Origin of the sequence: Pantoea sp. PSNIH1, assembly GCF_007680655.1 — a bacterium.
GTDB lineage: Bacteria > Pseudomonadota > Gammaproteobacteria > Enterobacterales > Enterobacteriaceae > Pantoea > Pantoea eucrina.
This window is the reverse complement of the sequence record NZ_VEIP01000004.1, coordinates 171,826-226,673: the sequence shown is the minus strand read 5'-3', so window position 1 is coordinate 226,673 and position 54,848 is coordinate 171,826. Positions and strand designations below refer to the sequence as shown.

Sequence of the window (54,848 nt, the reverse complement as noted above, 5' to 3'; positions counted from 1 at the left end):
TTGCATGGACACAAAGTAGCTTTCCTGCCGGTTGCAGAAGGCGCGTCGTCTGGTGAAGCATTAACGACCATCGCAGGTTGTTCATTTACGGCATATACCGGCATAGCAGACAATAACATTGCGCTGGTGAACGTTGTCTTCACCAGGATCAAACGTTTAACAAACATGAAATTTCCAACATCTGTCGAAAGGGCAGGCATCATTACTTACCGATATATCATTGAGTATATAACGACTTATATGAGTTAATCGACTTAAATCAAAACCTGCCCGGTAACATTAAATTATATCGAATGTGATTAAACCAGCGGTGCTTTCACAGTGCTAATGATAGCTCCAGGAGTGGATCGCATTGCCTGAACCAATACTCTAAAATGTGCCCTGAACCTAATATCTACGGAGAGAATTCAGGTGAAATCTTTTGATGAACTATTAATGGAAGCTATGGAGGCCGATACAGAGGGCTGGGGGTTTGACTGGCTGGACGGGAAAGCGACAGAGGAAAGGTCCTCCTGGGGTTACGCGAGGTTAATCGGAGAACGCTTAAGCCGGGTAACGTCAGCACTGGACATTGATACCGGTGGAGGAGAAGTATTAAATGAAGTTCCCGAGTTTCCTGCATATATGGCCGCAACAGAAGCGTGGCCCCCGAACCTGAAAAAAGCCCGGCAGCACCTTTCACCCCGGGGGGTAAATATTGTTGATACTTCCATCACCAAAAAGCTTCCTTTTAGCGAACAATCTTTTGACCTGGTCACATCCAGGCATCCGGTAGCACCGGACTGGCCAGAAATATATCGGGTTCTTAAACCCGGAGGAAGCTATCTGGCACAGCATGTTGGACCTGCATCTGCATTTGAATTAATCGAGTATTTTTTAGGACCACTTCCCAAAGAGAGAATGTACAGAGATCCTGTCAAAGAAAAAGAGGATGCGGAGATGGCGGGTCTGAAGGTCATTGACTTACGCACAGCACGCTGCCGGATGACGTTTTTTGATATCAGTGCCGTTGTCTGGATTTTGCGAAAATGCGTCTGGTGGGTCCCGGGCTTCTCCGTGGAGAAATACTACAAAGAATTGCAGGCGATGGACCAGAAAATGCGCCTGGGTCAGCCATTTGTTGCGTATTCCACCCGACATTTGATCGAAGCAAAACGTTAACGCTGATCGCTTTGCGGTTGACGTCTGCTTTGTGCCAGAAGCAGATCAAATGCTTCAGGGGGTGTTCATGTCAGGCATTTTCTTCATTCTTTTAACTGCCGCAGCATACACCCGATGACTTTTGCGGGTTCGTAGCCAGGATGCTATGTCTGATGTGACAGAACTTTCCGGTCGCCCTCTTTTTGACGTCCGCCTCTCTCATCGCGGACCTCAACTCTGCGTCAGTCCGCTTTGTGTCAGGAGCGGACAGTTACAAAATCTCTGTAAGTTCAAATTCCTCGAAGACAAGTTCCATTTCTTCAGAATAAGTGCCTTCACGCTCAAAATAACGCTTATGACCTTCATTCCAGTACTCCAGACTTAAATCACCTTCACCTTCCTTACTGGCGAGTTCACTCGTCACTTCATTGAAGCGGATAACCTGCATCCTGAGCGTTCTGATCACGCACATTGGCTGCCCGGCTCCGTTGAGAATGATATTATAACTTCCTACGCAGGGAGCTTCGCCTCGTTCATGTTCATGCTGAAAAGATGCTATCGAAGAGCATGTCGCTGTTTTACTGCCACTCAAAATCAGTTGTACGAGTTCATCAGCAAGTTCCGGGCTGTCGCCAAATTGCCATGCCAGTGCACCGGGATAAATGTTTTTTAATTCTTCGAGCTTTGTCATTTTTAGCCTTTTTTAATTTAATACGCTTAAGGAAGTAACCCATTTCCGTTCAATATGAATTACCTGATTCAAATATTCATCATTGTTGCACTGCTGCGAAATCCCGCTTTTCGCTCATAGCTAACGTCGATCTGTGCGCAAGTCCGCTTCGCGCCAGAAGCGGATATTGCGATCCTCATCGTGCGCGAATGAGTAAAAGCAGGTTAACCTTGTTACCTCGTGACGATAAAAATTGTGCAAGCTTTTAGCCGAACCATTTCAAGTAAGGACACAGTTTAAATGAAGGTTATTGAAAGTGGCATTCGTGACGTAAAACAAGGCGAAAATGTGAGAGTAATCACGCCGGTAAACATCTATGAGTGTGAACTGGGTGATGATGTTTTTGTAGGGCCATTTGTAGAGATACAAAAGGGATGCGTTATAGGCGACAGAACCCGAGTACAGTCACACACTTTTATCTGTGAGAACGTTACCCTGGGTAAGGATTGTTTTATAGGCCATGGCGTAACCTTTGCCAACGACTTGTTTAAGAATGGCGCTCCTGATGCTTCTGCAGAAAGCTGGATACATATCATATTAGGTAACGCGGTAACCGTGGGGAGCGGGGCAACTATCTTAACCGCGGACATTTGCAGTGGTGCGGTGATTGGTGCCGGTAGCGTGGTTACAAAGCCTGTGCTGGTAAAAGGCGTGTATGCGGGTAATCCCGCCAGACTTTTGAGAAAGCTCTAATCAGATACTCTGCAAGTTGCCAGCCTGAAATTCTGGCAACCTGAGACCGTTAAAGTCCGCTTCTTACTCACAGCGGACCTTACATCCGGTTATTCCGCTTAGTGCCAGAAGCGGACTTGTTCTGATTCAGAAAATTCAAGCTTGTTCAGGAGGCGTGAAAGCCTTCTGCAACATCTGAAAAGTATTTGAGCAATCGAGTGTCTCTGGCAGGCATACGTGCATGAGCGGGTGTAATCAGGCCCATAAGTAAAAACCGGCCGCTATCCCACATATGCTCGGTATAAACGAGATAGTGATCAGAGGTTCGGTTATAGTTTTCCTGCCTGGCATTCCAGGTCAGCCGAAAGTGCAGGTTGACGTGGATATGCTGAACGTTCGCATCAACCGCGAACGGTGGAAAGTCAAAAGGTGCATCCCGACCAAGCATGTTTGAAGGCGCGCCAGTTGATTTATAAGTAATGAACTCGGCCTTAAACTGCTCTTCGAGGTCAGGGTAAACGGCGAACGTGGGCTGAAAAAATTCATCCCATGTAATCTGGCTGTATTCAGCCGTTAATGCCATTTAGCAGCGGCCTTATTGCCCGAGTCCAGCAGATGGTTCATGGCTAACAGGCTGACGTCTGAATTACGCACATCGGTTGTGCGAATAAGCTGGTCTATAAGGCCGAGGTAATTTTTGGTCGCAATGCTGACCATTTTGATGGCCTTAACAAACGCAAACTCTGCAGAGTCTTTGTCGTAAGATAGGATAATGTCTTTTTCGGGCAGCATCAGGACGAAGGATTCAGCAATACCGGCGACATGAACAGTCTGACTCTGGATTCCTTTAGCTGTTTTAACTGCGCCTTCAAAATCGTTATCAGCATAACGGGAAAGTTCGACGCGGCTCTCGCGCAGCTCACTGGCCAGGGCATTAAGCACGACGGTCAGATCTTCGATGTCGGTTTTATTGACTCTGGCACCCATCTCGAAAACCCGCTCCACAATCGTAGGCTGGCACGCAACCGCTTTAGGTTGCGGCTGGATACTGGCAAGTACCAGTGCCACTGCTGCTTGTAAATGCTGGATTTTAAATTTCACGACAGACTCCATTATCGCCAGTTCACGACGAGGCGCGGTATTCTACTACTGAACCTGACTATAAGCTAAAAATAGTTTGTTGCATATGCGCTACGTTAGTCAAAGCGAGACAGACAGAAGGACTGACCTGCTACCCGTCCGGTATGCAGCCAGTCAATGAGCACGAGCGGGTCATTTGTGGCATAACGCCCCCTCGGACGCAGACTTATCTGAACGCCATCTGGCGATGTCAGGTTACAGATGTTATCTGGCTGAATGTCATACTCCAGCCAGTCAAACTTTTCGATTACGCTGAGTCCGGGATAGTCTCCAGGCAGCTGAGCACTGACATGCGCCATAGCAGGTAAAATGGAATGAGTTTTTCTGTTATTTTTGATAATCGCTTTCAAATTCTGGCCCAGGCGCTTAGCAGGAATGTAATGTTCAGCGACTTAAAAACTCTGAAGCTTATGAATAAAAGGTCCGCTTTTCACTCATAGCGGACCTTACATCCAGTTATTCCGCTTTATGCCAGAAGTGAATATTTACCGCAAACTGGCTGCATAAAAATAATCTACCAGACGCTAATAAAAACTCTCCTGCGTATAGAGAATAAAGGTAACTTTGCCGCTGGTATATTCCAAAGGTGTTTCACCACGTTCATCTCAAGAGTCAGTGTTTTCATCAGGGTTCCTGCTGAGGTATTTCCCTCAAAACATGCATTTCTCAGGATAGGCGGGCAGGCTAAGTTGGCAGCGTCTTTATCGCTGAACGTAGACCTTCAGACAGGAAATCACCATGACGCAGAAAAAACGCTTTGCCCTGATTGGCTGTGGTTTTATCGGACAGGTACATGCTGCAAATCTCGCGGCTCATCCGGAGGTTGAGCTTGCGATGCTGGCCGACATTGATACGGAGCAGGCCGCCGCACTGGCCGGGCAGATGAAGTGCATGGCGGGCGAAGTCAGCGCCGCCATCAACAGTGACAATATAGATGCCGTGCTGATTGCCAGCGCAACGCCGTCACACGCTGAACTGCTTGAAGCGGCTGCGCGGGCAGGTAAGGCCGTCTATTGTGAAAAGCCGATCGATTTGTCGCTGGCAAGAGCGATCCGCGTTGCTGAAAACGTGCTGCCTCTGAAGACAAAAATCACGATAGGCTTCAATCGCCGTTTTGACAGCAGCCATCAGCAGTTAAAGCGTCAGCTGGAACAGGGAACTGTCGGACGTCCTGAGTTAATTCAGATGGTCTGTCGTGCGTCAGAGCTTCCGCCGCTCAGTTATCTCAGGTCATCCGGCGGCCAGATGCGTGACCAGGCAATCCATTTTTTCGATCTGCTGCGCTGGCTGACAGCCGATGACGTTATTTCAGTAGGTGCGATGGGTGCAGCACTGGCCATGCCGACCATTAGCGAGTTTGACGATGTAGATACGTCGGTGCTGATTATGCAGATGCAGCAGGGATCATTTGCGCAGCTCGATAATACGCGTCGCACGGGCTACGGTTATGACGAAAGGATCAGCGTTATGGGTGCAAAAGGACTGGCAGAGTCAGGTTCGCAGAGCCCGCCGGGTATGACGCTTTTCCAGGGAAAGGCGATTATCAGGCAGGGACTTTATGCAGACTGGTTCAGTCGTGTGCAGGGCACCTATTATCAGCATCTTGACGCTTTTGTCCGCTATCTGAACGGGGAAGAGGTGACTGATTTACCAGGGCTGCTGGATGGGATCCGGGCGCAGGCGATCGCAGAAGCCGCGACGAAATCTCTGGCAACCGGGATGTTCTGCCCGGTCGATAACGTATTCTGACAACGGTCCGGGGCCAGTCCCGTGAGGATATGGCCCCGTAAGCTAAGGATACTCAGGTCCTTCTTTCACAAATATTAACGCTCTTCGTTGAAAACGATACCCAGCTGCTCCCTTACCGTATCCATCGCGGTCAGAGTCATAAGTACGGCGGACAAAGGGCGGACAGGGGAGTCGTTTAATCCCTGTCCCACGCACCATGCAAAATGTCGGATCTCATGATAGAGCTGCGTGTAGCGGTTGGCGGGTTCCTCCCAGCACAGCGTATGACCGCCCTGGCTCGAGGTCAGTACAAAGCCGCCGGGCGCATAAAACTGTCCCGCCAGAACCAGAGTGGCATCGCGGCCGGCAATCACCGCACTGCCGGGGGTATTACTGAACAGAGTCGTGTTCAGTACCGAATGCATGCCGCTGGCATGTTCGAACAACATAGAAGCCTGTCCGTTAACATTTTCTGTTGCCGGCTGTCCGCTGGACTGAATGCGCACAGGTGCACCTGCCACCATCACGCTCAGCGAAACCAGATAGCTGCCCAGATCCAGCATCGGACCGCCGGCCAGATCGGCATTGAAGATGCGGTGATCCTGCGTAAAAAACTCACCGTGATCGGCAGTCAGGGTATGAAGATCGCCCAGAATGCCGTCGGTTAAAAGCTGACGCAGCACATCATATTTTGGCGCGAAATCGCACCACATACCCTCCATACACAGCAGGCCTTTTTGACGGGCGCGCGTCTGCAGGGCTTCTGCTTCCCTGACATTCAGCGCCAGGGGTTTCTCAATCAGCACATGTTTGCCTGCATTAAGTGCTTTCATGCCATCCGGATAGTGATGGTTATGTGGGGTGGCGATATAGATGGCGTCCAGATCATTCATTGCCAGCATTTCATCTGCACTGCTGAAGGCCGCCGGAATGGCCCAGCGATCGGCGAATGCCTGTGCTTTAGCTCTGTTTCTTGCTGCTACAGCAACCAGCTGCTGTCCGGTGTGCTCCTTCAGCGCGCGGGCAAAGTGTTCAGCGATCCAGCCAGGGCCAATGATGCCCCAGCGCAATACGGGTATCGACTTTTCAGAGGGCAGTCGCGGAGCGGGCAGGGAAGAGGGAAACATAATGATTCCTTTTAAGTACGGTCCTGGCGGTTGCCTGCTACAGCAACCCACTGACGGGATAGGATAGATTGCTCAATGGCGGTCAGAACCTGTTGATTCTGCAGGCCAAATGCAAAGTTCGGGTAACAGTCGCCGTCGCCGCAGATCCCCTGCACCAGGTCATGAATCTCAATCACTTTGACATCAAAATAGCCGAGCCCGCCGCCGCCAAAATCGAATCCGAAAAAGCCTGAATAGGCCGGGATCTGGCTGCCGGCATAGAGGGTCTTAAAGCCCCTGTCATTTTTGTCATCGCTGAAGCGATAAACCTGCAGCTCATTGAAACGTTCGCCATCCATATAAAGGGTGCCCTCTGTACCTGAGACTTCCCAGAACACCCCAAAAATGCGACCGGCAGCGAGGCGTGAAGCTTCGATCACGCCGCTGGCCCCGCTTTCAAAGCTGACGAGGCACTGAACCTGGTCGTCATTTTCCACCTCACGCCATTCTGCCTGCTCATCGATGCGACTGGCATAACCGGCGTCCACCTGCGGAACCGGGCGCTGCCGCAGCCAGGTCTGGGCGCTGGCCGTTACCTCGCTGATCTCACCCATGAGAAACTGCGCGACGGAAAGGGTATGGGCCCCCAGATCGCCCAGGGATCCGCTGCCGCCCAGCTTTTTAGAGCAGCGCCAGGACCAGGGCAGTTCCGGGTCATTATAAAAACCCTGATCAAAGGTGCCACGAAAGCGGATTGGCGTGCCGATATCGCCGCGCTCAATAATCTGTTTTGCCAGCAGCGCCGCAGGCGTTTTGATATTATTGAAAGCCACCATCGTTTTGACGCCCGCCTGTTCTGCTGCCAGAGTCATCTGCAGCGCCTCTTCCGTGCTGACGGCCAGTGGTTTTTCACAGTAAACGTGCTTACCTGCCGCAATCGCGGCCAGCGCCATCTCATAGTGCAGATGATTGGGGGAGGTGATATCGACCACGTCAACCTGCGGATCGTTAATCAGATCGTGCCAGTCTCCGTAAGCCTTATCAGCCCCAAAGCGCACCGCATTCGCATCGGCTAAAGTCTGGTTTTGATCGGCCAGTGCATAGAGATGAGGGCGCTTTGGCAGGCCGGGATAGATCATTGCCGCACGGCGGTAAGCATCAGCATGCGCCTGCCCCATGAAGCCCGAGCCGATTAAGCCAATGTTGAGTTTGTCTTTCATTGAGCAACTTCCTCTGTTGAGAGGGACTGTGAAAAAGTGCTTTTTACCCAGTGAAACGCCCGGGAAACGGCAGCAAACGGCTCTTCTTTTTGCGGGTCCTGTTCGGCTTCTACTGTCAGCCAGCCCTGATAATCTGAGCGCGCAATAAAATCAGTCAGCGGAGAATAATCAATGCATCCCTCGCCCGGCACCGTGAAGAGTCCCGCGCGTACTGCATCATTAAAGCTGAGGTCGTTTTCCCGGACGCGATGTAGCACCTCAGCGCGGACATCCTTCAGGTGGATATGCACGATACGATGACCAAACTTTTCTGTTATCTGAGCCAGGTCAACACCCGCGGCAAAAGCGTGCCCGGAGTCCAGAACCAGTCCGACACTCTCAGCGGTTTTAGTCAGAAACTCTTCCAGTTCATGGTGTTGCTCAACCAGCATCATCAGATGATGATGGTAGGCAAGTTTCAGGCCAAATCTCCCCATCAGAATATCGGCAAACTCGCTGACTTTGCCGGCATATTCATCAGCATCCAGGCTGCACAGGGCCGGAGAAAGAGAAAGAGGCTCGTCCAGCGGATAGCTGCCAGGCATACAGCCGCATTCGCCGTAAACCATAACGTCTGCTCCTGATGCTTTGAGAAGCCCGGCGTGTGGTTCCACGGCCGCGATTTCATCAGCAACGCTGCGTTCGGCAAGGAAACCGCTGTACCAGCCCGAAGCGAGCTGAAGCCCCGCTTCATGCAATAGTGGGGCTAATTCGGTGTGGGTTCGGGGAAATTTTCTGCCCAGCTCAATCCCCTGATAACCGGCAGAGGCAGCCTGTGTCAGGCAGGTTTCAAGTGAAATAGTGTCGCCCAGATCGGGCAGAACGTCGTTGGTCCAGCTTAACGGGCTTACACCTAATCGAATACGTGAACTCATCAGGACACACCTCCTTACAGGTCAGTCTGTAAGCACTATAAGGAAGGCGTAAGCAGAACCGATATCGGTTCAATGAGGTAAAACCCTCAACTGAAGAAAATAGTGAATCTCTCTGTTTCAGCGTGTTATTGCCAGGATTAACTTTATAAATAACCCATTCTGCGGGTTAATTTTCAGACTGACAGATCCGGCACATTAAACGCTCCAGAGATGACAGGCGATGCACAAGAATTGTTCGGAAGCTGGCCGCAATAACGGTTAATGGCGCGCGCATGATCCGGAATATGCCTTTCATTGACCCTGCTCCATCAACTCCAGCATCTGTCTATCGGGGCTTTGTAGATATATTACTCTGAGTCCAGAAGAACAGGGACTCTTCAATGTTTCTGACTGAAAAACCGACGTGATCCGCTCTTTTAAACATGAAGTTACCTGCTGGGTTTTAGAAAATAAGCACTAAACTATCTGAAATCTCACTTTGGAACTTCACGACAAAAGCGTACATCATCTGGCAGACTGCTTTTCGTGTACAGTCATGATAAAAACCAGGGGATCTTCCTCCCGGTTTTCATAAAAATGAGGAACATCTGTTCTGGCAGTCGCCGAACAACCGGCTCTTAAAAGATATTGATGGTCCTGTACCCCAAGCGTGAGTGAACCCGCCTGAACATAAAAAAGTTCAAGCGTTCCTGCTGTATGGCCGGGGGAGTCAAACCTTTCACCCGGTTGCATTTCCCACATCCAGAGTTCTGTCATATCAGGGCCGCCAGATCCAGCGAGCAATTTTGCACTGCCGCCTTTTTCTCCTTTCCACAGTTCCGGTATTTCATCTGATGAAATCAGGCGGACTGCCGGTTTTGAGCTGACATCCACAAAGTCAGCCACTGCAACGCCCATCGCGGCAGCCAGCCGGCATAGCAGGGCGATACTGGGATTCGCTCTGCATCCCTCTATCTCAACCAGCGTTCCCTTGCTCACGCCGGCCCGGCGGGAGAGTTCATCAAGAGACATTTTTTTTTGCTGACGATACACCTTAATCCGCTGAGATACGGCTTCATTAACATTGTCGGCGATAGCATTAGCGTCGGTCAGTAAATTGACTTTTTCGGTCATCGGTCATTATCATGATGTAAATTGGTCATTAAAGGATTATCCCGTGTTAAAAGTATCTCCGTCAATTGCTCCCGATATTTATCGCATTGCACCTGGATTTCGGGCATTGAGTATCGTCGTGCAAGCCGCACCGGTGATAAATCCTGGTGCAGGAGAAGCTGCGCTACAGGATGCATGTAAAGCAGTTCTGGCGGGTCAGCCAGAATGGGCGGAATCTCATCTGGCCGCCTGGGGGGAAGTTTTCCAGAAATTTGGCGCTAAGCCCAAGCGTACGCCGTGTTCAGCTGATGCCTTGCGTAAGCGCGTATTGCGCGACGGTACAATGCCGGCGCTCGACCCCATTGTTGATCTCTATAATGCTGTCAGTCTTCGTTATGCTGTGCCGGTGGGTGGCGAAAATATCTCTGCCTATCAGGGAGCACCATGCCTGACTGTGGCAAAAGGAACAGAACCTTTTGATACGCTTAAAGAAGGCGAGACCACCATTGAATATCCTTCGCAGGGTGAGGTGATATGGTGTGATGAGGCCGGTGTGACTTGCCGACGCTGGAACTGGCGCCAGGGGATCAGAACTCGCCTGGGTGTCGAAGCACAGCAGATGTGGTTCATCCTTGAGAGTCTTCCCCAGATGCCGCTGGAGATGCTTCACGAAGCCGGGAAGATGCTGACAGACGGCCTGAAAAAAATGATGCCCGGTGTAGAGTTCGAGGCCTCTCTCATCCAAGAAGTACATCAGTAACACCCTTCAGGAGAGGCATGTATGTTTACCGGCCTGACGGCGTTTTCATTAACCCCGTCTACCGCCAGCAACGTGGATGAAAAGAGGGCAGGCGCCTCCTTTTTCCACGTGTCTGTATCGGTTTGCATTTATGATAATCCCGGCACTACCCATTTCACCTTTACGGATAAACTACACGCTTGCCTCTCATGCCGCAGACCAGTCAGAGGCAACGCTCTGCCTGAATGACAAACTTTACGATAAACGTATAAAGCACGCTTCTCGCTCTTAGCAGATGTTCATCGAACTCCGTCCGCTATGTGCCAGAAGCAGACATTTTTTCTCTCAAGCAGAAAGAAATGAGATGATCATCAATTTATAAAGTGCCGATTCTGCAGAAACAGGTTTTTACTACATTTTGTTTTATATATCATACGTTTTCAGAAGTGATTAATAATAAGAGCATAAACATGTGCAATGACTTACAGCGTGTGCTGATTATGGGAAATAGCGGTTCAGGCAAAAGTTGGCTTGCTGCACGTATCTCTGAATTCAAAACATTACCTGTTACAGATTTAGATACTCTTTACTGGGAACAAGATGGTTACGGGAGAGCCAGGGAAAAGACAGAAGTGATTAAAGATGTTCTTGCAATAGCAAATAAAGAACGCTGGATTATTGAGGGCGTATATGGCTGGATCGCTGATCAAGTCTCTTATTACGCTTCTCATGTCATATGGCTGACGCCTAAGCCAAGCGAATGTGTTGAAAACATTGAAGTCAGGGGGATAAGGAACAATGGATCTGTTGAAGATTATAAAGCCTTGCTGGAATGGGCTTCCTTGTATGAAATACGAACCGGGTCGAGTAGTTATGAGGGGCATCTTACTGTCTTTTCAAAAGTCAGTCCCGAGAACCAAATAAAGCTAGCTAGTCGCGAAGATATCAATCAGTTCCTCACTCAACTTTGATAATGCAGTTCATTAAACGTCCGCTCCTCACTCATAGCGGACACTGGCCGATAGATCGGATTGTTCTATACGTTGAGCATAGTGTCTTCAGCCGCCCTGCGGGCGGCTACAGTTAATACTCATTTCCCGATAACGTTCCAGTCGGCCGCAGTGGATAGCGTAACAAACGGGCCAGCCAGCGTGACATTATGATGGCTGACGATCTCTTTAGCTGACAGGCAGCAGTTATCCATTGTGGTATGCGCATCTGAAATCAGCACTGTCCTGAATCCGCGTTCCGACGCTGCACGGCAGGTCGTGTCCACACAAAATTCTGTTTTCATCCCGGCGATAACCAGTTCCCTGATACCTCGCTGGCTGAGCTGATGCTGCAGGTCCGTATTCTGAAAACAGCTGGGATGCTTTTTAATAAACACGACATCACGCTCAGCGTACACGTTCATTTCAGGTATAAGTCGGGTTAACGGTCCCTGCTCTGAGAAAGGGGAGTCATCAGGTCCGGTATGGCGCGCAAAAAAGATGGGTATCTGAGCCCGCCTGGCTTTTTCAATCAGCAGACAGATATTCGAGAGTACAGAAGCCGCGGAACAGGGGGAAACCGGCCCGCGAAAAAGCCCGTGCTGCATATCGATAATTAAAAGCGCATTTTCAGAAATCATAATATATCTCCATTCGGTAAGTTATGAACGGAGAGATCGTTTTCCCCGTCCGGTCTGGCGGGGAGTCAGAGTCTGTTTTGTCAGGTGTCAGTCACAGATGCGCTCACGCCGCCGAAGGTGCCGGTGGTTGTGACGGTGGTTGTTGACTGAACTGACTTAATCATCGCCTGGTTTTCGCTTATAAGTTGGTGACAGTAAGAGGAAACATAATAACTTAAAAAAGCTGTTTTCTGGTTTTAACACCATAACTCACCTGTTACAACAGATATGTCCGTTGACTGATATCGTTTTTTTCCTGTGACATCCAGGCCAGATAATGCACGGTAATATGACTTCCGTTTTTCACATAAGGCCACCTGGTAATGTCTGATATAGCATCACTGCATAAAAGGCGGCTTTGTGTCAGAAGCAGACAGCGCGATCTGCAATGGCGCATCAGGAGATTCGCTGTATGTTTGCTGGCAGGCGGATATATACTCTCGTTTTTGGATGGTGCTGACATGCCTCACATAACCCTGCATATTCTGAATGCCCAACAAAAACTGACCGCTCACCGTGAATGGCTTCAGGCCAGCCTGACCGCTACCTATGAAAAAGCTCAGCGGCTGATGCCGGTTCCTTCGCTGGATGTGGTGGTTAAAGCCGGAAAGTTTGTGATTCCTGAAAAAGGGCACACGGGTTTTTGTCCTGAGCCAGGCGTTATCTATTTAACGGTCGACCCTGAAAACCCGGCATTCTGTAAAAATGAAGCGCACTCGCTTGAGCGAATGTTTGCTCATGAACTGCACCATGCGGCCAGGTGGGCAGGGCCCGGATATGGCTCAACGTTAGGGGAAGCTATCGTTTCTGAAGGGCTTGCCGGGCACTTTTCTCTCGAGCTTTTGGGCGGTAAACCTGAACTCTGGGAAAGCCTCAACTCAGATATTATTCAATCCTTTGCCCGGCAACTGCATGACAGCTGGCATCGCACCGATTACGATCACAATGCCTGGTTTTACGGAACCGGCGATTTGCCAAAGTGGCTGGGATACACCGCAGGCTTTGAGCTTATTTCCCGGTATCTGGCAGCCTCTCCGCATCTGAAAGCTTCAGCGCTGGCAAACATAAATGCTGCGGAGCTGAGGGATTTTATAGACTCTTCGCTTCTCTGAAGCATTGTTCTGTTTATCAACGGAAGCTGGCGGGCGCGCTTCTTCAGGTCCGGGTCATTAATTTCTGCTAAATATATGACCACAAGCCGATGCTTAAATTAATGCCTGAAGGGTTGCTATGAACGCAATAAGTTTGCAAAACAGATATCACGCTGTGAATAACAATACTGCGGCGTTGTGGGCGGAAAATGCAGGTATCGGGAAGGTCAGAGAGGAAAACTACTACGATCCGACCCGGCTCGCGCTGGCAACGGGCATACGGCTCTCCGTGACCGCAGATATTTCACGCCTTATTGTGAAGTTAACTCAGCTCACCGCAGGTGACCGGCTTGCCGATACGTTGCCCGCCTGCGGTTTGCATTTTACTTTCTTACCCCTGACTCTGCCGCTCTATCACGCAGATGAGCCACTGCCAGCGAAAGTGGATCAGTTAATGGCAATCTGGCGTGAATTTGCAGCGGAAAAAGTTGTGATTACGCATCTGCGGCTGGTAGCGTTACCCGATCAGCTTTTGCTGGCGGGGATCCCGGCACATCCTGCGCTGGCGCTGCGCGAGCAGTTCTGTGCAAAGGTGCTCGATTCTCAGTGGAAAAATGAAATCCTGATGCGCCATGCCGGCAGAGCGTTGCCGGCTCCCTTCTGGCACAGCACGCTGCTGCGCTACGGGGCGGCGTTTTTACCTGAACCTGTGCGCGCGTTTTTCTTTAAGCATCAGGCCGCCACGTTCGGTGATGTAGCCGGGGAACTGACGCTGGTGAAAACTAACTATAACTGGACAGAGTGCTATCCCTTAAAATAGCCCAGGGCGAAAAGAGAAGAGGTTGCTATGAAATTGCCGGGAATGCCGGAAAATGAAGCTGTGCGGCTGAAGTCGCTCCACAAACTTGGCCTGCTGGATACGCAGGACGATGAGCGCTTTGAACGACTGACCCGCATTTCCCGCCGGCTGTTTCAGGTACCGATAGCGCTAATCAACCTTATCGATCGCGATCGTCAGTGGGCGCTGGCGTGTCAGGGGATCAACGGCCGCGAGATGAAACGCGACATCTCTCTGTGCGCGCATGCCATTATGCTGGATGAGCCTTTAATCATCACAGACGCGCGCGAAGATGCGCGGTTTTATGACAATCCGCTGGTGACCGGCACGCCGTTTATCCGTTTTTATGTGGGGTATCCGGTGCGGCTGCCCGACGGTGCCGTTGCCGGTACTCTGTGTCTGGCTAACAGCGAACCGCGCCGTTTTACCGACGAAGACATTGCCGCAATGAAAGACGTGGCGGCGATTGTCGAAAATGAATTTCAGGTCACGCACATCGCAATGGTGGACAGCCTGACGGATATTCCCAACCGGCGCGGGTTTTATGCGATGGGAGAAAAGCGGTTTCAGCAACTGCAGCAGCAGGATCGCGACTTTGCCATCCTCTATTTTGACCTCGACAAATTCAAGCCTATCAATGACCTGTGGGGCCATGCAGAAGGCGACAACGTGCTGAAGATCTTCGCCGCGCTGCTCTATCAGCAGCTCGGACCGGATGACATTGCAGGCCGTCTCGGCGGCGATGAGTTTGCTGTATTGCTGGCCCGGCAAAGCGATGCTAAAGCCTACCTGTGCCGGCTGCGCGAGGCGCTGTCAGTATGGAATCAGCAGGCGGCTAAGCCCTACAACATTAATTACTCGTTTGGCATGATCGCCAGTGAGGCAGGCAAATATGCCTCGCTCGCGGAAATGATCGGCGAGAGCGACAGCGTGATGTATGCCGAAAAGCGTCGAAAAAAGCCGCGCTAAGCACGCGGCCAGCTGTGCAGGAGATTAGTGGCCGTGAACGGTTAGCGCCACCAGCCGGATAACCACCGGACGTACAAGCAGAATGCAGACAAAGGCAGCAGGCATCGCCACCTGATAAGCATTCATCACATTTGTCATATAATGCGGGCCTGGACCAGACTCTGCCAGCGTAATAACCAGGCTCATCAGAAACGCCATAATGGTCGCCATGTACAGAGAAAATATATAAGGGGTAACCCGATGTGGCAGCCGTAAGCGCACGCCAGCTGACGCAATTGCTTTAATCATAAGATCTCTCCTGACCGGTAAGTTAAGAAACAGCGGCTACCTTACGGGCCTGTGCCGGACAAAAAAAGCACAGCTGTGCTTTAATCATTGCTAAGCAACATTTACGAAAAGAGCGGGCCGCTGATGGATATGCTGGGGTTGATCGACAATTTTGTTCGCGTAGTGGAAAACGGCACTATTGCCGCTGCTGCCCGCGCCAGAGGAATGAGTGCTGCAGCCGTAAGCCAGAGCCTGGCCCGGCTCGAAACGCACCTCGGCGTGCGTCTGCTTTCACGCACCACCCGCAGTATGGTCCTGACGGAAAGCGGTCAGCGTTATTACGCCAAAGTCCGCCATATACCGTATGATATTGCGCTTGCTGCGCAGGCTGCCGCTGTGGAAACCGGACCGCAGGGTCCGCTGCGCATTGCCACCACCGCGGCGTTTGGCCGCTACGTGGTTGCCCCTCTTATGCCGGCTTTTAATGAAATGTTCCCCGGAATTGACATAGAACTGATCGCTACCGATCGTAATGTCGATCACCGGCTGGAAAATATCGATGTCAGCCTGCGCATTGAGGCGCAGCTGAACGATCGGCTGGTGGCGCGAAAAATCGCATCCCTGCCGTTTATTTTCTGTGCGGCACCCGCTTACCTCTCCCGTGCAGGTACCCCGCAACGCATTGACGAGCTGAGCGAGCACGCCTGTCTGGTGTTTCGTTATCCCACAGATGGCCGGTTTCTTCCCTGGAGCTTCAGCGCAGACGGGGAGGTCGTTACCGCCCGGCTGAATCCCCGTTTTATCAGTGACGATATCGATATTATTGCCAGAATTGCCGTCAGCGGTGGCGGAATTGCACGGCTGGCAAGCTTTATCGCCCGGCCGCTGATCGCCAGCGGCCAGCTAATCCCGCTGTTTACTGACGACAAACAGGCGATTCAGTCGCTGCCGATGATCATTTACGCCTGCGTCAGTGAGCGTTCCGCCCTGAGCGCAAAAGTCAGGGCGTTTATTGATTACATTGCGGCAGCGGTTGCCACAGATGAAAAGATGTCATCGGCGCCGCTCCGGGGTGATTAACGCGGAGTGCGCAGCCGCAGTATGAACAGGCTGCTGACGAGCATCACTGCTGCTGCCATCAGCACCATCTTCTGCAGGCCGATAAGCCCAGCCAGATGTCCTCCTGCCAGCGCACCGCTGCCGATGGCGGCATTAAATATCGCGACATAGAGCGCAGAAGCGGGCTGCGCGGCCGTACCGGCACTGCGCAGCAGCCAGGTCTGCAGCCCGACGAATATTACTGCGATCCCGGCGCTCCAGAGTGCCAGCAGCAGCGCGGTCAGGCCGTGCGGCAATGCGGCGATGCTGAGTGCGCCCAGCGCCAGCGCGCTCAGCAGCAGCGCTGAAAGAATCAGGCCCCTGAGATGCCGATCGATCAACTTCCCGGCAATCATATTGCCCGCTACGCCGGCGATGCCGGCCATCAGCAGCAGGGCGGAAACCGCAGCAGGGGCAATACCCTGCTTTAACGTCAGCAGCGGATCGATATAGGTAAACGCGGCAAAGTGCGCGGTGATGACGGCTGCCGTTGCGCCAAACAGCGTCAGCAGCGTGCGATGGCGAAAAATAGCCAGATAGTCATTCAGTTTTAAGGGGGCAGGAGGCGTCAGAGCCGGAAGCGTGCGCCAGAGAACCACGGCGGCGGCCAGTGCAAACAGCGCAATGGCACCGAACGCGCTGCGCCAGCCGGCAGCAGCAGCCATAAAGCTGGCAAGCGGTACGCCCAGTACGCTGGCGGCTGAGACGCCGCCAAATATCACTGATGTCGCCAGTCCCAGCCTGCTGGCCGGCACCAGCCGGGCGGCAACGGTGCCAATCAGCGCCCAGAATACGCCATGGGCCAGCGCACCGGTAATGCGGGCGGTCATTAGCGCGGGCAGAGCGTAAGCGCGCATCGCCATCAGACAGGAGCCCGCCAGAATCACCATTAATCCAACCAGCAGCGCCTTGCGCGGAGTGCGTGCTGGCAGCATGCCGGAGCAGAGTGCAGCCAGCGCAGCGACCCAGCCATAAGCGGTAACAATCAGTCCGGTGGTGGCAGCAGGCTGGTGCAGATCGTTTGCCAGGGCGTTCAGCATCCCTACCGGCGCCAGCTCGCTGGTGACGATAGTAAAAGCGCTGAGGCCGAGCGCGGCAATAGCAATCCAGTTACGCGCTGGCACTGCGTGCGTAGCGATAACAGTGTCATTCATGGTGCAGTCTCCTTATGTTCAGATTCCGGAATTCTTAACCGGTTTAACTTCCCGGGGATGCGCAGTATCATCTGATCGAAATCGGGAAAACAGTGCGGAGAATGGAAGGCTATTTTCCATAAATGGAAACTATGAAGAGTGAATTTTACTGGGATGACATCAGGATCTTTCTGGCAATCGCCCGCGCCGGAACGCTGAGCGGCGCGGCGAGTGCGCTGGAAACCGGCATCGCGACCGTCTCCAGAAAGCTGGACCGGCTGGAGCAGTCGCTGGGACTGCCGCTGTTCAGCCGGCATCAGAGCGGATACCGGCTAACGGATGATGGCGAAGCGCTGCTGGAGCGGGCGGAGGCGCTGGAAGAGGCGGGGCGGGCGGTGACAGAAAAAGCGCAGCTGCAGGGAGCGGTGGCCGGACTGGTACGGCTGGCAACGTCGGATAATCTGGCCACCCATTTTATTCTGCCTTCACTGCCGTCTCTGCTGCAGACGCATCCGGCGCTTCGGCTGGAGGTGCTGAGCGGGGTGCAGTCAGTCAATCTGCACCGCAGAGAGGCCGATCTGGCGATTCGTCTGGTTCGCCCTGAGGCGGGCAACCTGACCATCAGACGGCTGGGAACCCTGGGATTCGGTCTGTATATGGCGCCGTCATTACTGCACGCTTCAGCACCTTTTACCCTCAATGAAGCGCCCTGTATCGGCTGGTCTGAATCACACCAGCATCTGCCTGCCGCCCGCTGGATCAAGCGCGTGCTGCGCGGCAGGCCCTGCCGGCTGGAAGCCAACACGCTGACCGCGCAGGTTGCGGCGGTGACGGCCGGACTGGGCGTTGGCGTGTTGCCGCACTTTATGGCCAGAGCCAGCGGTTTGCATTGCCTGCAGCGCGACAGTAGTGCCGATCAGCCGCTGTGGCTGGTAATGCACGCCGATCTGGCAACGTCGGGTCGCGTACGCGCGGTGGCCGATCATCTTATCGGACTCTTCAGCGAATGCCGGGAGCAGCTTGAACGCTGAGCAAAATCCAGCGCGCGCGTCGGTAAGCGCAGCAATGTTCTACACTCCGGTAACGCGCAAAGTAACAGGAGAAAAGATGACGAACTCAAAAAACAGTGAAATCGTGCATGAACTGGTGTCAGAGAGCGGCACCGCATGGAACGGTCAGGCTTACGACTGCTATCCGTCAGGCAAGCCACAGATTTCCGTTATGCGCATGTCGCTGCCGCCCCACAGTGAACTGCCGTGGCATACGCATCCCATGCCCAACACGGCTTACGTGCTGTCGGGCCAGCTGATTATTGAAGATAAAGAGAGCGGCCGGCGCCAGCATTTTAATGCCGGTGAAGCGCTGAATGAGACGGTTAACAGTGCGCATCGCGGCTATACCGCTGAGCAGGCGACCGAGCTGATTATTTTTTATGCCGGGGCAGAGGGGCAGTCGCTCTCTGAGCCGCTGCCGGGTGAAGAGCCGGAGTTTTAGCGTTGAGCCGGGTGGAGAGTGACCGGAGGCGCAACAGCGCCGATCTGCACCCGGTTCGCTTTAACCCTTAATGCTTTTTGCGCCCCGCAGCGTTTTGATCGGGCTGGCTGCCTGGTTGCTCGCCTAAATCATCACGGCGCCTCTGCTAAACTTGCCGGGTCGTAACTAAAAAAACAGAGGACTGGAATGAAAATCAAAAGCTATGCCGCGATGAAAGCGGGCGAAGCACTGGTGCCGCACGAATATGAAGCTGGTCCGCTGAACGCGGAAGAGGTGATGGTCGAAGTGGACTACTGCGGTGTCTGCCACTCCGATCTCTCTATGATCGACAATGAGTGGGGCATCTCCTCTTTCCCGGTCATTGCCGGGCATGAAGTTATCGGCCGCATCAGCGAGCTGGGAGCCGCAGCGCAAAACAAAGGGCTGAAAGTGGGCCAGCGCGTGGGCATCGGCTGGACGGCGAAAAGTTGTCAGCACTGCGATGCCTGTATTAACGGCGAGCAGGTAAACTGCGAAAAAGGCTCTGTCCCGACCATTATGAACAAAGGCGGCTTCGCCAGCCACCTGCGTGCGGACTGGCAGTGGGTGATCCCGCTACCGGAATCAATTGATATCACGTCAGCCGGCCCGCTGCTCTGCGGTGGTATTACTGTATTCAAACCGCTGCTGATGCACAACATCAACGTTAACAGCCGCGTCGGCGTCATCGGAATTGGCGGTCTGGGCCATATGGCCATCAAACTGCTGCGTGCCATGGGTGCAGAGGTGACCGCGTTTAGTTCAAACGCCAGCAAAACTGAATCTGTTAAAGCGATGGGCGCCGATCGCGTGGTCAACAGCCGCGATCCAAAAGCGCTGAAGGCGCTGGCGGGTCAGTTTGACCTGATTATCAGTACGGTTGCGGTCGATCTCGACTGGCAGCCCTATTTCCAGGCGCTGGCCCCGCACGGTAAGTTCCATACCGTCGGTGCAGTAATGAAGCCGTTCCCGGTTCCGGCATTTACCCTGATCATGGGCGATCGCGCGGTAACCGGCTCCTCTACCGGCTCGCCGGGCCAGCTGCGTACGCTGATGCGCCTCGCCGCGCGTACTGATATCGCGCCGCAGGTAGAAGAGTTCCCGATGTCAAAAATCAACGATGCGCTGGAGCATGTGCGCGCCGGTAAAGCGAACTACCGCGTTGTGCTGAAAGCTGATTTCTGATGCAGAGATGAAAAGAGGTGGCTCAGCCACCTCTTTTTTTTACCCTTTGTTTGCTGAATCGTCCTGCTCGCCGAGGAAGAAGTACCAGAGCGGAATCGACATCAGTCCGGTAAATACCAGCGTGTAGAGCGTAATCATAAAGCCCTGCGTCAGATACATGGTCAGCGACCAGTGGCTGAACGGAATACCATACTGATCGATCACGCCACCGATAATCGCATTACTCATCACCGTACCGACAATCAGCGCCAGAATGAACAGGCCGCGCAGAAAATAGCGCATCTCTTTACGTTTGACCGTAAAGCGGGCGCGAATAATGCCCAGCGGCGACTGCTGTGCAGCGAGGATCTCCGCTTCAGTCATTGGCGTACGCTGCTGTCTGCGCCAGCGCAGATAATCGATGGCTAAAAACAGCAGCAGGCTGACACCCATGACCGGCAGCGCATACCCCAGCGCTACGGCCAGCAGCAGGGAGAGCAGGCGCGCCGTGAGCGGCAGCGCCAGCCAGCTTGCCGTTAGCGTCTCAAGCGGGCTGGTAGCAGCCGAAGCGGGGCGGCGCAGCCACCACATGCGGTAGCCCAGCACAATCATGGTGCAGAGGCCGAGACCAAAGAGAGCCAGCAGCAGCTGATTGGGCAGACCAAACAGCACACCCATATGAGCATCCACGCCCCAGCGGGTCAGTTTTGCCACCAGCGGAAAGCGGGCAAATTCAGCGCGATCCACGATCGCGAAACTGTGCGGATCCACCGACACCGCATCCACCTGCGTGGGCCAGCGGCGATCGATTTCCGTGACGGTCCAGGCGCTGCCGCTGTTTTTCGGCTGGCGCAGCTCCACTTTCGCTGCATCAATCCCGTTCGCGCGCGCGGCATTCAGCGCCTGGTCCCAGTCAGCATCGGGCATATTGGCGGGCGCCGGTTTCATCATGGGCATGCCGGGTTTGCGCATCGCCGCCATATCGGTCACTGACATACTGTGATGATCGGCGTGCGGATCGGCGGGGGCGACCGGTGCATCCGGATCGAGTACCGTTCTGACCTGCGGCGTCAGCCAGTTCAGCTCACTGCGCATTTTATCGATGTTCGCGCCTGCCCACTGTGACCAGGTGAGGCCGGTCGCAGAGAAGAACAGCAGCCCGAGCAGCAGCAGCAGTCCCAGGGTGGCGTGCCAGTGGCGGCTGAAAGCCAACCCGCTGCGTGCCGGTTTAAGCCGGCGCTTCGGCCGGGTCGCCAGCCACAACACCACGCCACCCAGCGCGGCTACCCAGAGCCAGCTTGCCGCCAGCTCGCTGTAGTTGCGTCCGGCATCGCCCAGCAGCAGGCTGCTGTGCAGCAAATCGAGCGTGGTGCGCAGCGGCAGTATGCCGCTGGTTCCGTAGACCGGCATATCTCCCTTTATCTGCAGGGTATAGGGATCGATAAACAGCGCGCGCGAGGTCGAGGCGCCCAGCGCCGGATCGCTGAACTGCACGCGGGTGGTCTCCTCTGCACCCGGTGCCGGTCGCACCGCGTAAATATGCGCATCTGCGCCAGCCCTGGCACGTGCCGCGCCGATCTGAGCCGACAGCGGCTGCGGTTCACCAGCGGGCGTTACCGTCAGCGCATCGTGATAGACCAGCTGTTCGAGCTGAGGCGTGAGCACATAGAGCGTGCCGCTCAGCGCAGCAATAAAGATAAACGGCGCAACGAACAGGCCGATATAAAAATGCAGGCGGCGAAGCAGATTGAGCACCGCGCCGCGCGGTGCTGCAGAATTAACAGCAGACAAAAGCGTCTTCCTTCTGAAAGTAAACAACCGGGGCGACGGGCAGCACGCTGCGTCCGCGCCACGTTAAAGCGGATTCAGTTAAGAAGCGGGGAAGGCGGTCCGCGCGGGCGGGGTATGGCCACCCGCCTGCGCACTACGGGTGCCGCGCGCCGCGGCAGCGGTGGCGCACGGGAGTGAAGCAGCATCAGCCAGATAAAGGGAATAAACACCCAAATCATCAGCGGCACATGCACCAGCAGATCGCAGTAGCCGCAGGCGAGCTCGCCGTCGTCCGCGTCATGATGCATCATGCCCGGCATGGCGTGCTCCATCATCTGATGATGATCCATCTCCATCATGGCCGGGGCAGGCTGCGAAACGCGCTGCTGCTCAATCAGGCTTTTCGACACCACCGGCGCAACAAACAGCAGCAGCACCGCCAGAATGGCGAGGCAGGCAGTAAAGCGCTGGCGAAGTGCAGGTAAAACCGTCATAGCAGATAGCAGGTCACGTCAGAGAAGAGGCGGAATTGTAACGCGATTGCCGCTGCCGCGTTAAACAAACGCCGCCGGAGAGGGAAATAATTCGCATTTTTTGAAAAAGCTCACCCCGGACGCCGTTTTTGTTAACCTTACTGCAACCTGATGAGAACAGTGCAGAAACAATAAAGCGGAGCGAAGATGAAAATAGTGATGCTGGATGGTGATACGCTGCCCGAACGGCCGGCGCAGCCAGAATGGTGCAGTGCATGGGTCTGGCGCGGACAGACCGCACCCGCGGAGATTGTGTCTGCCCTGCAGGGGGCGACGATAGCCATGACAAATAAAGTCCCGCTGCGCGCCGACACGCTGCGGCAGCTGCCTGAACTGCGCTATATCTGCGTCACGGCTACCGGCTATGACTGTATCGACCTTGACGCCTGCCGGGCGCAGGGCATTGTGGTCAGCAATGTACCCGGCTACTCCACCCGCAGCGTGGCGGAGGGGGTAATCGCTGCGCTGTTCGCGCTGCGGCGACATCTGATGGATTACGCCATCAGCAGCCGCGACGCGTGGCCCGCCTCGCCGCACTTTTGTATCCATCGCGAGCCGCTGCAGGATATTCAGGGTGCGGTACTGGGCGTGGTCGGCAAAGGCGATATTGGCAGCGCAGCGGGTGAGATGGCGCAGGCGCTGGGTATGACGGTGCTCTATGCTGAACGGCCGGGGGCGGCAGCCGTCCGCGCCGGCTATACCGCCTTTGATGAGGTGCTGGCGCGCAGCGACGTACTGACGCTGCACTGCCCGCTGACGCCGCAGACGCAGCAGATGATCAACCGGCAGACGCTGGCCGCGATGAAACCGGGAGCGTTACTGATCAACACCGCGCGCGGCGGACTGATTGAAGAGGAGGATCTGGCGGCCGCGCTGCGTCAGGGAACCCTCGGCGGCGCGGCGCTGGACGTGCTGAGCAGTGAGCCGCCACCCGCTACGCATCCGCTGCTGCAACCCGGCGTGCCCCGGCTGCTGCTGACGCCGCATATCGCCTGGGCAACCCGGCAGGGCGTGGCGAATCTGCTGCGCGGCATTGAAGCCAACCTGGCGGCGTTTGCGCAGGATAAACCGCGCAATCAGGTGAGCTAAGGGTCAGAACACCGAGCGGCCCAGGCGGTCGCTCAGCTTCTCCAGCAGCGCGGTGCCGGCCAGTGAATTGCCTGAGCGATCCAGCGCCGGAGACCAGACGGCGATGCTCATCTCCCCCGGGATCACCGCAATAATCCCGCCGCCCACGCCGGATTTGGCCGGCATCCCCACCCGCCAGGCAAATTCGCCGGCGCCATCATACATGCCGCTGGTCATCATCAGCGCATTCACCTGACGCGCCTGGCGTGGAGAGATCACCGCCCGGCGATTATCCTGTGTGCGTCCCTGGTTGGCCAGATAGAGAAATGTACGCGCCAGTTCGTTGCAGCTCATGGCCAGCGAACAGTAGTGAAAATAGGTCTCCATCACCTTGCTGACATCATTATTAAAATTGCCAAACGATTTCATCAGCCAGGCAATGGCAGCGTTGCGGGCAGAGTGCTCATACTCAGAGCGCGCGACGCCGCGGTCATACAGAATATCCTCCTGCTTCGCCAGGCCACGGACAAATTCCAGCATGCGCTGGCGCGGAGCCGTCAGGCGGCTCTCCAGCAAATCGCACATCACCAGCGCACCGGCGTTAATAAAGGGGTTACGCGGTTTGCCCTGTTCCAGCTCCAGCTGGACCAGCGAATTAAACGCCTGTCCGGATGGCTCTTTACCCACGCGCTGCCAGATTTCAGCGTCTTCATAAAGCGTCAGGGCCACCGTCAGCGACAGCACCTTAGAGATGGATTGCACTGAAAAGCGCGTAGCGGCATCACCCGCCTGATAGCACTCGCCGGACGGGGTACAGATCGCGATCCCCAGCTGGTCAGGATCCACGTCCGCCAGCGCCGGAATATAATCCGCCACCTTTCCCTGCCGCGTCAGCGGCCGGACCTCGCTGATAATCTCTTCAAGCAATGCGTTACTGAGTTCTGACACATCCCGCTCCGATAGTAATGAATCTGGCCACAAGGGCGATGGCCAGGATGATGGTGATTTGCAGGCGCCGCGTCAATCCGCCAGCCGCAATTCTGTGACACATTCTGTCGCGCGCGGTGACAGCGCGGTTGCGGACTGTATATGAATTAACCGCAACGTAAAATTCTGTTGCGAATGACCAGGTTACGGGCTGCCCGCTTTTGACTATGCTGGAACGGTGCAGGGCGCCGGGACGCTGCACATGGATTTCTGATTAGGAGAAACTGATGCCTGTTACACCTTCTGACGCTGAAGAGACTATGCGTCGCCCTGGCCGGTTTATGCGGCTGCAAACGCTGCTGCGCCGGGACACCACGCCGGTAAGGCTTTTGCTGCTGGCGGCGCTGGTCGGCACCCTGACCGGCCTGGTGGGTGTGGCATTTAACCGGGCGGTCAACCTGATGCTGCAGCTGCGTATCGATACGCTCACTGCACAGCATAGCGGTTTCGTGACCGGAGCGATCTCTGCCTTTGCCGCCTCTGCCATCATGGGCGGCGTGGGCTATTTTCTGGTGCGCCGCTTTGCGCCTGAGGCGGGTGGCTCGGGCATTCCGGAAATTGAAGGTGCGCTGGAAGAGCTGCGCCCGGTACGCTGGTGGCGCGTATTGCCGGTAAAATTTTTTGGCGGCATGGGCGCACTCGGTTCCGGGATGGTGCTGGGTCGGGAAGGACCGACGGTGCAGCTGGGCGGGAATATCGGCGGCATGTGCAGCGATCTGTTTCGCCTGCGCAGCGCTGAATCGCGCCACACGCTGCTCGCAACTGGTGCGGCAGCCGGTCTTGCAGCGGCCTTCAACGCACCGCTGGCGGGGATTTTATTTATTATTGAAGAGATGCGTCCGCAGTTTCGCTACAGTCTGGTTTCAATCAAAGCGGTATTTGTTGGCGTCATCATGGCCAGCATCGTCTACCGGCTCTGCGAGGGCAATAGCGCTATCATCGATATCGGCCAGCTCAGAGATGCGCCCACTGATACATTATGGCTCTATCTGCTGCTGGGGGTGGTGTTTGGCGCTGTCGGCGTCGCGTTTAACCGGCTGATCTTCACCATGCAGGATCGCTTTCAGCGTCTGCATCGCGGGCGCACCACGGCGTGGGTGCTGTGGGGCAGCGTGCTGGCCGGACTTTGCGGTGTACTGAGTATGCTGCTGCCGCAGGCGGCCGGTGGCGGGATAACGCTGATCCCGGCATTCTCTGGCGGCGAATATAGCGCGCTGATGCTGTTTGGTCTTTTTATGCTGCGCACGCTGGTGACGCTCTGCTGCTTTGCCTCCGGCGCACCGGGCGGCATTTTTGCGCCCATGCTGACGCTGGGTACGCTGCTGGGCACCTGTTTTGGCCAGATCGCTATAGCCTGGTTTCCGGCGTGGCATCTGGAAGCGGGCACCTTTGCGGTTGCCGGTATGGGCGCGCTGTTTGCCGCGTCGGTCCGTGCGCCGCTGACGGGGATTGTGCTGGTGCTGGAGATGACCAGCAATTATCAGCTGATCCTGCCGATGATCATTACCTGTCTGGGCGCTACGCTGGCGGCACAGTTTTTTGGCGGCAAGCCGCTCTATTCATCACTGCTGGCGCGCACGCTGGCGAAAACCCCGCTGAAAGAACCGCTGTCGCGCGATGCCAGCTGACCCGGCTGTGGCAGAGATAAGCGTGACCCTCGCGCTTATTTCACCTATGCTGACTTGCGGCATCCCGTATCGCAGTCCACCTTTACTCTTTGACCTTTTAAAATGGACGCACCATGCTCTGGTTATGGAACACGCTTATTTTGCTGGCAACCGTTGCACTGATGGAAGCAGTGGCGGCGCTCTCGCACAAATATATTATGCACGGCTGGGGATGGGGCTGGCATCTCTCTCATCATGAACCGCATACCAGCAGGTTTGAACTCAACGACCTTTACGCCGTTGTGTTTGCCGTGCTCTCAGTCGGGCTGATTTACTATGGCGTGCAGGGCATGTGGCCACTGCAGTGGATCGGCGCCGGGATGACCACCTACGGCGCGCTCTATTTTATGGTGCATGACGGGCTGGTGCATCAGCGCTGGCCGTTTCGCTACATTCCGCGCAAAGGCTATCTGAAGCGTTTATATATGGCGCATCGGATGCATCATGCGGTGCGCGGGCGTGAAGGTTGCGTCTCGTTTGGTTTTCTCTACGCTCCGCCGCTGCATAAGCTGCAGGCTACGCTGCGTGAACGTCACGGTCGCAAACCTAACGCGGCCGCTGCCACAGATCGGCAGGACGCGGCTGCGGACGCGCCACGCGAGAAGTAAGCGCAATCCCCGCGCCTTTGAGCAGCAGCGCCAGCTTTTCCCCTTTGCTGGTGCGCTGCCGCGCATCCCAGGCCCGCATACCCGCATCCTGCACTTTTACCCCGATTTCGCGATACACCCCGTGGGCCGTCGCGATAGCCCACGCCGAGCGCAACGGCAGATCGGGCAGCCCGCTGCGGGCCGAATGGTAGTAAGGCTCCGCCGCTGCTACCAGGCGTGCAGCCAGCGGCGCTATCGCCGCACGATAGTGCGGATCGGCCAGCTGACTGGCACGTAACCCGGCTTCCGTCAGCCAGCTTTGCGGCAAATAGCAGCGCCCGTTTTGCGCATCTTCAACAATATCGCGTGCAATATTTGTCAGCTGAAACGCCAGGCCGAGATCGCAGGCGTGATCGAGTACGTTCTCATCGCGTACGCCCATTACGCGCGCCATCATCAGACCCACGACGCCCGCTACGTGATAGCAGTAACGCAGTGTGTCATCAAAGGTGATGTAGCGCTCTTCGCGCGCGTCCATAGCGAACCCCTCCAGATGATCAAACGCCAGCTGGGGCGGAAGTTCATGCGTCAGCGCCACTTCCTGAAACGCACGAAAGGCGAGTTCATCCATATGCGCGCCGCTGTATGCGCGGCGGGTCTCAATCTGCAGATGCTGCATGCGCGTTTGCGCGTCTGCCACCTGATGTTGCGTGCCACCTTCACCCAGCGTCTGGCCGTCAATCACATCATCACAGTGACGACACCAGGCATAGAGCATCAGCGTGCTGCGGCGCGTAGCCGGATCAAAAAGCTTTGCTGCGGTAGCGAAGCTTTTCGAGCCCGCCGCCATGGTCTGCGTGACCTGCTCAATCAGGGGAGGCTGATTCATCCGGCAAGATCCTCTACCATCAGCTGCGCGGTAGCTTTAGCTGAGCCGATGACACCCGGAACGCCAGCGCCGGGATGCGTGCCCGCACCAACCAGGTAGAGATTGCTGATGTCGGCGTCGCGGTTATGCGGCCGGAACCAGGCGCTTTGGGTAAGGATCGGCTCCAGCGAAAACGCTGAGCCCTGATGTGCGTGCAGCGTGTCGCGGAAATCTTCCGGCGTAAACATACGCTGTGTCACTATCTGATCGCGCAGGCCTGGCATGTAGTGCTCCTCAAGATAAGCAAAAATACGGTCGCGGAAGCGCGGCCCTTCCTGCTGCCAGTCGATTGCGGCAGTGCCAAGGTGCGGAACCGGCGCCAGCACATAAAAACTGCCGCAGCCTGCCGGTGCCAGCGACGGATCGGTGGTGCAGGGTGCATGCAGGTAGAGCGAGAAATCGTCCGCCAGCTGGTTGCTGTTAAATATTTCATTAATCAGCTCGCGGTAACGCGGGCCGAAGCAGACCGTATGGTGCGCCAGCTGAGCGTGCGGCTGGTTAAGGCCAAAATAGAGTACAAACAGCGAATTACTCATTCGCTTCCGCTTCAGCGTGGCGGCGCGCTTACGGGCGACCGCATGGTGCTGCAGCAGCCGGTCATAGGTATGTACGACATCAGCATTGGAGGCTACGGCACTGGCGTCAAAGCGACGTCCATCTTTTAGCTGCACGCCGCTGATGCGATTACCCTGCGTTTCCAGCTGGCTCACTTCGGCATTAAGCAGCAGCTCGCCGCCGAGGTCGCGAAACAGCCGCGCCATGCCATCGACCAGCGCGCCGGTACCGCCTCGCGGAAACCAGACGCCCCATTCGCGTTCCAGCGCATGAATCAAAGTGTAGATAGAGGATGTTGCAAACGGATTACCGCCCACCAGTAAAGAGTGGAACGAAAAGGCCTGGCGCAGATGATCGTCCTGAATAAATTTTGCCACCATATCGTATACGCTGCGCCACGCCTGCAGGCGGCCCAGCTGCGGGCCGGCGCGCAGCATATCGCGGAAATTCAGGAACGGCACCGTGCCGAGTTTGAGATACCCCTCTTTAAATACCGCCTGTGAATAGGCAAGAAACCGGCGATAGCCTTCAACATCCTGCGGATTAAACGCGGCGATCTGCTGCTCCAGCAGGGTCTGATTATTGTCATAATCAAGCACCTTGCCATCTTCCCAGCAGAGACGATAAAAGGGCGTGACCGGCATCAGCTCAACGTAGTCGCTGAGTTTTTTTCCGGCCAGCGTGAAAAGCGCTTCAATGGCGCTGGGATCGGTGATCACCGTCGGACCGGCATCAAAGGTAAAGCCCTCATCCTGCCATACGTAGGCGCGCCCGCCGGGTTTATCACGCTGCTCCAGTAGCGTGGTCGGAATACCCGCCGCCTGCAGACGAATAGCCAGAGCCAGGCCGCCAAAGCCCGCGCCAATCACATAAGTACGTTTCATTCTTTCTTCCCTGGTAGCGAAGGAGTCATCAACAGTGCGCGCAGCGCTTCTCCCACCGGCACCGGTGGTTTACCGCATAATATGCGTGCTTTATCCCTGAGAAAGAGCTCTCCGGCGTAAAAGCGACTGATAAGACCGGCATCAAGCCGGTAAAAACGTTGCATAACCTGCCAGCGTTTTTCCGGCCGTCCGGCAAGGAACAGCATACGATTGAGCATGCGGAAAAAATGCTGCTCGCGCCACTGGCAGCGGGCAAACTGTTCAATACGCTGGCTGAGCATTTCTGCATTACAGGGCAGGGCAGCCGCGATCTCATCCGCCAGCGCAACGGCAGAGGGCAGCGAATAGCCCGTGGTCGCATGAAACAGTCCGGCGCGCAGCCCGCTGCAGGGCTGACCCTGCTGCTGCTGCCAGAAGCGTTCAATATCACCATCAAGCGTGATCGGCAGGGAACCCTGTTCTTCACGCAACAGGCGGCTTAGCTGCCAGCCCTGCTGCTCTGCATAGTGCATGATGTTTTGTCGTGCCTGTTCGCTATCGAGCGTGGCGTGATTGATATAGTGGGTATCTTCAATCAGCAGCCGTTCAGCGCTGAGCGGCAGGGTATAGACAAAGCGATAGCCGCTGTGCTGATCGACCGTGGCATCCATCAGTACCGGCTGCTGCAGGCCGTGCGGACGCGCCAGATGCCACTCCTGACCGACAAACGACTGATAACCAAGCCGCAGATGTGGCGTGGGCTGCAGGCCGCGTCCATCAATCACGGCGCGGGCGTGCAGCACGTCGCCGTTTTCCAGGGTTACGCTTTGCGGTGTTACGCTGCGCACGGGCGCTGCGGTGCGCAACCTGTCTCCCAGCGTTTCGCGCAGATGGCGGGCGAAGTCCTGTGAGGCGATGGAACAATACTCCCCGCGCAGATTACGCCGCAGCGCCGGAAAGCGGACCTGATAGCCTGGCCAGCGCGCGGATAGCAGCGGCTCCAGCCAGGTAAACTGTGCGTCACTGACATCGTCGCGGTGAAACGACCAGGTATGATTGCCTGCCGGCTGAGCGGCACTCTCCAGCAGCAGAATGTCAGGGGCCGGCTGCAGCTGCATCAGCCGCAGGGCGATCAGCCCGTTTGCCAGCCCGGCCCCCACCAGAATAAGATCGGCATGTGTTTCTGACATCAGGTCGCCTCCGCCAGCACAATCTGTTGCCGGCACAGCGCCTGTTCAGCGATATCAGCCGCACGCTGACAGCCGCCGGCGCGCTGCAGCTGCGCCTGAATCGCGGACATGCGCAGACGGTAGTGAGAATCGGACAGCAGCAGTTGCAAATGTGTCTCCAGCTGATGAGTGCGGCTGAAGCGTGAGGCGCGACGCCCCACGCCATGCCATTCGATACGCGATGCCACACCGGGCTGGTCAAACGCAATAGGCAGCGCCAGCATTGGAATGCCCTGCGCCAGCGCTTCCAGCGCGCTATTCAGTCCGGCGTGCGTAATAAACACCTGGGCATGCTGCAGGGCAGCGTGCTGGTCGAGAAAATCGGTTACCCAGGCCGCCCCGGCCAGCTCCAGCTTGCGTACCTGATGCGCGGTCAGCCCGCCGCAGTGGGCAACAACCAGTGATAATCCGAGATTGCAGCAGGCGCGCGCCAGGCGCAGAAAGAGCCGAAAGCGGCGTCCCTGAAGCGTACCCAGCGAAGCGTAGACCACCGGCTGACGCAGCGCGGGCCACGGCGGCGGCAGATGAGTCGTGATACTCTGCTGACGCAGCGGCCCTACGGCGTGATAGCAGGCGGGAAGCTGATGGCGCGGAAAATCAAATGCCGGCACCAGCTGGCTGATTTGGGCCAGCGATGAGAGACAATCCTGCAGGCCTGAACGTGGCGATAAACCAAATGCGCGCGCATGGTAAGCGATCACGTGGCGATGACGACGCATGATGCGGTCATACATGCGGCTGCTGGCCGCAAAACGTTTCAGCGCCTTCTCATCCTGACCATAGCGAAACGACATCACCGCCAGCGGAATGCCCGCTTCGCGATTAACCGGCAGCGCGCAGGCAACGGAAATAAACGGCAGGCCCAGCGCCTCAGCCACCAGCCCGCCCGCTGCCTCCATCTGATCGGCAATCACGCCATCCACCTGCAGTTTTTTCAATACCGCCGGTAATTCACGACACAGCATATCGGTGGTTTCAGCCATATCGTTGATTACGCGAAACAGGGAAAGGCCGCCGGGCGCGGCCAGGCGTTGCAGAGCCGCCGCCAGAGATCCGGCCGGATGAGTTTGTTCACCCACCGGAGTAAAGGCGATGCGCTCATCGGTCAGCAGCGTACGTGCGTCGGCCTGCTGGATAAAGGTAATATGATGCCCGCGGCTGATAAGGGTCTGTGCCAGTGACTGCAGCGCGTGAAAATGGCTATAGAGTGGCGGCGCAATAACGGCAAAATGCCCCATAAATGATCCGCGTTAGTTGAACATTGCCAGCTGCTGATTAAACAGGGCATGCATATATTGACGGGTTGCAACGCCGCGGTGACAGGCGCAGGCAAGATGTTCATCAGCGCTGCGCAGATGCTCACGCAAACGGCGCTCCGCACCGTCAGCACCCAGCATCTGAACCAGCGTCGATTTGCCCTGATCTTTATGAATATCTTTACCGGTATGTTTGCAGCCATCAGCAAGATCGTCCAGGAGCTGAAAAGCCTGGCCCAGATCCTGCGCAAAGTAGCTGAGTTTCTGACGCATTACCGGCGCAGCATCAGTCACAATCGCCGCCATCTGCAGCGCAGCGCGAAAAAGCACGCTGGTTTTCAGTTCGTTGGTTATGGCAATCGCTTCCGGGCTGCGGCTCTGTCCACCTTCATGCAGATCCTGAAACTGACCCTGAACCAGCCCCTGCAAACCTACCGCCGCAGAGAGTTCAGCAATGGCGTCTGTTTTGTGCTGGGAGGGCAAATCCGGCGCGAGCGCGATAACTTCATAAGCGCGGCTGAGCAGCGCGACTGCTGCCAGGATAGCCACGTTTTCGCCAAACTCGCGATGCACGGTGGGACGACCGCGTCGCATCAGCGCATCGTCCATGCAGGGAATATCATCCAGTATCAGCGAGGCCGCATGCACCATTTCAACCGCGCAGGCGAGATCGAGAATGCCACGCTTTGTCAGGTCATAGCCCATGTCACGCGCCGCCAGTAACAGCAGCAGCGGACGTATGCGCTTACCGCTCGGCAGCGTGCCGGCACGCATAGCGGCCCGCACGCGATCGGAGGGCTGTCCGGCTGGCAGTAGCAGCTCAAGATTCTCCTGCAGAGCATGGCAAAGCTGGCGAAGATCGTTTTCCTGATTTGCTGCAATTTCGGCATGGGCGGTCATAGCGGCTATCCATGGTTAATAAACGTGGCGCTTTTTTTATTAACCGTAGACTGCGCAGGGGAAGAATGCCAGCGGTGATGACTCGTTAAGTCTCAGAAACCAATTATTTATATTAATTTACCGTTCCGGCTGGCTGGTATGGCATCAGGCCCGGCAGATCGGAATACATTGCTGTCAGCATCCTCAGAAACAGCAGCGCGCAGAGCAGGGAAGAGAGGCAGAAGAGGTTATTTTTTAACCTGAAAAAACGAACTTGCCGATCGCGATCAAATTTCAGCCATCAGCATTGCAGGAAGATACCTGTAGTCAGGAAATAACCGGAGGCAGCAATGAGCAAATCACTAATGCGTTTATCGGATATGGCGCGCTACCTGGGCGTCTCTCCCGCCGTGCTGATTCGCGCTATCTGTAATCGCGGCACGCTGGAGAAGGTGCCGCTCCCCTCTGCAATTGATGAAGAGCTGCCGCTCTCCAGCCGGTGCTGGTCACCGCAGGAGGTCAGGCAGTTTCGCCATCAGCTACAGCGTCAGCGGCATCAGCACAAGTAAGCAGGCAGAGCCGATGTCTGTTCATCGGCTCTGCTGTATCAGGCGGCGACGCCTGCAGGATGAGAGGCCAGGTGACCCGCCCACAGGCTTGCAACCCATTTCACGCCTTTCACGGTAAAGCGGGCCTGTGAGAACGCGTGCTGATTTTCACCCGTACCGGTGCGGAAAGAGAAATAGCCCGCCTGCACATGGTGTTTCTGTGGCGCCAGCGTATTTTTCTCCCGGTACATAATATTGCGTTCAAGCAGGAATTGCCGGAAGTCAGTCTCTTTGACCTTCAGCATTTTACAGAGCTGACGAAATCCCAGCGCTTCATTGACCTCAGTGAAACGGTCAAAAAACTCCGCTTTTGGTGCAGAGAGCGCCAGCTGCTGCTCTGCGCGCCGCCGCTGTTCAAATTGCTCCGCCCAGGCACGGGCTGCTTCGGCCGGATCCGTGAAGTCCGGCAGCTGAGCGATCTTTTCTTTCTCCTGCCAGCGATCGAGCAGATCGGCAGTAAAGCCGGGCGAAAGTCGGGCTACGGCGAGTAACGAGTCGCGTTTATTGAGCAGAAACTCCTGACGGCTCTCACCTTCATGCTCGTAAAGACTGACCGTAACAGGCTGGGAAAGGCGCTGTGCGGTTTCCAGGCTTTTAATCAGGCGCTTCACTTCGCCGTGCGTGATGCCAGTCAGTCTGGCAAGGTCACGGCTGCTCATCAGCAGAGACGCGGTTTGAGCAGCAAGAATTTCCGTTGAGATCATCATTCGTATCACCTCTTAAAACGTCATTCAGTCATCAAGACTGCTGGATAAGTATACAACTTACTGTAGTTATATCCAGTGTTTTTTTTAACCAATTCGGTAGTTTTTCTGCTGCTGTGCGCCACGTTCCGACACCACTGCAACCCGGTTGCACCGCGCGGGCAGAACTGCCGATGCGCTTGCCTAATCAGCAATTGATGCCAGGCTCAGGCAATTCGCCTTAAATAATGTCAGACACCTGCTGCGCTTATTAATGAGGAGTTAAGAATGAAAGCGTTAACCTATCATGGCCCGCACAAAGTACGCGTTGAAACGGTTCCCGATCCGGTATTGCAGGAAGCGGATGATATTATTCTGCGTGTCACTGCAACCGCTATCTGCGGTTCTGATTTGCATTTATATCGCGGTAAGATCCCAAAAACTGAACATGGCGATATATTTGGTCATGAATTTATGGGTGAAGTGGTGGAAGCTGGCAGTGCCGTAACCAATGTGGCGATTGGCGACCGCGTGGTGGTGCCGTTTGTGGTCGCCTGCGGCGACTGCTTCTTCTGCCATCTGCATCAGTATGCCGCCTGTGAAACCACTAATCCGGGTCGCGGTGCGATACTCAATAAAAAAAATATCACGCCACCCGCCGCCCTGTTTGGGTTCAGTCATCTTTATGGCGGAATACCCGGCGGACAGGCAGAATATGTTCGCGTGCCGAAAGCGAATACCGGCCCGTTCAAAGTGCCGCTGGCGCTGCCGGATGACAAAGTGCTGTTTCTGTCCGATATCCTCCCGACCGCCTGGCAGGCGGTGCAGAATGCCGGGCTGGATAAAGGCTCAAGCGTCGCGATCTTTGGTGCCGGCCCGGTAGGTCTGCTTAGCGCCGCCTGTGCAAGGCTGATGGGTGCCGAAGATATCTTTATGATTGATCATAACGCCTATCGTCTGGAGTTTGCCCGTCAGCGCTATGGCGTTACGCCGATAAATTTTGACGAGATTGACGATCCCGCAGCCTGGATTATTGACCATACCAAAGGGAACCGCGGCGTGGATGCGGTGATTGATGCAGTGGGCTTTGAAGCCAAAGGCAGCCTGACCGAAACCGTCCTCAGCAATCTGAAACTTGAAGGCAGCAGCGGCAAAGCGCTGCGTCAGTGTATTGCGGCCGTGCGTCGCGGTGGGGTGGTCAGCGTGCCGGGCGTCTATGCCGGTTTTATCCATGGCTTCATGTTTGGCGATGCGTTCGATAAAGGGCTGACCTTCAAAATGGGACAAACGCACGTGCACGCCTATCTGCCACGGCTGCTGTCGCTGATTGAACAGGGATTATTAACGCCGGAAGAGATTGTTACGCATCATATGCCGCTGGATGCGGCGGCAGAGGGGTATGAGATCTTTGATAAACGCAAAGAGGATTGCCGCAAAATCATTCTGGTGCCGGGAATGAAATCGGCTACTGCTGAAGCCTGACGCTATGGAGGCTGCCGCGTGGCAGCCTGCATAACAGAAATTCAGCGTACGCTGCCTTCGTCACGGTCGCTGAGTTCAGAAAGCGACACTTCAACAAACGGCATGTTATCCAGCCTGTCGCCGTAATCTTCACTGACATCAGGCAGGCTGGTGAACTGACCATCAACAAACAGAAAACTCAGATGCCGTTCAACCTCTTCCAGCAGCTCATCCACCTCTTTTGCGGTTTCACCCTGAGCGTCTTTACCATCCAGTCTCCAGCGAAAATGATTACCCACGATTTCTGCGCTGCCAATATCAACTACTTTGGCATCGATATTTTCTAACAGCAGACGCTGGCGGGCAAAATAAAGCAGATAGGGCATCCGATCGCGATTAATTTCAGACATACATTACTCCTGAATAATATTTCAGTGCGGGAAATAGTTGCGTACAGCATATACCGACCAGTAAACCGCGTTCAGGCCCAGCCAGGCCCAGCAGCCCCAGTAAGCAACGGGTTCACGCCGGGTACGCAATTTAGGCAGAAATGCCAGCAAATAACCCGCCGCCGCAATAAGCGCAACGAAATAAAGAAATTTCATGCTTTCTCCTGATTATTTATCATGAAGTAAGCATAGTCAGATTAACGCATTTGTGGAGCGCAGCGCCTGATATCCGGCAATGAGTTTTTCCAGTGCCGCTGCGCTTGTTTCGTCCGCCGGGACGTAAACCAGCAGGCGGTCACCATTGCGTGAAGCGGACCACCAGTTATTCTGACGCAGCGTAAATTCCCCGGTTTCCGCCCGCCAGAAACGCTTGATCCGATTCTCCACTTTTCCCAGCTCGTAACGCTGCCAGGTCTGTGCAAATTCATCAGAACTGTTAATCAGCCGGGTGAGAAAGCTTTCCCAGTGCGGATCGCCAAGGTGTTCTCCCATCTGGCCGCGAAACATGGCCACCATCTGCGGCATGACTTCATCCCAGTCGCGTATCATGCCGCGCCAGCCGGGATGATTAAACGCCAGCCAGATACAGTTGCGATCCTCAGCCTCTACGCTTGCCAGATCTATACCCATCAGCGCACACCACGCAGCGTTATAGCCAATGATGTCAAAACGCGGTGTCTCAATAATGGCCGGCAGCTGGATAGCATCCAGCATCTGCTGATTATGCTCAGCGAGTTTGCAGCAGGCGGCAACCTGAAGGGCGGGCAGTTTATGACCGGCGAGCGAGAAAAGATGTTGCGTTTCAACGTCATTACACTGCAGTGCTGATGCGATCGCCGTCAGCGTTTTCAGCGACGCTTTAATATCGCGACCCTGTTCCAGCCAGGTGTACCAGGTGACGCCGACATCAGCCAGCTGGGCGACCTCTTCGCGGCGCAGGCCCGGCGTGCGCCGCTGGCGCATACGCGGCAGACCCAGCCTGACAGGATCGAGGTTTTCCCGTCGGGAACGCAAAAAGGCGCCCAGCAGTTTGCGATTCGTATGAACCTCTTTTTCAGCATATTTTACAGCGGGTTGAATCGACATCAGCGTCATTTCTCCGGCCAGACGGGTGGTTTTAATACCATGATAATCAAAAACTGGTACCCGGTTATTTTTCAGCAGATGCTATGCCGCAATGAACACGAAAACAAGGTGAAACTGATGCACACTCCGCAACTTCGTCAGGCGGGACTGATGGTACTGCTGGCCGGGCTGTTACTGCCTATGATCGACTTTTCAATCGTTAACGTGGCGCTGGATGCAATGGCGCATAGCCTGCAGGCAACGCCCACCGAGCTGGCGCTGATTGTTGCTGTCTATGGTATTGCTTTTGCTGTTTGCCTCGCGATGGGAGGGCGGCTCGGAGATAACTATGGCCGGCGCCGGGTTTTTATCAGCGGTGTCGGGATCTTTGCCCTGGCTTCGCTGCTGTGCGGTATGGCAAGCGGGGCCGGGATGCTGATGTTTGCCCGCGCGCTGCAGGGAGTGGGCGCGGCACTTATCGTGCCGCAGATCCTGGCAACGCTGCATATTACGCTGCAGGGCAGGGAGCATGCGCGGGCGATTGGTCTCTATGGCGGAATGGGCGGGCTGGCGTTCGTGATTGGTCAGGTGCTGGGCGGCTTTCTTATCAAAGCCGATCCGGGTGGGTATGGCTGGCGCAGCGTGTTTCTGATCAACCTGCCGATCTGTCTGGGCGTACTGGTGGCTGCGCGCCGCTTTATTCCGGAAACCCGCAATGCGACCCGCGTACCGGTTGATATTAGCGGTGCGCTGCTGCTGGGCGGAGCCACAGGCGCACTGTTGCTGAGCCTGGCGCTGGGGCCGGTGCTGAACTGGCGCTGGCCATGCGTGCTGTTACTACTGCTGGCGCCGCTGTTTTTGCTGCAGCTGCGACGGGTCTCTGTGCGTGCTGAAGCGTCAGGCCGTTCACCGCTGCTGCCCCCGTCACTGCTGCGTTTACCCGGCGTGCGTTTCAGCCTTACGCTTGCCGTTATCTTTTTCTCCAGCTGGAGCGGGTTTATGTTTGTCATGGCTCTGACGCTGCAGTCCGGGCTTGGCTTCAGCGCCTTTGACTCCGGTAACGCTTTCATAGCGCTGGGGGTAGCCTATTTTATCGGTGCCATGCGGTCGACCGCACTGGTCACGCGCTTTGGTACGCGCACAATGCTGCTGGCTGGCTGTGCTATTCAGATCACCGGCCTGCTGGCTCTGATGGCAACCCTGCAGCTCCGGTGGCCGCAGGCGGGTATTCTTGCGCTGGCGCCAGCTACGGCACTCATTGGATTTGGTCAGTCTTTTATCGTCAGTACCTTCTACCGTATTGGCATGCGCGATATTCCGCATCATCAGGCGGGCGCTGGCAGCGCCATGTTGTCGACCGTGCAGCAGTCGGCGATGGGGCTGGGGCCGATGCTGCTGGGCGGCGTATTCAGCCATTTCAGCCAGACCGGATCCTGGCTGAGTGCTATCAGCGGTACGCTGGGGACTGAACTGCTCTCCATGCTGCTGCTGGTGGCGATCGCCTTAATGCAGCATGACAACGTGGCAACCACACCCGCAGAAGGATAACGTTCACGGTAACGGCGGCGCTTCCGGCAGACGCTGGCCACTCTGCGCATCGAACAGGTGGATTTTTTCCATGCGCAGCGCAATCGTCAGCGGATCGCCGCTGCCGGCTGCGTGACGGCCAGGTACCTGCATATGCAGCGTATGCCCGTGCCACGTCAGATGCAGCAGCGTGGATTCTCCGGTGATCTCCGTAACGGCGACCTGCGCCAGACTGCCCTGCATCGCCGGTATCAAATCGTGGGGGCGGATGCCAATCATCAGCGCAGCCCCTTCCTGTGCCGCGTGCTGCCAGCGCGGAGGAAGCGGCTGCCAGAGATCTTCACATTCAATGCCCGGCACGCCATCACGCGTTACCAGGTGCGCCGGCAGCAGATTCATCGGAGGCGAGCCGATAAAGCGGGCGACAAACAGATCCGCAGGACGATCGTAAATGCTGAGCGGGGCGCCCTGCTGAACGATCTGACCTTCGCGCATTACTACAATCTGATCGGCCAGCGTCATCGCCTCAACCTGATCGTGTGTGACATAAATCATGGTGGTTTTAAAACGCTGGTGCAGTGCTTTGATTTCCGCCCGCAGCTCCATGCGCAGCTGAGCATCAAGATTAGAGAGCGGTTCATCAAACAGGAAAACCTGAGGATTTCGCACCATCGCCCGGCCCATCGCCACGCGCTGACGCTGGCCGCCGGAGAGGGCGCGCGGGTAGCGCTGCAGCAATTTATCGATACCCAGAATAGCGGCAACGCGCGCAATCTTACTCTGCTGCTCCGCGCGGCCCACCTTTTTAACCTGCATATGAAAGGCGAGGTTTTCAGCCACGGTAAGGTGCGGATAGAGCGCGTAGCTCTGGAACACCATCGCCATGTCGCGGTCGGCCGGATCGCGATCGCCAATCGGTATATCGTTCATCAGAATGGTTCCCTCTGACAAACTATCCAGCCCGGCCAGCAGCCTCAGCAGCGTGGACTTACCGCAGCCGGACGGGCCAACCAGTACGGTAAAACTGCCATCGGGAATGCTGAGACTGAGCGGATGCAATACCGTCTGTTTGCCGTAGCGTCTGGCGACGCTGACGAGCTCAATACTGGCCATAAATTACCTCTCCTCTGCAGAAAATGGCAGCTGTTGCCAGCCGGGATAGCGGCGTGGCTGCGTGCTGATCGCCTGTGATGCCACGGCAATGCCCCACTGCAGCGCGCGGCTCAGCGGCTGCTGATGTAACAGCGCGGTGAGAAAGCCGGCGTTGAAACTGTCACCGGCTCCTATGGTATCCACGACGGTGACGGGAGTGGCAGGCTGTTCCAGCCAATGCGCACCCTGCCAGCAGGCGGCACCGGCACTACCGCGCTTCACCACGCAGCCGCCACGTCCGCTCAGGGTTCCCGCCAGCTGCCGTGCGCTCTCCGGCAGCGTTGCCGCCGCACCGAGGCCCAGCGTCTCTGCTTCATTCAGTAACAGCCAGTCGCAGTACGGCAGCCACTGTGCAACCTGCTGCCGCACCGCCGTGCTCCAGCCCTGCGGAGGCCAGCCGGTGTCAACGGCGGTTATAAAGCCGCGCCGCTGCAGTTCTTCCAGCAGTGCGGCATAGTGCGAACTGAGTGCCAGGCAGAGAAAGGTGCCGCACAGCAGAACAATATCTCCCGGTGCAGCACGCAGCGGAATTTGAGCCAGTACGTCATCCACGCTGAGTTGCGCCACGTGACCAAAATTGCTCAGAAACGAGCGCTCGTGATCGCTGTGCGTAATGCCAACGGTGACAGACGTTTCGCAGGCGTAGCGTCTCCAGTGCGCCGCACTGTTTGGGAAGTAGCCCGCCAGCCAGGCGCTGAGGCCATCATTCCCCTGATTAGCGACAGCGCGATGGCGAACCTGCATCGCTTCCAGTGCCAGCGCACAGTTACCCGCCGAGCCGCCCGGACGCAGTTCACTCTGAGGGAGCATGACTTCAGTGCCGCGCTGTGGCCAGCTATCCAGCGTACCCATAATCAAATCGGCGTTAACGTTGCCAGCGACGTAGAGCGTTGCGTTACAGTCAATTGTCATCCTTTACTCCCGCCGCTGGCCAGACCGCTCACCAGCGTTTTCTGCAGCCAGACAGCAATTAACAGAGGGGGAACCGAAGCCAGAATGCCAACCGCAGCAATCAGGCCGTCATCGGTTGCGCGTCCGGCAGTAAAGCCGGCAATGGTCACCGGCAGCGTTTGCGCCGTAATATTGCTGGTGAACAGCAGGGCATAGAAAAATTCATCCCACGCCAGCAGCCAGCCAAACAGCGCTGCGGCGCCCAGAACCGGTTTTGCCAGCGGCAGCGTGATGCGCAGCAGCACCTGCCACACCCGCAGGCCATCAAGCCGCGCAGCCTGTTCAATATCACGCGGCAGAGTGTCAAACTGGTTTTTGAGCATCCAGGTCAGAAACGGCAGGATCAGCGAACAGTAAACGATAATCAGCCCCGGGCGGGTGTTCAGCAGATCCAGCTGCTGCAGCAGAAAGTAGAGCGGCAGTACAAAGGCCACCGGCGGCACCATATAGATGGCCAGTGACGCAAACAGCCAGCCGTCGCGTCCGGGATAGCGCGAAAAGCTGAAAGCGGCCGGGATCGCCAGCAGCAGACAGACCAGCGTTCCTCCCGTCGCCACCAGCAGACTATTACCCAGCGCATGCAGAAACAGGGTTCCCGGTTCACCCGGCGCCAGCGACAAAAGCCGGCCGTAGCGGCTGAAATCCCACTGGCGCGGTATCCACTCCAGCGGCACGCGCGTCAGGTCGCTGGTGGCGCTGACGCTCATCAGAAACAGCCAGCCCATCGGGGCCAGAACCGACAGCGCCACGGCGGCCGCCGCCACATATTTAGCCACAGATATCATCTTACGCTTCATGGGCACTCCCCCGGCGACGCTGCCGCCACAGCAGCAGCATATAGAGCGCAATCAGCACTGCGCACAGCAGCGTCATCAGGATGGCATAGGCCGCTCCGCTGCCGGCGCGCAGATAGCTGAAGGACTCCTGATAGACGTAGAAACTGAGCGTTTTGGTGCTATCTACCGGCCCGCCCCGGGTCATGACATAGATGATGTCGAATATTTTGAACGCATCAATGGTGCGCAGTACCAGCGCCACGCTTAGCGCTCCGACGATGGCCGGAAAGGTAATGGCGCGAAACCGTCGCCAGGCTGAGGCACCGTCCAGGCGCGCCGCCTCAAAAAGATCGTCCGGAATCGACTGCAGCGCAGCCAGCACCAGCAGCGTAACCAGCGGATAGTTCTTCCACACATCAGCAAACATCACGGCGTTAAGCGCTGAGTCGGGTGAACCCAGCCAGCTGCGATAGCCATCCAGGATACCGAGCTGTGTCAGCAGCGCGTTGACGCTGCCGTAGTCCGGATTGAAATTAAGCCGCCACATCATCGCGTTAACGATTGTCGGCAGCGCCCACGGCAGGATCACCAGCACGCGTAGCACGTTGCGGCCGGTAAACCGCTGATTAAGCAGCAGCGCCACCAGCACGCCAATGACGCCCTCGAAAGCAACCGACACCAGCGTAAAATAGAGCGTGCGCCACAGCGAAAGCCGGAAGTCGGGATCGCTTAAGGCGTACAGGTAGTTCTCCACGCCGATCCAGCCGGGCGCATCGCCGCTGCCTATCAGGGCTGCGTCGGTAAAACTCAGCCAGATGGTCCGCATCAGCGGCCAGGCGGTAAGCAGCAGCATGACCAGCAGCATGGGGGCCAGCAGCACCCATGCCTGCCGTCGCTCACGTTGACGCAAACTCAGCATGCCCGCTCCTTAGCGCAGCCGCGCGGCACTTTTATCGACCGCCTGCATGGCGGCTTCCGGGGTCGCGCCGCCGGTCAGCACCTGCTGCAGCTGCTGCTGCAGCGTGCTGGAGAGACGCGAATAGTCTGCGGTTTCAGGACGTGACAGCATTACGCTCAGCGACGTGTCCGCTGCCTTAATCAGGCTCTCCTGATCTTTCATCACCGCCGCATCCTGATAAGAGCTTTTCCAGATAGGCAGGCTCAGACGGGCATAGTTGTTCTGCACCGGCTGAGAGGTCATGTATCGGATATACTGCCACGCCTGATCGGCATGGGTGCTGCCGCTGGCGATACCGAGCCCCATTGAGCCGTTGACCGCGCCCGCTTTGCCTGGCGCATCGCCGGGTGCAGGCATAATGCCAACCTGACCCGCAACTTTGCTCTGTTTTGCATCGTTGGCCATGTTGTACATATAGGTCCAGTTCAGCGCGAACGCGGCGTCGCCATTGGAGAACGCTTTGCGCACATCTTCTTCCAGATACTCACGTGAGGCGGGGTTAGTCAGTCCGTCATCAAGCGAGCTTTTCATCAGTTTTACCGCCTGCAGTGAAGCGGGGCTGGAGAAGCTAAGCTTGCCATTCTGATAGAACTGCCCGCCAAAGCCGGAGACCAGCGTGGTGTAGTCGCATACCAGCGCTTCCGCCTGAGACCAGCTCCACACCAGCGGATAATTCACGATCTTTTTCTCTTTAATAATGCGCGCGTCATCCATTACCTGCTGCCAGGTTTGCGGCAGGTCGCGGATACCCGCTTTCTCCAGCATCGCTTTGTTGTAGTACAGATATTTGGTGTCCAGAATCCACGGCATACCGAGCGTTTTACCGTTGAACACCACGGTTTTAAGCGCGCCGGGGAAAATCTGCGCCTTATCTTCGGCACTGATACGGCTGCTGACATCCTGCAGCAGGTTAAATTTTGTGAATTCCGCCGGCCAGATCGCATCAAACAGCACCACGTCGTAGCCATTTCCGCCCGCACCCCGTGCCGCGACAATCTTGTCGTGCAGCGCTTCATACGGCACAAACTCAAGGTTGACCTTTACGTCCGGATTCGCTTTTTCAAACGCCTGCGTCATGGCGCGAATATCGCTCTCACTATAGGCTGCCTGAGTCATAAACAGCGCATTGAGTGAGGTGGCCGCCGTCGCGCTGGCAGCGCTGGCGAGCAGAAACAGTGCCAAACAACCGTGAACCGATTTTTTCATGATATGTCCGCCTGAAAGCTGTGAGAGATTAATTAAATCAATTTGATTGATTTAATAACGTGCGCAAAAGTGTGCGTCAGTTGCCATGCCACAGAAAGGTAAGCAAGCGATGTGCCAGAAACGATCTGCTGCGGGTCCTGCTTCTACTTTGCACGTTTTCCCGCCGCTGTCAGGTAAACAGGTTGTAAAATGTGCCAGCGATCATAGATATTGTTGCGGTGGCAGAGCGGCCAGGCGCGAAAAGGAAATAGCACGATGAGAACATCAGGGACTAACCTTGAACACGCGCGGGCGCATAACCGGCGCGTGATCATTGAGGCCATTCGCCTGCACGGTGAACTGACACGGGCTGAGCTGGCGCGGCTCACGGCCCTGACCGCGCAAACGGTATCCAATATTGTCGCTGAACTTGAACAGGCGGAACTGCTGATAAGCCACGGACCGCGACGTCAGGGACGCGGACAGCCCGCTATTCCCGTCACGCTGAATCCGGCCAGTGCGTTTTCAATCGGTATTCATCTTGATCACCAGACGCTGCTGATGGTGCTGGTGGATTTAACCGGCGAAATCCATTTTCGCCGTCTCATTATGGTGCAAAAACCGGAGCCTGCTGCCACCCTGGCGCGCATCGCCTCGGTACTGGATGAGATTAAGACGCAGCTGGGTGCGCGCTGGCGCAAAGTGCTGGGTATCGGCGTTGTGATGCCCGGGCCCTTTGGCGTTGAGGGACTCTCTTCACTGGGGCCGACCACGCTGCACGGCTGGGAAGATGTCGATATTGCAGGAGAGCTGGCGGCACTCAGTCAGCTGCCGGTGACGCTGGAAAATGATGCCACGGTAGCGGCAATTGGCGAGCGCTTTCACGGCGTGGCGCGCCATCTTAATTCGTTTATCTATCTCTACATTGGTACCGGGCTGGGTGCAGGTATCATTGTTGATGGTCACGTCTGCAGCGGTGATGCACATAACGCCGGTGAAGTTGGCCATATGGTGGTGGATCCCGGCGGGCGCGACTGCTACTGCGGCAATCAGGGGTGCCTGGAACGCTATGTCTCGCTGCAGGCAGCCTATGAATTCTGCGGGCTTGATCCCATGACCGCGCTGCCGGACGATTTGCTGGCGGTGCCGGCAGAGCTGTTTGACGCGTGGATCGCCACTGCGCTGACGCCGCTGCGCCAGGCCATCAATATGCTGGAGTGCATCTTTGACGCGGAGAGCGTGATTATTGGCGGTATGATCCCCGCTGCCCTGCTGGAGAAAATCGTTGCGCGCCTGCCGCCGCTTTACCAGTCTGTGCGCGGGCGCTACCTGACCGCCACGCGCATACGGACCGGAATGAGCGGCAGTGATACCGCCGCGCTGGGTGCGGCAGCGCTGCCGCTGTTTGATGAGTTTAATCCGCAGTTTCAGGTATTAATGAAATGAGCATGATGATGCGCCAGGCTGGCGCCGGTAATCCTGCGCGGCGTCTGCATACCTTTTAGCCGTTTATTGCGCCGATGCGAAAAAATCTGTGCGGCCCGTTTCCTGCCGGCGTTATTTTATTTACATTGCCAGCAACTTTTTGCTGACCCAGCGGACTCTGCAATGACTATTCCTGCCTTACCGGTAATCTGCCTCGATCTTGGCGGTTCATTTATTAAACTTGGCGTGATGACGCAGGCTGAGCAGATCCAGCTGCTCGATCAGCAGCCGATGCCCGCCCGCTCCTGGGAAGCGTTTTGCGCTACCGTCAGCGATACGATCGCCAGACATCAGGCACATTTCAGCGCGCACTCCCCGGTCGCGGTTTCCACCGCCGGAATTGTCGCGCCACTGAGCGGCGAGATGTTTGCCAGTAACATACCTGCCTTTCACGGACGTCATATGGCGCAGGAGCTTGGCGCATACCTGCAGCGTCCGGTCACGGTCCATAACGATGCCGACTGTTTTGCCGTTGCGGAGGCGCTGGCCGGGGCCGGACAGGGGCATAAAGTGGTGCTGGGCGCTATCCTCGGTTCAGGCGTGGGCGGCGGACTGGTTGCAGATGGCCGGCTGATCACCGGTCAGAATGGCTTAACCGGTGAGTGGGGACATGGCCCGATCACGCTACGCGAAGTTGATATCGCAGGCAAAACGGTTGCCATACCGCGTCAGCCGTGCCCGTGCGGTCAGAGCGGCTGTCTTGATACTTATGGCGGAGCGCGCGGTCTGGAAACCCTGCACCGCGTGCTGCATGATGAAACGCTCAGCAGCAAAGCGATCGTTTTACGCTGGCAGGCAGACGAAAACCAGGCGCAGCAGACGCTGGAGGCGTGGCTCCAGCTGGTGAGTGAGCCGCTGGCCTACACCGTTAACATCACCGGAGCGAGCTGCGTCGCCGTCGGCGGCGGGCTGGCCTCCGTTGTTCCGCTGATAGCTGCCCTTAACGAGGCGGTGCAGCAGCGGGTGCTGCGCCGTACGCCGCAGCCGCTGGTGATCCCCGGCCGCCATGCTCATCAGGGTGGCATGCTGGGTGCAGCGCTGCTGGCGCTGGCTCACTGAGCCGCCAGTTTTTGCTGTAAAAACGCAATAAACTGCCGGTGGATCTCGCTGCGCTGGCGATGCTGCGGGTAGAGCGCATTAAGGTGCAGCGAGGCGGGCTGCCACGCATCCAGCACGCGTATTAATTCACCGCTGGCCAGCGCCGGCGCCACGATAAATTCCGGCAGCAGGATCAGCCCCAGCCCGGCAATCGCCGCATCGCGCAGCATTTCACCATTATTACTGACCATCGGCCCCTGAACTGCCACGACGCTGCGCTGCCCGTCCCTGAACAGCTCCCAGCCCTGCTGACTTTCCCGGCCGTAGCGCAGGCAGCGGTGCAGCGACAGTTCCGCAGGCGTCTCCGGCGCTCCGGCGCCCTGAAGATAGGCAGGGCTGCCGCAGATCAGCCGCCGGAATTCGCCCAGCCTGCGTGCGATCAGGCTGGAGTCGGGCAGGGTGCCGATACGAATAGCCATATCAAATCCCTCTCCCACCATATCGACATGGCGATCGGCCAGCTCAACCTGGAACTGCAGGCCGGGATGCAGCGTGAGGAATTCAGCAATGTAGGGGGAGAGATGCGTAATGCCAAACGACATCGGCACGCTCAGACGGAAGTTACCCTGCAGAGCCTGATGACGACCGGATACTGCCAGTTCCGCTTCCTGTACATCATCCAGTATGCGCTGTGCGTGATGCGCAAACAGCAGACCATTTTCTGTCACCGAAAGCTTGCGGGTATTCCGGTTGAGCAGGCGGGTGCCCAGCGCCGCTTCCAGCGCCGCCATGCGGCGGCTGACATACTGCTTTGAAAGCATCAGCTGTTCAGCGGCTGCACTGAAGTTGCCCGCATGGATAACAGCAACGTAAATACGAAGATCGTCTATCTGCATAGTGTCCACTAATTCGTGACAGTGATTGTCATGTCAGCACATTGTTGAGCAAATCAGTTTACGTATACTGAATCACATCAGGAAGCAAAATCGTTTCCCTTACTTATTCAGGAGCAGATCATGATTGAACAACGCCTTTCAAATCAGCGCGGCACCGGCGATCACGGCTGGCTGTATTCACGCCACACCTTTTCCTTTGCAGGCTACCGCGATCCACAGCAGGTGGGCTTCTCTGATCTGCTGGTGATTAACGACGACCAGGTTGCACCCGGTCGCGGCTTTGGTGCCCATCCGCACAATAATATGGAGATCATCTCCTATGTGCTGGAAGGTGCTCTGGAGCACAAAGACTCAATGGGTACCGGTTCTGTTATCGTGCCGGGTGATGTGCAGCTGATGAGCGCTGGCAGCGGCGTGACGCACAGCGAGTTTAATCACTCGAAAAGCGACAACGTGCATTTTCTGCAGATCTGGATTGTGCCGGCAGAGCGCAATACCGCGCCAGGCTATCAGCAGGTTTCCGTGGCGGAACAGGATAAGCGCGGCAAACTGCGCCTGATTGTCTCGCCGCAGGGCGAGTCCGGTTCGCTGCAGGTGCGACAGGATATGCGCATCTATGCCGGCCTGTTCAACGATAATGAGCAGCAGACGCTGACGCTGGCAGCCGATCGCTACGCCTATATTCATGTTGCGCGCGGCAGTATTGAGGTTAACGGCGTGCGCTTCAGCGCGGGCGACGGCGCGCGGGTGCGTAATGAAACGGCGCTGACTTTTGCGAATGGTAATGATGCCGAGGTGCTGGTGTTCGATCTGCGTCCGCTTGAAGTGAATCATCCTCAGCGTTAATAGCCAAAAAGGGTAGCGTGCTGCGGCGCGCTACCCTTTATTCATAACTATTCTCCATTATTTCTTCACCATTGGCTGTTTTATCAGCGCTTAATTCGGAACCCGGACAGGGCCAGACTAAAATAAGAATTTTTACCTTTCTTAAATTTCTGCAGCACTTTAAATTCGCATCCTGAGACCCATGCCGCCTGCTGGCAAAGGGCGATCAAATAACTAACAACATTAACCTGATTGCATTCCATTATTAAATGGTAATGAGGATTTTGATGACTTTAAAACGCAGCTTTAATATTGCCGCCGTACTGGTGCTGGCTTTGTCTGTTACCGCATGCAGCGGCATGTCTCATCGTGGTAAAAATACCGCAATTGGTGCTGGCGTTGGCGCGCTGGGCGGTGCCGTGCTGACTGGCGGCAGTACGTTCGGTACGCTGGGCGGGGCGGCTATTGGCGGATTGATTGGCCATGAAGCAAGTCGTTAAACAGTAAATATGACAGGACGCGCATAATGGTATTATTGCGCGTCCTGTAAATAAGCTTATTTCTGCATTGCACGCCATTATTAAACAGGCGGAACAAACGTAATGCTTTATCAGCCTTAATCAATATTAAGCTGATGGATAGCCAGCACGGCTCGTGCAGCTTCTTTTCCTTTCTTAATAAAATGCTCGGTATAAAATGATTCCAGTTCATTGACCGGCTGAAAATTATGTGGCGTCAGTGAAACAGAAAACACCGGTACGTTGGTACTGAGCTGCACGCTCATCAGGCCGTCAACCACTGCCCGCGCAACAAAATCGTGACGGTAAATCCCGCCATCCACGACCAGCGCGGCACAGACAATGGCATCAAAACGACCGGTTTCGGCCAGGCGCTTTGCCAGCAGCGGCATCTCAAAAGCACCGGGCACATCATAGGTTTTCAGCACGCTGTCTGCGCCCTGCTCATTGAATTCACTGACAAATCCTGCCAGCGCATTGTTCACAATATCTTTATGCCAGCCAGCCTTGATAAAGGCGATTCTAATCTGTTCCATAAGTCTTCCGTCATTTGCCAAAGTAGAGTAGGCGGATAATTATCCGTAAAATCTCATCATTTTCATTAACATGAGTGTGTATAACATAGGCTGAGAGCGCGATCCACTCCGTTGCGATGCAGGTTTTTCATGTCATCTTCGGGCCGAAATCACGCTAGCGAATCTTGTGAAAAGTTGGCGCTGAAACTTTCCATTTGAGCCCGGTCTTCTCGCGTGCGCGGGTAAAGGCAACCATGATCTGATTTAAGCTCAACGCCGGGACCACGCGATCTGAGTCGTTGCTGAGCGCTCAAAGCTGATCAAGAACATCCAGGACTGAACGTTTTGCACCCATTAGCATGTTGGCCATATCAATGACGATTTTCATCCCTGTTTAACTTTGTTCGATGCAAATTTTCCGATCCCGAATATTCGTCCATTTCATAGAATAAACATCGGTTATCAAATAAGATTATTAATATCAGTTGCTTATACAAAATATGGCCACTTGACCACTTTTATCAGGTAGGTGATAATATGACCTCATGACCGCAATTAATGAGGTTAATATGAAAGTCCTGAATGTAGCCGAATCGAAAGCTCGTTACTCTCAGATTTTGAGTTCAGCGAGTAGCGGTGAAAGTTTCATCATTGCTAACCACGGCGATCCGATAGCCATGATCGTTCCTTATAAATCAGCGCCTCTGTTAAACCGTGTTGGCTTTTTAGATCATAAAAAGTATGCCATTCCTGATAATTTCAACGATTTCATGTCAGATGAAATCCAGTCGATGTTTGAAGGTGGCAATGACTAGTCCTGTAAGAACGCGGAACATCTTTAATCGCTATCTTCTTGATACTCACTATCTTATCTGGGCTTGCGCAGACTCTAAGCGTCTTCCGCAAGCCTGTTTCGATCTGATTGTTGATCCCTTAAACGAGCTATATTTTTCCGCCGCATCTATTCATGAAATCGCCATAAAATTCGCGTTAGGTAAACCTCATTTTACGGTTGATCCAGAGGAGATTTTGCGCGGCTTGCTCGCAAACGGTTATAACGAACTTCCCATTTCATCACATCACACCGTAAGTCTTAAACGTTTGCCTCGTGATATGCACGGCGATCCGTTTGACCGGCTGATCGTTGCTCAGGCGAACATGGAGGCGCTGACCTTAATCACGGATGATGAAAAAATTATTCGATATTGTTCAGATTACATTCCGATAAAAACGTTCTGATAAAAACACACCCGTCCCGAGCGGGTTTTTTATGGGCTAAATTCATGCATGAAACAATGACCGGGATCGAGCTGGGTGGCGTGCCCGATCGCACCTTCGGCAAAGTTTATTACCGCAGCATTACCGACCCACAGGAAGCAGCCAAAGCCCTCGCCGCGACGAATTAAGGCTTTGAGTCTTTCATAATCCCAGACGTAAACGTGGCATTACATTCGCTGTTTTCCGTAGAAAATATATTAATTTAATGTGATCTGATTTCTGGTCTCAGACGCCGATAAGCCAGAAAACCGCGTTCAAAACGGCTTCTAAGTTATTGTTTAAAAGTGTTGAGAAACCGTAAACAGTCGTTTTTTGCAGTGCAAGATTTAAGCGCCTGAAGAGAGCCTTAAAAGGCTCTCCTTGACGGCGTGATGCGGCTTGAATAAAACTAAAGATGTCGGGGGAGTCTCGCCACAGAGACTGAGAGGCTGATAGCGCAACCGCGCGGTTCAGCGACCCTTTGAACCTGACCCAGTTGATACTGGCGTAGGAAGACTGAGGGCGCCAGACCGGTGCCGTCCGGGATGTTGCAGCAAACGGCTGCACCTCCTTATCTCCCTTCCTGTATCCGCGGGTCTCAGTCAACACTGAGAGGCCGATGTGACCCTTCTTTTTTATCCGGAACACAGACAATGAGCCGCTGGAGCGTGTTAGGCGCAGGCGTCAGCGGACTATGCGTGGCCACCCTGCTGGTGGAGCGTGGTGAATCAGTTGAAGTCATCGATGACGTGCAGCGTCCGCCCGCATCCTGGTATGCCGGTGGCATGCTGGCGCCCTGGTGTGAAGCAGAAAGCGCCCCCGCCGACGTTATTTCACTGGGTCAGCATGCCGCTCGCTGGTGGCAGCAGCGCGTAAGCTGCGTTGAGCATCAGGGCACGCTGGTGCTGGCTCCGCCACGCGACAGTCAGGAGCTGAACCGTTTTGCGCGCCTGACTCACGCGCATCAGTGGGTCAATCCGGCAGAGGTAGAGCCGGCGCTGGAGGATCGCTTCGCACGGGGGCTGCTGTTTGCGGGCGAAGCACATCTCGATCCCCGGCTGGCGCTCACTGAGCTGCGCCAGAAGCTTGAGGCGCACGGTGTAACGTTCCATCACTCCGCGCCTTCCGGCCAGATCATCGATTGTCGTGGCATTCATGCCCGCGACGCGCTGCCCTCGTTGCGGGCCGTGCGCGGTGAAATGATTATCTTACAGAGTCGGGATCTGCACTTTTCACGACCGCTTCGTCTGCTGCATCCGCGTTTTCCCTGCTATCTGGTTCCGCGGCGTAACGGCTGCTTTATGCTGGGTGCCACCATGGTCGAGAGCGATGATGACAGCGCCATCAGCGCGCGCGCCATGATGGAGTTGCTGAGCGCCGCCTGGGCGATACATCCGGCGCTGGCTGAAGCGCGCATTATCGAGAGCGCCAGCGGCCTGCGGCCCGCCTGGCCGGATAACCTGCCCGAAATTCGTTATGAAAACGGTATTTATTATCTTAACGGCATGTATCGCCACGGCTTTCTGCTGGCGCCGATGCTGGCAGAGCAGCTGATGCAAAAACTGATTCAGGAGACCCCTTATGCAAATCCAGCTTAACGGACAGATCGTTGAAACCCAGGCGCAGACAGTCAGCGAACTGCTGCAGGAGCAGCAAATCGATGCCAGCTGCGTGGCGACAGCGCTGAATGGCAACTTCGTGCCCAGAAGCGCTTACTCCCGTCAGCCGCTTGCGGCAGGCTGCCAGCTGGAAGTCCTGTCACCGATGCAGGGAGGGTAATGCATGTTTTATGACTTTACGGGCACATCGCGCTTCTTGCTGGGTACAGCAGGGTATCCGTCACCGGCCATTCTGCAGCAGGCGATAGCGGCGGCGGGCAGTGAAATTATTACCGTAAGCCTGCGGCGGGAGGGCAGTGCGGGTGCCGCGTTTCGCGACCTGCTGGCCAGCCTTAACGTTCGCGTACTGCCCAATACCGCAGGTTGCCACACGGTGAAAGAGGCGGTAACCACGGCGCATATGGCGCGCGAGCTGTTCAATACGGCCTGGATCAAACTTGAGGTGATTGGGCATGCCGATACGCTGCAGCCCGATCCGTTTGCGCTGGTGGAAGCCGCACGCATCCTGTGTGCTGAAGGATTTAGCGTATTTCCCTATACCACGGAAGATCTGATTGTTGGCGAGAAACTGCTGGCTGCCGGCTGCGAGCTACTGATGCCCTGGGGCGCACCGATTGGCTCAGGGCAGGGCCTGCGTAATATTGACGGATTGCGCGCCATGCGGGCGTGGTTCCCGGATACGCCGCTGATTATCGATGCCGGGATCGGTGCTCCTTCCCAGGCGGCGCAGGCGATGGAGCTGGGCTTTGACGGCATTCTGCTTAATACCGCCGTCGCGAAAGCGGGCGATCCCATCCGCATGGCAGCGGCGTTCAGCCAGGCCATTGCTGCGGGGCGCAGCGCCTGTGAGGCAGGGCTGATGGAAAAGCGCGATATGGCGATGGCATCAACGCCGGTATTCGGTCTGGCCACACTAAGCTGAGGAGAACAGGATGGAACGCTATCAGCGACAGATGATACTGCCGGAAATCGGTGCGTCAGGGCAGCGTAAGCTGGCGCAGGCGCGCGTGCTGGTAGCTGGCGCGGGCGGGCTGAGCGCGACGCTTCTGCCGCAGCTGGTGGGGGCCGGCGTGGGGACGCTGCGTATTTATGATGCCGATGAAGTGGCGCTGCATAATCTGCATCGCCAGACGCTCTTTACGCAGCAGGATATCGGGCAGTCAAAAGTGCTCAGCGCGCGTCAGGCGCTGACGCAGCGCAATCCTGAGGTCAATATCGAAACCTGCGCACAGGCCCTGACGGCCAGCAACATCGCGCAGGCTATGGCTGACTGTTCGCTGGTCATCGACGCGGCCGACAATTTTGCCGTGACCTGGCAGCTTTCAGACGCCTGCTATGCGACCGGTACACCGTTTATCAGCGCTTCAGTGCTGGGCCGGCAGGGCTATGCGGGCGGATTTTGCGGAGGTGCGCCCAGCTACCGGGCGCTGTTTCCCCGGCTGCCGCGTACGGCTGCCAGCTGCAACACGGCAGGGGTGATGGGGCCGGCTGTGGCCGCGCTTGGCGCCATACAGGCGCAGATGGCGCTTACGGTGCTGCTTGATCTGCAGCCGTCTCCGCTGGGATTACTGGTCAACTGCGATTTTGTGAACTGGCACTTTCGCGCGTTTCGCTTTGATGAAGCGCAGGAGCCTGTCGTGCCGGGCGTGCCCTTTATCGACTGCTCGCTGCTTACCCCGGCAGATTGTATTGTCGAGCTACGCAGCCGGGATGAAGCGCCCCACAGCGTGGCAAGCCAGGCTGAGCGTATTTTGCCGGCAGATCTGGCGGCCTGGCAGCCACCCTCTGGGCGGCGCATCGTGCTGGTTTGCGCCAGCGGTATACGCGCCGCACAGGCGGCCAGCGAGTTGGCGGAGCGGGGCTATACGGACCTGGCGATTCTGGCGGCCAGCAGCAGTTAGCCGGCGGCAGGTTTTTCGGAAAATACTGGAATCCTGTGACTGTTATCACATGAGAAGCCACGCTAAACTCAACGCTTCTCATTTTGCTAAGGGATGATCGTCACAATGCTTTCACGTTTTACACTGGCTTCTTTAACCGCTGCCTTACTGCTTACCGGCTGCGCCCGTCATCACGCTGATGAGACTGCCAGCACCGCGCCGGCAGAGGTGAGTGCTGCCGCACCGATTGAGAACAGCAACACCGACACGCCCTTTGCCAGCGGACCTACGGTAATCAACGTTTCACACCTGGCTACGCGCACGGATGATGGATCGGCAGTGTATGTTACCGTTGACGGCCAGGAAGCGGGCATGCTGAAAAAAGGTGAGAATAAAGAGATACGCGTGGCGGCAGGCAAGCATGAAATCGGCGGCTATGTACAGACGCTGTTTGGTTTTGGCAAAGTCACCATTCCGGGCGTTGATATCACCACGGATACGGCTAAGCCGAAACATGTGGTTTATTCAGTGACCCGCCAGCGTCCGCAGTTCAGTGAAAGCAGTACGCCTCCCGATAACTCCTGAGAAAGTGCGGTGCTGCAGCACCGCTCCCTCCCGCGATATTCATCTGGCTGTCTGACATCAGCTCAGCAGCGCATGAATAACATCAATGACATTGATTACCACAATAAACAGCACGAGGTGTGTGAGCAGGTTGCGCGATCGGGGTCTGGAATAAGACATTATCTATCCTGAATAGTTAGCCTGACAAATATGTGCTGTGGCTTACTATTACTGATTCAGAATAAGAATACCATGCCAGGCCATCTTAAACCGGAGGCGGACAAGGGTTACGCGTCAGGAAAAGCTGACCGGCTCTGGTTTGATAGCGTAAAGGCAGCAGAGAATAGAGAGGAATCCGAACGGGATTATTCGTGATGCTGGCGCTGATAAGCGTGAGAGTAGCGGTTAACCGCTGGCTCACTCATTAATCTTTGCCCGGCAGCGACACGCTGTTTTGCAGATGCTCATGTAAGTGATGGTGCAGGGCGCGAATCGCTGGCGAGAATTGCCTGCGGTGCGGACAGATCAGATGCAGTGGCGTCGCCTCACCTTTTACCTCAGGCAGAATCAACTCCAGCCTCCCCTGATGTACATCCTCAGCCACGTCCAGCCAGGACTTATAGGCGATACCCATTCCTGCCAGCGCCCAGCGGCGTGCGACTTCCGCGTCATCACACATAAGGCGGCTTTTTACCGTGATAAGCTGCGCGCCCTCCGCCTGCGGAAAGCTCCATTTATCATATACGTGGCCTCCCATCATAAACGGCAGACAGTGATGGCGGGTGAGATCGGTCAGCGCGGCAGGCCGGCCATGTTCAATAAGATAATCGGGTGATGCGACCAGTACCCGCCGGTTATTTTCAGCCAGCGGCAGCGCAACGTAGCTGCTCTC

The 54,848-nt window shown here is 55.9% G+C and carries 59 protein-coding genes and 1 riboswitch (1 of these 60 running past the window's edge); of the genes, 29 read left to right on the top strand and 30 right to left on the bottom strand.

Features of this window, described 5'->3' with window-relative positions; all coding sequences use genetic code 11:
• The first annotated feature begins 411 nt into the window (after positions 1-411).
• The gene (locus FS690_RS12490) at positions 412-1,161 is read left to right on the top strand and encodes a class I SAM-dependent methyltransferase (protein WP_145339698.1); all 750 of its coding nucleotides are present in this window, start codon (positions 412-414) and stop codon (positions 1,159-1,161) included.
• A 250-nt stretch (positions 1,162-1,411) separates the two neighbouring features.
• Here the strand turns inward: FS690_RS12490 and FS690_RS12485 are convergent, their stop codons facing one another.
• Positions 1,412-1,831: an ASCH domain-containing protein gene (locus FS690_RS12485; protein ID WP_145339697.1), complete on the bottom strand. Its 420-nt coding sequence runs from the start codon at positions 1,829-1,831 to the stop codon at positions 1,412-1,414.
• Between the two features lie 279 nt (positions 1,832-2,110).
• On the opposite strand from FS690_RS12485, the gene FS690_RS12480 reads away from it, so the two are divergent.
• Positions 2,111-2,563, top strand: coding sequence for an acyltransferase (locus tag FS690_RS12480; protein WP_145339696.1), 453 nt, complete (start codon positions 2,111-2,113; stop codon positions 2,561-2,563).
• A 145-nt stretch (positions 2,564-2,708) separates the two neighbouring features.
• On the opposite strand, the gene FS690_RS12475 is transcribed toward FS690_RS12480, so the two are convergent.
• Together FS690_RS12475 and FS690_RS12470 are read right to left on the bottom strand one after the other, a co-directional pair.
• Positions 2,709-3,125 carry a type II toxin-antitoxin system YafO family toxin gene (locus tag FS690_RS12475; protein WP_145339695.1) on the bottom strand — a complete coding sequence of 139 codons (417 nt, stop codon included), beginning with the start codon at positions 3,123-3,125 and terminating at the stop codon, positions 2,709-2,711.
• Positions 3,116-3,643 carry a hypothetical protein gene (locus FS690_RS12470; RefSeq protein WP_255471493.1) on the bottom strand — a complete coding sequence of 176 codons (528 nt, stop codon included), beginning with the start codon at positions 3,641-3,643 and terminating at the stop codon, positions 3,116-3,118. Before FS690_RS12470 ends, FS690_RS12475 begins: the two co-directional genes overlap by 10 nt.
• A gap of 777 nt (positions 3,644-4,420) precedes the next feature.
• Here FS690_RS12470 and FS690_RS12465 point away from each other — a divergent pair.
• Positions 4,421-5,431, top strand: coding sequence for a Gfo/Idh/MocA family oxidoreductase (locus FS690_RS12465; RefSeq protein ID WP_145339693.1), 1,011 nt, complete (start codon positions 4,421-4,423; stop codon positions 5,429-5,431).
• 74 nt (positions 5,432-5,505) lie between these two features.
• Here FS690_RS12465 and FS690_RS12460 read toward each other — a convergent pair whose 3' ends face one another.
• The 4 genes from FS690_RS12460 to FS690_RS12445 form a co-directional block, all read right to left on the bottom strand.
• On the bottom strand, positions 5,506-6,537 hold the full coding sequence (locus FS690_RS12460) for a Gfo/Idh/MocA family protein (protein WP_071668519.1): 1,032 nt from the start codon (positions 6,535-6,537) through the stop codon (positions 5,506-5,508).
• A gap of 11 nt (positions 6,538-6,548) precedes the next feature.
• A complete protein-coding gene (locus FS690_RS12455; RefSeq protein ID WP_071668518.1) occupies positions 6,549-7,736 on the bottom strand; it encodes a Gfo/Idh/MocA family protein in 1,188 nt (395 codons plus the stop codon).
• Positions 7,733-8,653, bottom strand: a complete 921-nt coding sequence (gene iolE / locus FS690_RS12450; protein ID WP_145339692.1) for a myo-inosose-2 dehydratase — start codon at positions 8,651-8,653, stop codon at positions 7,733-7,735. Before iolE ends, FS690_RS12455 begins: the two co-directional genes overlap by 4 nt.
• A 501-nt stretch (positions 8,654-9,154) precedes the next feature.
• Positions 9,155-9,763, bottom strand: a complete 609-nt coding sequence (locus FS690_RS12445) for a cupin domain-containing protein (RefSeq protein WP_071668516.1) — start codon at positions 9,761-9,763, stop codon at positions 9,155-9,157.
• Between the two features lie 43 nt (positions 9,764-9,806).
• Here FS690_RS12445 and FS690_RS12440 point away from each other — a divergent pair, with 43 nt between their 5' ends.
• Positions 9,807-10,502 carry a B3/4 domain-containing protein gene (locus FS690_RS12440; RefSeq protein WP_071668515.1) on the top strand — a complete coding sequence of 232 codons (696 nt, stop codon included), beginning with the start codon at positions 9,807-9,809 and terminating at the stop codon, positions 10,500-10,502.
• A gap of 449 nt (positions 10,503-10,951) precedes the next feature.
• The gene (locus FS690_RS12430) at positions 10,952-11,452 is read left to right on the top strand and encodes an adenylate kinase (protein ID WP_108569808.1); all 501 of its coding nucleotides are present in this window, start codon (positions 10,952-10,954) and stop codon (positions 11,450-11,452) included.
• 119 nt (positions 11,453-11,571) lie between these two features.
• Here FS690_RS12430 and FS690_RS12425 read toward each other — a convergent pair whose 3' ends face one another.
• A complete protein-coding gene (locus FS690_RS12425) occupies positions 11,572-12,114 on the bottom strand; it encodes a cysteine hydrolase family protein (RefSeq protein WP_145339691.1) in 543 nt (180 codons plus the stop codon).
• 359 nt (positions 12,115-12,473) lie between these two features.
• Here FS690_RS12425 and FS690_RS12420 point away from each other — a divergent pair, with 359 nt between their 5' ends.
• From FS690_RS12420 to FS690_RS12410, 3 genes are all read left to right on the top strand, one after another.
• Complete coding sequence (locus FS690_RS12420) at positions 12,474-13,262, top strand: DUF2268 domain-containing protein (RefSeq protein ID WP_255471492.1); 789 nt, start codon at positions 12,474-12,476, stop codon at positions 13,260-13,262.
• A gap of 118 nt (positions 13,263-13,380) precedes the next feature.
• Positions 13,381-14,061: a hypothetical protein gene (locus FS690_RS12415; protein WP_145339690.1), complete on the top strand. Its 681-nt coding sequence runs from the start codon at positions 13,381-13,383 to the stop codon at positions 14,059-14,061.
• 27 nt (positions 14,062-14,088) lie between these two features.
• Positions 14,089-15,048: a sensor domain-containing diguanylate cyclase gene (locus FS690_RS12410; protein WP_145339689.1), complete on the top strand. Its 960-nt coding sequence runs from the start codon at positions 14,089-14,091 to the stop codon at positions 15,046-15,048.
• 24 nt (positions 15,049-15,072) lie between these two features.
• On the opposite strand, the gene FS690_RS12405 is transcribed toward FS690_RS12410, so the two are convergent.
• Entirely contained in the window at positions 15,073-15,336 is a 264-nt protein-coding gene (locus FS690_RS12405) for a DUF2798 domain-containing protein (RefSeq protein WP_040113687.1), read from the bottom strand.
• A gap of 123 nt (positions 15,337-15,459) precedes the next feature.
• Between FS690_RS12405 and FS690_RS12400 the strand changes: the two genes are divergently transcribed.
• Positions 15,460-16,395 (top strand): LysR family transcriptional regulator, encoded by a 936-nt coding sequence (locus tag FS690_RS12400; RefSeq protein ID WP_145339688.1) that lies wholly within the window; start codon positions 15,460-15,462, stop codon positions 16,393-16,395.
• Here the strand turns inward: FS690_RS12400 and FS690_RS12395 are convergent.
• Entirely contained in the window at positions 16,392-17,567 is a 1,176-nt protein-coding gene (locus FS690_RS12395) for an MFS transporter (RefSeq protein ID WP_145339687.1), read from the bottom strand. The genes FS690_RS12400 and FS690_RS12395 overlap by 4 nt on opposite strands.
• Positions 17,568-17,698: 131 nt before the next feature.
• Between FS690_RS12395 and FS690_RS12390 the strand changes: the two genes are divergently transcribed.
• The 3 genes from FS690_RS12390 (at position 17,699) to FS690_RS12380 (ending at position 20,243) form a co-directional block, all read left to right on the top strand.
• Complete coding sequence (locus tag FS690_RS12390) at positions 17,699-18,577, top strand: LysR family transcriptional regulator (RefSeq protein WP_071668431.1); 879 nt, start codon at positions 17,699-17,701, stop codon at positions 18,575-18,577.
• Positions 18,578-18,653: 76 nt separating this feature from the next.
• The gene (locus FS690_RS12385; RefSeq protein ID WP_071668413.1) at positions 18,654-19,040 is read left to right on the top strand and encodes a cupin domain-containing protein; all 387 of its coding nucleotides are present in this window, start codon (positions 18,654-18,656) and stop codon (positions 19,038-19,040) included.
• A 186-nt stretch (positions 19,041-19,226) separates the two neighbouring features.
• Positions 19,227-20,243: an NAD(P)-dependent alcohol dehydrogenase gene (locus FS690_RS12380; protein ID WP_040113682.1), complete on the top strand. Its 1,017-nt coding sequence runs from the start codon at positions 19,227-19,229 to the stop codon at positions 20,241-20,243.
• Between the two features lie 39 nt (positions 20,244-20,282).
• Here the strand turns inward: FS690_RS12380 and FS690_RS12375 are convergent, their stop codons facing one another.
• Positions 20,283-22,013, bottom strand: a complete 1,731-nt coding sequence (locus tag FS690_RS12375; protein ID WP_040113680.1) for a DUF2534 family protein — start codon at positions 22,011-22,013, stop codon at positions 20,283-20,285.
• Positions 22,014-22,087: 74 nt separating this feature from the next.
• A complete protein-coding gene (locus FS690_RS12370; protein WP_071668411.1) occupies positions 22,088-22,486 on the bottom strand; it encodes a DUF2946 domain-containing protein in 399 nt (132 codons plus the stop codon).
• Positions 22,487-22,672: 186 nt separating this feature from the next.
• On the opposite strand from FS690_RS12370, the gene FS690_RS12365 reads away from it, so the two are divergent.
• On the top strand, positions 22,673-23,614 hold the full coding sequence (locus FS690_RS12365; protein ID WP_145339686.1) for a D-2-hydroxyacid dehydrogenase: 942 nt from the start codon (positions 22,673-22,675) through the stop codon (positions 23,612-23,614).
• A gap of 3 nt (positions 23,615-23,617) precedes the next feature.
• On the opposite strand, the gene glsB is transcribed toward FS690_RS12365, so the two are convergent.
• On the bottom strand, positions 23,618-24,541 hold the full coding sequence (glsB, locus tag FS690_RS12360; protein WP_145339685.1) for a glutaminase B: 924 nt from the start codon (positions 24,539-24,541) through the stop codon (positions 23,618-23,620).
• Between the two features lie 266 nt (positions 24,542-24,807).
• Here glsB and clcA point away from each other — a divergent pair, with 266 nt between their 5' ends.
• Together clcA and FS690_RS12350 are read left to right on the top strand one after the other, a co-directional pair.
• Positions 24,808-26,208: a H(+)/Cl(-) exchange transporter ClcA gene (clcA, locus tag FS690_RS12355; protein WP_040113673.1), complete on the top strand. Its 1,401-nt coding sequence runs from the start codon at positions 24,808-24,810 to the stop codon at positions 26,206-26,208.
• A 113-nt stretch (positions 26,209-26,321) separates the two neighbouring features.
• Positions 26,322-26,855 (top strand): sterol desaturase family protein, encoded by a 534-nt coding sequence (locus FS690_RS12350; protein ID WP_040113672.1) that lies wholly within the window; start codon positions 26,322-26,324, stop codon positions 26,853-26,855.
• Here FS690_RS12350 and crtB read toward each other — a convergent pair.
• The 5 genes from crtB to FS690_RS12325 are packed head-to-tail and all read right to left on the bottom strand — an operon-like array spanning position 26,794 to position 32,565.
• On the bottom strand, positions 26,794-27,723 hold the full coding sequence (gene crtB, locus FS690_RS12345; RefSeq protein ID WP_071668407.1) for a 15-cis-phytoene synthase CrtB: 930 nt from the start codon (positions 27,721-27,723) through the stop codon (positions 26,794-26,796). The genes FS690_RS12350 and crtB overlap by 62 nt on opposite strands.
• Positions 27,720-29,201: a phytoene desaturase gene (locus FS690_RS12340; RefSeq protein ID WP_071668406.1), complete on the bottom strand. Its 1,482-nt coding sequence runs from the start codon at positions 29,199-29,201 to the stop codon at positions 27,720-27,722. Before FS690_RS12340 ends, crtB begins: the two co-directional genes overlap by 4 nt.
• Complete coding sequence (crtY, locus tag FS690_RS12335) at positions 29,198-30,370, bottom strand: lycopene beta-cyclase CrtY (protein WP_145339684.1); 1,173 nt, start codon at positions 30,368-30,370, stop codon at positions 29,198-29,200. The genes FS690_RS12340 and crtY overlap by 4 nt, the downstream gene beginning before the upstream one ends.
• A complete protein-coding gene (locus tag FS690_RS12330) occupies positions 30,370-31,647 on the bottom strand; it encodes a glycosyltransferase (protein ID WP_071668404.1) in 1,278 nt (425 codons plus the stop codon). Before FS690_RS12330 ends, crtY begins: the two co-directional genes overlap by 1 nt.
• A gap of 12 nt (positions 31,648-31,659) precedes the next feature.
• The gene (locus tag FS690_RS12325) at positions 31,660-32,565 is read right to left on the bottom strand and encodes a polyprenyl synthetase family protein (RefSeq protein ID WP_071668403.1); all 906 of its coding nucleotides are present in this window, start codon (positions 32,563-32,565) and stop codon (positions 31,660-31,662) included.
• Positions 32,566-32,894: 329 nt separating this feature from the next.
• Between FS690_RS12325 and FS690_RS12320 the strand changes: the two genes are divergently transcribed.
• The gene (locus tag FS690_RS12320) at positions 32,895-33,113 is read left to right on the top strand and encodes a hypothetical protein (RefSeq protein ID WP_040113660.1); all 219 of its coding nucleotides are present in this window, start codon (positions 32,895-32,897) and stop codon (positions 33,111-33,113) included.
• A gap of 38 nt (positions 33,114-33,151) precedes the next feature.
• Here FS690_RS12320 and FS690_RS12315 read toward each other — a convergent pair whose 3' ends face one another.
• On the bottom strand, positions 33,152-33,859 hold the full coding sequence (locus tag FS690_RS12315; protein WP_108569817.1) for a phage antirepressor KilAC domain-containing protein: 708 nt from the start codon (positions 33,857-33,859) through the stop codon (positions 33,152-33,154).
• 264 nt (positions 33,860-34,123) lie between these two features.
• Between FS690_RS12315 and FS690_RS12310 the strand changes: the two genes are divergently transcribed.
• A complete protein-coding gene (locus tag FS690_RS12310) occupies positions 34,124-35,317 on the top strand; it encodes a zinc-dependent alcohol dehydrogenase (RefSeq protein ID WP_040113656.1) in 1,194 nt (397 codons plus the stop codon).
• A 41-nt stretch (positions 35,318-35,358) separates the two neighbouring features.
• Here FS690_RS12310 and FS690_RS12305 read toward each other — a convergent pair whose 3' ends face one another.
• From FS690_RS12305 to FS690_RS12300, 3 genes are read right to left on the bottom strand one after another with little or no spacing between them, the layout of a single operon-like run.
• Positions 35,359-35,706, bottom strand: a complete 348-nt coding sequence (locus tag FS690_RS12305) for a hypothetical protein (protein ID WP_108569818.1) — start codon at positions 35,704-35,706, stop codon at positions 35,359-35,361.
• 21 nt (positions 35,707-35,727) lie between these two features.
• A complete protein-coding gene (locus tag FS690_RS18375; RefSeq protein ID WP_166714220.1) occupies positions 35,728-35,901 on the bottom strand; it encodes a hypothetical protein in 174 nt (57 codons plus the stop codon).
• A gap of 36 nt (positions 35,902-35,937) precedes the next feature.
• Positions 35,938-36,831 (bottom strand): helix-turn-helix transcriptional regulator, encoded by an 894-nt coding sequence (locus tag FS690_RS12300; protein ID WP_052246563.1) that lies wholly within the window; start codon positions 36,829-36,831, stop codon positions 35,938-35,940.
• Positions 36,832-36,948: 117 nt separating this feature from the next.
• Here FS690_RS12300 and FS690_RS12295 point away from each other — a divergent pair, with 117 nt between their 5' ends.
• Positions 36,949-38,358: an MFS transporter gene (locus FS690_RS12295; RefSeq protein WP_108569896.1), complete on the top strand. Its 1,410-nt coding sequence runs from the start codon at positions 36,949-36,951 to the stop codon at positions 38,356-38,358.
• Positions 38,359-38,361: 3 nt separating this feature from the next.
• On the opposite strand, the gene FS690_RS12290 is transcribed toward FS690_RS12295, so the two are convergent.
• From FS690_RS12290 to FS690_RS12270, 5 genes are read right to left on the bottom strand one after another with little or no spacing between them, the layout of a single operon-like run.
• Entirely contained in the window at positions 38,362-39,450 is a 1,089-nt protein-coding gene (locus tag FS690_RS12290; RefSeq protein ID WP_094110767.1) for an ABC transporter ATP-binding protein, read from the bottom strand.
• 3 nt (positions 39,451-39,453) lie between these two features.
• Positions 39,454-40,401 carry a carbohydrate kinase family protein gene (locus FS690_RS12285; RefSeq protein ID WP_108569819.1) on the bottom strand — a complete coding sequence of 316 codons (948 nt, stop codon included), beginning with the start codon at positions 40,399-40,401 and terminating at the stop codon, positions 39,454-39,456.
• A complete protein-coding gene (locus tag FS690_RS12280; RefSeq protein WP_040113648.1) occupies positions 40,398-41,237 on the bottom strand; it encodes a carbohydrate ABC transporter permease in 840 nt (279 codons plus the stop codon). The genes FS690_RS12285 and FS690_RS12280 overlap by 4 nt, the downstream gene beginning before the upstream one ends.
• Positions 41,227-42,135, bottom strand: coding sequence for a carbohydrate ABC transporter permease (locus FS690_RS12275; RefSeq protein ID WP_113655311.1), 909 nt, complete (start codon positions 42,133-42,135; stop codon positions 41,227-41,229). The genes FS690_RS12280 and FS690_RS12275 overlap by 11 nt, the downstream gene beginning before the upstream one ends.
• A gap of 9 nt (positions 42,136-42,144) precedes the next feature.
• The gene (locus FS690_RS12270; protein ID WP_071668396.1) at positions 42,145-43,380 is read right to left on the bottom strand and encodes an extracellular solute-binding protein; all 1,236 of its coding nucleotides are present in this window, start codon (positions 43,378-43,380) and stop codon (positions 42,145-42,147) included.
• Between the two features lie 255 nt (positions 43,381-43,635).
• Here FS690_RS12270 and FS690_RS12265 point away from each other — a divergent pair, with 255 nt between their 5' ends.
• Complete coding sequence (locus tag FS690_RS12265) at positions 43,636-44,805, top strand: ROK family transcriptional regulator (protein WP_104085795.1); 1,170 nt, start codon at positions 43,636-43,638, stop codon at positions 44,803-44,805.
• Between the two features lie 162 nt (positions 44,806-44,967).
• Positions 44,968-45,903, top strand: a complete 936-nt coding sequence (locus FS690_RS12260; RefSeq protein ID WP_145339683.1) for an ROK family protein — start codon at positions 44,968-44,970, stop codon at positions 45,901-45,903.
• On the opposite strand, the gene FS690_RS12255 is transcribed toward FS690_RS12260, so the two are convergent.
• Positions 45,897-46,778: a LysR family transcriptional regulator gene (locus tag FS690_RS12255; protein ID WP_071668393.1), complete on the bottom strand. Its 882-nt coding sequence runs from the start codon at positions 46,776-46,778 to the stop codon at positions 45,897-45,899. The two genes, FS690_RS12260 and FS690_RS12255, sit on opposite strands and share 7 nt — an antisense overlap.
• Before the next feature lie 120 nt (positions 46,779-46,898).
• Here FS690_RS12255 and FS690_RS12250 point away from each other — a divergent pair, with 120 nt between their 5' ends.
• Both FS690_RS12250 and FS690_RS12245 read left to right on the top strand, forming a co-directional pair.
• Positions 46,899-47,624: a pirin family protein gene (locus FS690_RS12250; protein WP_040113632.1), complete on the top strand. Its 726-nt coding sequence runs from the start codon at positions 46,899-46,901 to the stop codon at positions 47,622-47,624.
• A 266-nt stretch (positions 47,625-47,890) separates the two neighbouring features.
• Entirely contained in the window at positions 47,891-48,103 is a 213-nt protein-coding gene (locus FS690_RS12245; RefSeq protein WP_040113630.1) for a glycine zipper 2TM domain-containing protein, read from the top strand.
• Positions 48,104-48,219: 116 nt separating this feature from the next.
• Here FS690_RS12245 and FS690_RS12240 read toward each other — a convergent pair whose 3' ends face one another.
• A complete protein-coding gene (locus FS690_RS12240) occupies positions 48,220-48,657 on the bottom strand; it encodes a 6,7-dimethyl-8-ribityllumazine synthase (protein WP_145339682.1) in 438 nt (145 codons plus the stop codon).
• A gap of 548 nt (positions 48,658-49,205) precedes the next feature.
• Here FS690_RS12240 and FS690_RS12235 point away from each other — a divergent pair.
• The 7 genes from FS690_RS12235 (at position 49,206) to FS690_RS12205 (ending at position 53,977) form a co-directional block, all read left to right on the top strand.
• Positions 49,206-49,451: a type II toxin-antitoxin system Phd/YefM family antitoxin gene (locus tag FS690_RS12235; protein ID WP_040113898.1), complete on the top strand. Its 246-nt coding sequence runs from the start codon at positions 49,206-49,208 to the stop codon at positions 49,449-49,451.
• Positions 49,444-49,875 (top strand): type II toxin-antitoxin system VapC family toxin, encoded by a 432-nt coding sequence (locus FS690_RS12230; RefSeq protein ID WP_104085796.1) that lies wholly within the window; start codon positions 49,444-49,446, stop codon positions 49,873-49,875. The genes FS690_RS12235 and FS690_RS12230 overlap by 8 nt, the downstream gene beginning before the upstream one ends.
• 428 nt (positions 49,876-50,303) lie before the next feature.
• Positions 50,304-50,424, top strand: a riboswitch (TPP riboswitch).
• Positions 50,425-50,546: 122 nt separating this feature from the next.
• On the top strand, positions 50,547-51,491 hold the full coding sequence (locus FS690_RS12225) for an FAD-dependent oxidoreductase (protein ID WP_071668391.1): 945 nt from the start codon (positions 50,547-50,549) through the stop codon (positions 51,489-51,491).
• A complete protein-coding gene (thiS, locus tag FS690_RS12220) occupies positions 51,475-51,672 on the top strand; it encodes a sulfur carrier protein ThiS (RefSeq protein WP_040113622.1) in 198 nt (65 codons plus the stop codon). Before FS690_RS12225 ends, thiS begins: the two co-directional genes overlap by 17 nt.
• Positions 51,673-51,675: 3 nt before the next feature.
• Positions 51,676-52,434 (top strand): thiazole synthase, encoded by a 759-nt coding sequence (locus FS690_RS12215; protein WP_040113620.1) that lies wholly within the window; start codon positions 51,676-51,678, stop codon positions 52,432-52,434.
• Positions 52,435-52,444: 10 nt separating this feature from the next.
• Entirely contained in the window at positions 52,445-53,413 is a 969-nt protein-coding gene (locus tag FS690_RS12210; protein WP_071668390.1) for a HesA/MoeB/ThiF family protein, read from the top strand.
• A 105-nt stretch (positions 53,414-53,518) separates the two neighbouring features.
• Positions 53,519-53,977 carry a hypothetical protein gene (locus tag FS690_RS12205; protein WP_145339681.1) on the top strand — a complete coding sequence of 153 codons (459 nt, stop codon included), beginning with the start codon at positions 53,519-53,521 and terminating at the stop codon, positions 53,975-53,977.
• A gap of 403 nt (positions 53,978-54,380) precedes the next feature.
• On the opposite strand, the gene FS690_RS12200 is transcribed toward FS690_RS12205, so the two are convergent.
• Positions 54,381-54,848, bottom strand: partial view of a LysR family transcriptional regulator gene (locus FS690_RS12200; RefSeq protein ID WP_108569822.1) — the 3' portion only. 447 nt of this gene lie beyond the right edge of the window; 468 of the gene's 915 nt are visible here — the last part of the coding sequence; its start codon lies beyond the right edge, outside the window — the gene reads right to left on this strand; the stop codon is at positions 54,381-54,383.

What these genes read in the sequence shown, in the direction of transcription:
- FS690_RS12295 (WP_108569896.1), top strand. Translation starts at nt 36,949, where the DNA reads ATGCACACTCCGCAACTTCGTCAGGCGGGACTGATGGTACTGCTGGCC.
- FS690_RS12325 (WP_071668403.1), bottom strand. Translation starts at nt 32,565, where the DNA reads ATGACCGCCCATGCCGAAATTGCAGCAAATCAGGAAAACGATCTTCGC.
- FS690_RS12400 (WP_145339688.1), top strand. Translation starts at nt 15,460, where the DNA reads ATGGATATGCTGGGGTTGATCGACAATTTTGTTCGCGTAGTGGAAAAC.
- FS690_RS12205 (WP_145339681.1), top strand. Translation starts at nt 53,519, where the DNA reads ATGCTTTCACGTTTTACACTGGCTTCTTTAACCGCTGCCTTACTGCTT.
- FS690_RS12430 (WP_108569808.1), top strand. Translation starts at nt 10,952, where the DNA reads ATGTGCAATGACTTACAGCGTGTGCTGATTATGGGAAATAGCGGTTCA.
- FS690_RS12215 (WP_040113620.1), top strand. Translation starts at nt 51,676, where the DNA reads ATGTTTTATGACTTTACGGGCACATCGCGCTTCTTGCTGGGTACAGCA.
- FS690_RS12285 (WP_108569819.1), bottom strand. Translation starts at nt 40,401, where the DNA reads ATGACAATTGACTGTAACGCAACGCTCTACGTCGCTGGCAACGTTAAC.
- FS690_RS12405 (WP_040113687.1), bottom strand. Translation starts at nt 15,336, where the DNA reads ATGATTAAAGCAATTGCGTCAGCTGGCGTGCGCTTACGGCTGCCACAT.
- clcA (WP_040113673.1), top strand. Translation starts at nt 24,808, where the DNA reads ATGCCTGTTACACCTTCTGACGCTGAAGAGACTATGCGTCGCCCTGGC.
- FS690_RS12395 (WP_145339687.1), bottom strand. Translation starts at nt 17,567, where the DNA reads ATGAATGACACTGTTATCGCTACGCACGCAGTGCCAGCGCGTAACTGG.
- FS690_RS12300 (WP_052246563.1), bottom strand. Translation starts at nt 36,831, where the DNA reads ATGTCGATTCAACCCGCTGTAAAATATGCTGAAAAAGAGGTTCATACG.
- FS690_RS12320 (WP_040113660.1), top strand. Translation starts at nt 32,895, where the DNA reads ATGAGCAAATCACTAATGCGTTTATCGGATATGGCGCGCTACCTGGGC.
- FS690_RS12385 (WP_071668413.1), top strand. Translation starts at nt 18,654, where the DNA reads ATGACGAACTCAAAAAACAGTGAAATCGTGCATGAACTGGTGTCAGAG.
- FS690_RS12380 (WP_040113682.1), top strand. Translation starts at nt 19,227, where the DNA reads ATGAAAATCAAAAGCTATGCCGCGATGAAAGCGGGCGAAGCACTGGTG.
- FS690_RS12230 (WP_104085796.1), top strand. Translation starts at nt 49,444, where the DNA reads ATGACTAGTCCTGTAAGAACGCGGAACATCTTTAATCGCTATCTTCTT.
- FS690_RS12340 (WP_071668406.1), bottom strand. Translation starts at nt 29,201, where the DNA reads ATGAAACGTACTTATGTGATTGGCGCGGGCTTTGGCGGCCTGGCTCTG.
- FS690_RS12365 (WP_145339686.1), top strand. Translation starts at nt 22,673, where the DNA reads ATGAAAATAGTGATGCTGGATGGTGATACGCTGCCCGAACGGCCGGCG.
- FS690_RS12445 (WP_071668516.1), bottom strand. Translation starts at nt 9,763, where the DNA reads ATGACCGAAAAAGTCAATTTACTGACCGACGCTAATGCTATCGCCGAC.
- FS690_RS12280 (WP_040113648.1), bottom strand. Translation starts at nt 41,237, where the DNA reads ATGAAGCGTAAGATGATATCTGTGGCTAAATATGTGGCGGCGGCCGCC.
- FS690_RS12225 (WP_071668391.1), top strand. Translation starts at nt 50,547, where the DNA reads ATGAGCCGCTGGAGCGTGTTAGGCGCAGGCGTCAGCGGACTATGCGTG.
- FS690_RS12465 (WP_145339693.1), top strand. Translation starts at nt 4,421, where the DNA reads ATGACGCAGAAAAAACGCTTTGCCCTGATTGGCTGTGGTTTTATCGGA.
- FS690_RS12250 (WP_040113632.1), top strand. Translation starts at nt 46,899, where the DNA reads ATGATTGAACAACGCCTTTCAAATCAGCGCGGCACCGGCGATCACGGC.
- FS690_RS12240 (WP_145339682.1), bottom strand. Translation starts at nt 48,657, where the DNA reads ATGGAACAGATTAGAATCGCCTTTATCAAGGCTGGCTGGCATAAAGAT.
- FS690_RS12370 (WP_071668411.1), bottom strand. Translation starts at nt 22,486, where the DNA reads ATGACGGTTTTACCTGCACTTCGCCAGCGCTTTACTGCCTGCCTCGCC.
- FS690_RS12420 (WP_255471492.1), top strand. Translation starts at nt 12,474, where the DNA reads ATGTCTGATATAGCATCACTGCATAAAAGGCGGCTTTGTGTCAGAAGC.
- crtB (WP_071668407.1), bottom strand. Translation starts at nt 27,723, where the DNA reads ATGAATCAGCCTCCCCTGATTGAGCAGGTCACGCAGACCATGGCGGCG.
- FS690_RS12475 (WP_145339695.1), bottom strand. Translation starts at nt 3,125, where the DNA reads ATGGCATTAACGGCTGAATACAGCCAGATTACATGGGATGAATTTTTT.
- FS690_RS18375 (WP_166714220.1), bottom strand. Translation starts at nt 35,901, where the DNA reads ATGAAATTTCTTTATTTCGTTGCGCTTATTGCGGCGGCGGGTTATTTG.
- FS690_RS12235 (WP_040113898.1), top strand. Translation starts at nt 49,206, where the DNA reads ATGAAAGTCCTGAATGTAGCCGAATCGAAAGCTCGTTACTCTCAGATT.
- FS690_RS12275 (WP_113655311.1), bottom strand. Translation starts at nt 42,135, where the DNA reads ATGCTGAGTTTGCGTCAACGTGAGCGACGGCAGGCATGGGTGCTGCTG.
- FS690_RS12415 (WP_145339690.1), top strand. Translation starts at nt 13,381, where the DNA reads ATGAACGCAATAAGTTTGCAAAACAGATATCACGCTGTGAATAACAAT.
- crtY (WP_145339684.1), bottom strand. Translation starts at nt 30,370, where the DNA reads ATGTCAGAAACACATGCCGATCTTATTCTGGTGGGGGCCGGGCTGGCA.
- FS690_RS12270 (WP_071668396.1), bottom strand. Translation starts at nt 43,380, where the DNA reads ATGAAAAAATCGGTTCACGGTTGTTTGGCACTGTTTCTGCTCGCCAGC.
- FS690_RS12290 (WP_094110767.1), bottom strand. Translation starts at nt 39,450, where the DNA reads ATGGCCAGTATTGAGCTCGTCAGCGTCGCCAGACGCTACGGCAAACAG.
- FS690_RS12410 (WP_145339689.1), top strand. Translation starts at nt 14,089, where the DNA reads ATGAAATTGCCGGGAATGCCGGAAAATGAAGCTGTGCGGCTGAAGTCG.
- FS690_RS12245 (WP_040113630.1), top strand. Translation starts at nt 47,891, where the DNA reads ATGACTTTAAAACGCAGCTTTAATATTGCCGCCGTACTGGTGCTGGCT.
- FS690_RS12260 (WP_145339683.1), top strand. Translation starts at nt 44,968, where the DNA reads ATGACTATTCCTGCCTTACCGGTAATCTGCCTCGATCTTGGCGGTTCA.
- FS690_RS12315 (WP_108569817.1), bottom strand. Translation starts at nt 33,859, where the DNA reads ATGATGATCTCAACGGAAATTCTTGCTGCTCAAACCGCGTCTCTGCTG.
- FS690_RS12485 (WP_145339697.1), bottom strand. Translation starts at nt 1,831, where the DNA reads ATGACAAAGCTCGAAGAATTAAAAAACATTTATCCCGGTGCACTGGCA.
- FS690_RS12390 (WP_071668431.1), top strand. Translation starts at nt 17,699, where the DNA reads ATGAAGAGTGAATTTTACTGGGATGACATCAGGATCTTTCTGGCAATC.
- FS690_RS12350 (WP_040113672.1), top strand. Translation starts at nt 26,322, where the DNA reads ATGCTCTGGTTATGGAACACGCTTATTTTGCTGGCAACCGTTGCACTG.
- FS690_RS12480 (WP_145339696.1), top strand. Translation starts at nt 2,111, where the DNA reads ATGAAGGTTATTGAAAGTGGCATTCGTGACGTAAAACAAGGCGAAAAT.
- FS690_RS12310 (WP_040113656.1), top strand. Translation starts at nt 34,124, where the DNA reads ATGAAAGCGTTAACCTATCATGGCCCGCACAAAGTACGCGTTGAAACG.
- FS690_RS12330 (WP_071668404.1), bottom strand. Translation starts at nt 31,647, where the DNA reads ATGGGGCATTTTGCCGTTATTGCGCCGCCACTCTATAGCCATTTTCAC.
- FS690_RS12265 (WP_104085795.1), top strand. Translation starts at nt 43,636, where the DNA reads ATGAGAACATCAGGGACTAACCTTGAACACGCGCGGGCGCATAACCGG.
- FS690_RS12210 (WP_071668390.1), top strand. Translation starts at nt 52,445, where the DNA reads ATGGAACGCTATCAGCGACAGATGATACTGCCGGAAATCGGTGCGTCA.
- FS690_RS12255 (WP_071668393.1), bottom strand. Translation starts at nt 46,778, where the DNA reads ATGCAGATAGACGATCTTCGTATTTACGTTGCTGTTATCCATGCGGGC.
- FS690_RS12305 (WP_108569818.1), bottom strand. Translation starts at nt 35,706, where the DNA reads ATGTCTGAAATTAATCGCGATCGGATGCCCTATCTGCTTTATTTTGCC.
- FS690_RS12460 (WP_071668519.1), bottom strand. Translation starts at nt 6,537, where the DNA reads ATGTTTCCCTCTTCCCTGCCCGCTCCGCGACTGCCCTCTGAAAAGTCG.
- FS690_RS12455 (WP_071668518.1), bottom strand. Translation starts at nt 7,736, where the DNA reads ATGAAAGACAAACTCAACATTGGCTTAATCGGCTCGGGCTTCATGGGG.
- thiS (WP_040113622.1), top strand. Translation starts at nt 51,475, where the DNA reads ATGCAAATCCAGCTTAACGGACAGATCGTTGAAACCCAGGCGCAGACA.